The 55904-nt window shown below is 72.5% G+C and carries 51 protein-coding genes (1 of these 51 running past the window's edge); 23 read left to right on the top strand and 28 right to left on the bottom strand.

What is annotated here, in order from left to right; all coding sequences use genetic code 11:
- The 3 genes in view from ACZ4W9_RS30520 to ACZ4W9_RS30510 are tightly spaced (at most 48 nt apart) and all read left to right on the top strand, a layout consistent with a single transcriptional unit that may run on beyond the window.
- A protein-coding gene (locus ACZ4W9_RS30520; RefSeq protein ID WP_467941196.1) for a hemolysin family protein crosses the window boundary here: on the top strand, positions 1 to 811 show its 3' portion. Its footprint begins 491 nt before the window's first position; 811 of the gene's 1302 nt are visible here — the last part of the coding sequence; its start codon lies off the left edge, out of view; its stop codon occupies positions 809 to 811.
- On the top strand, positions 808 to 1167 hold the full coding sequence (locus tag ACZ4W9_RS30515; protein ID WP_467941194.1) for an MmcQ/YjbR family DNA-binding protein: 360 nt from the start codon (positions 808 to 810) through the stop codon (positions 1165 to 1167). The genes ACZ4W9_RS30520 and ACZ4W9_RS30515 overlap by 4 nt, the downstream gene beginning before the upstream one ends.
- A gap of 48 nt (positions 1168 to 1215) precedes the next feature.
- Positions 1216 to 1569, top strand: a complete 354-nt coding sequence (locus ACZ4W9_RS30510; RefSeq protein WP_467941192.1) for a cytidine deaminase — start codon at positions 1216 to 1218, stop codon at positions 1567 to 1569.
- 108 nt (positions 1570 to 1677) lie between these two features.
- On the opposite strand, the gene ACZ4W9_RS30505 is transcribed toward ACZ4W9_RS30510, so the two are convergent.
- Positions 1678 to 2016, bottom strand: coding sequence for a P-II family nitrogen regulator (locus tag ACZ4W9_RS30505; protein WP_467941190.1), 339 nt, complete (start codon positions 2014 to 2016; stop codon positions 1678 to 1680).
- Positions 2013 to 3320, bottom strand: a complete 1308-nt coding sequence (locus ACZ4W9_RS30500) for an ammonium transporter (RefSeq protein ID WP_467941188.1) — start codon at positions 3318 to 3320, stop codon at positions 2013 to 2015. Before ACZ4W9_RS30500 ends, ACZ4W9_RS30505 begins: the two co-directional genes overlap by 4 nt.
- Positions 3321 to 3494: 174 nt before the next feature.
- Here ACZ4W9_RS30500 and era point away from each other — a divergent pair, with 174 nt between their 5' ends.
- Positions 3495 to 4448, top strand: a complete 954-nt coding sequence (era, locus tag ACZ4W9_RS30495; RefSeq protein WP_467941187.1) for a GTPase Era — start codon at positions 3495 to 3497, stop codon at positions 4446 to 4448.
- Between the two features lie 3 nt (positions 4449 to 4451).
- On the opposite strand, the gene ACZ4W9_RS30490 is transcribed toward era, so the two are convergent.
- From ACZ4W9_RS30490 to ACZ4W9_RS30480, 3 genes are read right to left on the bottom strand one after another with little or no spacing between them, the layout of a single operon-like run.
- A complete protein-coding gene (locus tag ACZ4W9_RS30490) occupies positions 4452 to 5768 on the bottom strand; it encodes a GH1 family beta-glucosidase (protein WP_467941185.1) in 1317 nt (438 codons plus the stop codon).
- Between the two features lie 43 nt (positions 5769 to 5811).
- Complete coding sequence (locus tag ACZ4W9_RS30485) at positions 5812 to 6078, bottom strand: protealysin inhibitor emfourin (RefSeq protein ID WP_467941184.1); 267 nt, start codon at positions 6076 to 6078, stop codon at positions 5812 to 5814.
- A gap of 20 nt (positions 6079 to 6098) precedes the next feature.
- Positions 6099 to 7169 carry a M4 family metallopeptidase gene (locus tag ACZ4W9_RS30480; RefSeq protein ID WP_467941183.1) on the bottom strand — a complete coding sequence of 357 codons (1071 nt, stop codon included), beginning with the start codon at positions 7167 to 7169 and terminating at the stop codon, positions 6099 to 6101.
- Between the two features lie 342 nt (positions 7170 to 7511).
- On the opposite strand from ACZ4W9_RS30480, the gene leuA reads away from it, so the two are divergent.
- The 4 genes from leuA to ACZ4W9_RS30460 all read left to right on the top strand — a co-directional run bounded on the left by leuA (position 7512) and on the right by ACZ4W9_RS30460 (position 12377).
- Complete coding sequence (gene leuA / locus ACZ4W9_RS30475; protein ID WP_467941181.1) at positions 7512 to 9233, top strand: 2-isopropylmalate synthase; 1722 nt, start codon at positions 7512 to 7514, stop codon at positions 9231 to 9233.
- A 163-nt stretch (positions 9234 to 9396) separates the two neighbouring features.
- The gene (locus ACZ4W9_RS30470) at positions 9397 to 10092 is read left to right on the top strand and encodes a TerB family tellurite resistance protein (RefSeq protein WP_467941180.1); all 696 of its coding nucleotides are present in this window, start codon (positions 9397 to 9399) and stop codon (positions 10090 to 10092) included.
- A gap of 50 nt (positions 10093 to 10142) precedes the next feature.
- Positions 10143 to 11333, top strand: a complete 1191-nt coding sequence (locus ACZ4W9_RS30465; protein ID WP_467941178.1) for a sialidase family protein — start codon at positions 10143 to 10145, stop codon at positions 11331 to 11333.
- A 102-nt stretch (positions 11334 to 11435) separates the two neighbouring features.
- Entirely contained in the window at positions 11436 to 12377 is a 942-nt protein-coding gene (locus ACZ4W9_RS30460) for an RNA polymerase sigma-70 factor (RefSeq protein ID WP_467941177.1), read from the top strand.
- A 102-nt stretch (positions 12378 to 12479) separates the two neighbouring features.
- Here the strand turns inward: ACZ4W9_RS30460 and ACZ4W9_RS30455 are convergent, their stop codons facing one another.
- Genes ACZ4W9_RS30455 through ACZ4W9_RS30435 form a run of 5 tightly spaced genes read right to left on the bottom strand, consistent with a single transcriptional unit; the run spans position 12480 to position 18988 of the window.
- The gene (locus ACZ4W9_RS30455; RefSeq protein WP_467941175.1) at positions 12480 to 13427 is read right to left on the bottom strand and encodes a dihydrodipicolinate synthase family protein; all 948 of its coding nucleotides are present in this window, start codon (positions 13425 to 13427) and stop codon (positions 12480 to 12482) included.
- Positions 13428 to 14432: an oligopeptide/dipeptide ABC transporter ATP-binding protein gene (locus tag ACZ4W9_RS30450; protein ID WP_467941174.1), complete on the bottom strand. Its 1005-nt coding sequence runs from the start codon at positions 14430 to 14432 to the stop codon at positions 13428 to 13430.
- Positions 14429 to 16405 (bottom strand): dipeptide/oligopeptide/nickel ABC transporter permease/ATP-binding protein, encoded by a 1977-nt coding sequence (locus ACZ4W9_RS30445; RefSeq protein WP_467941173.1) that lies wholly within the window; start codon positions 16403 to 16405, stop codon positions 14429 to 14431. Before ACZ4W9_RS30445 ends, ACZ4W9_RS30450 begins: the two co-directional genes overlap by 4 nt.
- Complete coding sequence (locus tag ACZ4W9_RS30440) at positions 16405 to 17361, bottom strand: ABC transporter permease (protein WP_467941171.1); 957 nt, start codon at positions 17359 to 17361, stop codon at positions 16405 to 16407. Before ACZ4W9_RS30440 ends, ACZ4W9_RS30445 begins: the two co-directional genes overlap by 1 nt.
- Positions 17362 to 17365: 4 nt before the next feature.
- On the bottom strand, positions 17366 to 18988 hold the full coding sequence (locus ACZ4W9_RS30435) for an ABC transporter substrate-binding protein (RefSeq protein WP_467941170.1): 1623 nt from the start codon (positions 18986 to 18988) through the stop codon (positions 17366 to 17368).
- Between the two features lie 465 nt (positions 18989 to 19453).
- Here ACZ4W9_RS30435 and ACZ4W9_RS30430 point away from each other — a divergent pair, with 465 nt between their 5' ends.
- Genes ACZ4W9_RS30430 through ACZ4W9_RS30410 form a run of 5 tightly spaced genes read left to right on the top strand, consistent with a single transcriptional unit; the run spans position 19454 to position 22888 of the window.
- Positions 19454 to 19654 (top strand): hypothetical protein, encoded by a 201-nt coding sequence (locus tag ACZ4W9_RS30430; RefSeq protein ID WP_467941169.1) that lies wholly within the window; start codon positions 19454 to 19456, stop codon positions 19652 to 19654.
- Positions 19651 to 19866 carry a hypothetical protein gene (locus ACZ4W9_RS30425; protein WP_467941168.1) on the top strand — a complete coding sequence of 72 codons (216 nt, stop codon included), beginning with the start codon at positions 19651 to 19653 and terminating at the stop codon, positions 19864 to 19866. Before ACZ4W9_RS30430 ends, ACZ4W9_RS30425 begins: the two co-directional genes overlap by 4 nt.
- 30 nt (positions 19867 to 19896) lie before the next feature.
- Entirely contained in the window at positions 19897 to 20643 is a 747-nt protein-coding gene (gene recO, locus ACZ4W9_RS30420; RefSeq protein ID WP_316757511.1) for a DNA repair protein RecO, read from the top strand.
- Between the two features lie 32 nt (positions 20644 to 20675).
- Positions 20676 to 21524 carry an isoprenyl transferase gene (locus ACZ4W9_RS30415; RefSeq protein ID WP_467941166.1) on the top strand — a complete coding sequence of 283 codons (849 nt, stop codon included), beginning with the start codon at positions 20676 to 20678 and terminating at the stop codon, positions 21522 to 21524.
- Between the two features lie 38 nt (positions 21525 to 21562).
- Positions 21563 to 22888, top strand: a complete 1326-nt coding sequence (locus ACZ4W9_RS30410) for a histidine-type phosphatase (RefSeq protein ID WP_467941164.1) — start codon at positions 21563 to 21565, stop codon at positions 22886 to 22888.
- Positions 22889 to 22924: 36 nt separating this feature from the next.
- Here the strand turns inward: ACZ4W9_RS30410 and ACZ4W9_RS30405 are convergent, their stop codons facing one another.
- The 4 genes from ACZ4W9_RS30405 to ACZ4W9_RS30390 all read right to left on the bottom strand — a co-directional run bounded on the left by ACZ4W9_RS30405 (position 22925) and on the right by ACZ4W9_RS30390 (position 26053).
- Complete coding sequence (locus ACZ4W9_RS30405) at positions 22925 to 23338, bottom strand: Fur family transcriptional regulator (RefSeq protein ID WP_467941163.1); 414 nt, start codon at positions 23336 to 23338, stop codon at positions 22925 to 22927.
- Positions 23339 to 23400: 62 nt separating this feature from the next.
- Positions 23401 to 24303 carry a metal ABC transporter permease gene (locus ACZ4W9_RS30400; RefSeq protein ID WP_467941161.1) on the bottom strand — a complete coding sequence of 301 codons (903 nt, stop codon included), beginning with the start codon at positions 24301 to 24303 and terminating at the stop codon, positions 23401 to 23403.
- On the bottom strand, positions 24303 to 25076 hold the full coding sequence (locus ACZ4W9_RS30395; protein WP_467941160.1) for a metal ABC transporter ATP-binding protein: 774 nt from the start codon (positions 25074 to 25076) through the stop codon (positions 24303 to 24305). The genes ACZ4W9_RS30400 and ACZ4W9_RS30395 overlap by 1 nt, the downstream gene beginning before the upstream one ends.
- Positions 25077 to 25093: 17 nt before the next feature.
- Entirely contained in the window at positions 25094 to 26053 is a 960-nt protein-coding gene (locus tag ACZ4W9_RS30390) for a metal ABC transporter substrate-binding protein (protein ID WP_467941158.1), read from the bottom strand.
- A 160-nt stretch (positions 26054 to 26213) separates the two neighbouring features.
- Here ACZ4W9_RS30390 and ACZ4W9_RS30385 point away from each other — a divergent pair, with 160 nt between their 5' ends.
- Complete coding sequence (locus ACZ4W9_RS30385; protein ID WP_318203644.1) at positions 26214 to 27596, top strand: glycine--tRNA ligase; 1383 nt, start codon at positions 26214 to 26216, stop codon at positions 27594 to 27596.
- Between the two features lie 64 nt (positions 27597 to 27660).
- Here the strand turns inward: ACZ4W9_RS30385 and ACZ4W9_RS30380 are convergent, their stop codons facing one another.
- A complete protein-coding gene (locus ACZ4W9_RS30380; protein ID WP_467941156.1) occupies positions 27661 to 28722 on the bottom strand; it encodes a chitinase in 1062 nt (353 codons plus the stop codon).
- A gap of 156 nt (positions 28723 to 28878) precedes the next feature.
- Here ACZ4W9_RS30380 and ACZ4W9_RS30375 point away from each other — a divergent pair, with 156 nt between their 5' ends.
- Entirely contained in the window at positions 28879 to 29889 is a 1011-nt protein-coding gene (locus ACZ4W9_RS30375) for an aldo/keto reductase (protein WP_467941154.1), read from the top strand.
- A gap of 25 nt (positions 29890 to 29914) precedes the next feature.
- Entirely contained in the window at positions 29915 to 30511 is a 597-nt protein-coding gene (locus ACZ4W9_RS30370) for a TetR/AcrR family transcriptional regulator (protein WP_467941153.1), read from the top strand.
- A 382-nt stretch (positions 30512 to 30893) separates the two neighbouring features.
- Here the strand turns inward: ACZ4W9_RS30370 and ACZ4W9_RS30365 are convergent, their stop codons facing one another.
- The 3 genes from ACZ4W9_RS30365 to ACZ4W9_RS30355 form a co-directional block, all read right to left on the bottom strand.
- Positions 30894 to 32162, bottom strand: a complete 1269-nt coding sequence (locus ACZ4W9_RS30365) for a VanZ family protein (protein ID WP_467941151.1) — start codon at positions 32160 to 32162, stop codon at positions 30894 to 30896.
- A gap of 93 nt (positions 32163 to 32255) precedes the next feature.
- Positions 32256 to 32663: a hypothetical protein gene (locus ACZ4W9_RS30360; RefSeq protein WP_467941150.1), complete on the bottom strand. Its 408-nt coding sequence runs from the start codon at positions 32661 to 32663 to the stop codon at positions 32256 to 32258.
- 383 nt (positions 32664 to 33046) lie between these two features.
- Positions 33047 to 34501: an MFS transporter gene (locus tag ACZ4W9_RS30355; RefSeq protein ID WP_467941148.1), complete on the bottom strand. Its 1455-nt coding sequence runs from the start codon at positions 34499 to 34501 to the stop codon at positions 33047 to 33049.
- Between the two features lie 156 nt (positions 34502 to 34657).
- Between ACZ4W9_RS30355 and dusB the strand changes: the two genes are divergently transcribed.
- Positions 34658 to 35791, top strand: coding sequence for a tRNA dihydrouridine synthase DusB (gene dusB / locus ACZ4W9_RS30350; protein ID WP_467941146.1), 1134 nt, complete (start codon positions 34658 to 34660; stop codon positions 35789 to 35791).
- A gap of 107 nt (positions 35792 to 35898) precedes the next feature.
- Here the strand turns inward: dusB and ACZ4W9_RS30345 are convergent, their stop codons facing one another.
- Positions 35899 to 37836, bottom strand: coding sequence for an amylo-alpha-1,6-glucosidase (locus tag ACZ4W9_RS30345; protein WP_467941144.1), 1938 nt, complete (start codon positions 37834 to 37836; stop codon positions 35899 to 35901).
- Positions 37833 to 39302, bottom strand: a complete 1470-nt coding sequence (locus ACZ4W9_RS30340) for an amylo-alpha-1,6-glucosidase (protein ID WP_467941143.1) — start codon at positions 39300 to 39302, stop codon at positions 37833 to 37835. The genes ACZ4W9_RS30345 and ACZ4W9_RS30340 overlap by 4 nt, the downstream gene beginning before the upstream one ends.
- Positions 39303 to 39422: 120 nt before the next feature.
- Between ACZ4W9_RS30340 and ACZ4W9_RS30335 the strand changes: the two genes are divergently transcribed.
- Entirely contained in the window at positions 39423 to 40652 is a 1230-nt protein-coding gene (locus ACZ4W9_RS30335) for an ROK family protein (RefSeq protein WP_467941142.1), read from the top strand.
- Between the two features lie 477 nt (positions 40653 to 41129).
- Positions 41130 to 43850 carry a pyruvate, phosphate dikinase gene (gene ppdK, locus ACZ4W9_RS30330; RefSeq protein WP_467941140.1) on the top strand — a complete coding sequence of 907 codons (2721 nt, stop codon included), beginning with the start codon at positions 41130 to 41132 and terminating at the stop codon, positions 43848 to 43850.
- 157 nt (positions 43851 to 44007) lie between these two features.
- On the opposite strand, the gene ACZ4W9_RS30325 is transcribed toward ppdK, so the two are convergent.
- Both ACZ4W9_RS30325 and ACZ4W9_RS30320 read right to left on the bottom strand, forming a co-directional pair.
- Positions 44008 to 44448, bottom strand: coding sequence for an excalibur calcium-binding domain-containing protein (locus ACZ4W9_RS30325; RefSeq protein WP_467941139.1), 441 nt, complete (start codon positions 44446 to 44448; stop codon positions 44008 to 44010).
- 205 nt (positions 44449 to 44653) lie between these two features.
- On the bottom strand, positions 44654 to 45232 hold the full coding sequence (locus tag ACZ4W9_RS30320) for a DUF4232 domain-containing protein (protein WP_467941137.1): 579 nt from the start codon (positions 45230 to 45232) through the stop codon (positions 44654 to 44656).
- A 215-nt stretch (positions 45233 to 45447) separates the two neighbouring features.
- Here ACZ4W9_RS30320 and ACZ4W9_RS30315 point away from each other — a divergent pair, with 215 nt between their 5' ends.
- From ACZ4W9_RS30315 to ACZ4W9_RS30305, 3 genes are read left to right on the top strand one after another with little or no spacing between them, the layout of a single operon-like run.
- On the top strand, positions 45448 to 46689 hold the full coding sequence (locus ACZ4W9_RS30315) for an ABC transporter substrate-binding protein (RefSeq protein WP_467941234.1): 1242 nt from the start codon (positions 45448 to 45450) through the stop codon (positions 46687 to 46689).
- Complete coding sequence (locus ACZ4W9_RS30310) at positions 46686 to 47588, top strand: carbohydrate ABC transporter permease (RefSeq protein ID WP_467941136.1); 903 nt, start codon at positions 46686 to 46688, stop codon at positions 47586 to 47588. Before ACZ4W9_RS30315 ends, ACZ4W9_RS30310 begins: the two co-directional genes overlap by 4 nt.
- A complete protein-coding gene (locus tag ACZ4W9_RS30305; protein ID WP_467941135.1) occupies positions 47581 to 48414 on the top strand; it encodes a carbohydrate ABC transporter permease in 834 nt (277 codons plus the stop codon). The genes ACZ4W9_RS30310 and ACZ4W9_RS30305 overlap by 8 nt, the downstream gene beginning before the upstream one ends.
- A 109-nt stretch (positions 48415 to 48523) precedes the next feature.
- Here ACZ4W9_RS30305 and nirD read toward each other — a convergent pair whose 3' ends face one another.
- From nirD to ACZ4W9_RS30285, 4 genes are all read right to left on the bottom strand, one after another.
- The gene (nirD, locus tag ACZ4W9_RS30300) at positions 48524 to 48883 is read right to left on the bottom strand and encodes a nitrite reductase small subunit NirD (RefSeq protein ID WP_467941133.1); all 360 of its coding nucleotides are present in this window, start codon (positions 48881 to 48883) and stop codon (positions 48524 to 48526) included.
- Positions 48880 to 51489: a nitrite reductase large subunit NirB gene (nirB, locus tag ACZ4W9_RS30295; RefSeq protein ID WP_467941132.1), complete on the bottom strand. Its 2610-nt coding sequence runs from the start codon at positions 51487 to 51489 to the stop codon at positions 48880 to 48882. Before nirB ends, nirD begins: the two co-directional genes overlap by 4 nt.
- Positions 51489 to 52703 (bottom strand): NAD(P)/FAD-dependent oxidoreductase, encoded by a 1215-nt coding sequence (locus ACZ4W9_RS30290; RefSeq protein ID WP_467941131.1) that lies wholly within the window; start codon positions 52701 to 52703, stop codon positions 51489 to 51491. The genes nirB and ACZ4W9_RS30290 overlap by 1 nt, the downstream gene beginning before the upstream one ends.
- Before the next feature lie 116 nt (positions 52704 to 52819).
- Positions 52820 to 53707, bottom strand: a complete 888-nt coding sequence (locus ACZ4W9_RS30285) for an NAD(P)-dependent oxidoreductase (RefSeq protein WP_467941129.1) — start codon at positions 53705 to 53707, stop codon at positions 52820 to 52822.
- A gap of 98 nt (positions 53708 to 53805) precedes the next feature.
- Here ACZ4W9_RS30285 and ACZ4W9_RS30280 point away from each other — a divergent pair, with 98 nt between their 5' ends.
- Complete coding sequence (locus tag ACZ4W9_RS30280) at positions 53806 to 54150, top strand: winged helix-turn-helix transcriptional regulator (protein ID WP_467941127.1); 345 nt, start codon at positions 53806 to 53808, stop codon at positions 54148 to 54150.
- A 10-nt stretch (positions 54151 to 54160) separates the two neighbouring features.
- Here the strand turns inward: ACZ4W9_RS30280 and ACZ4W9_RS30275 are convergent, their stop codons facing one another.
- Together ACZ4W9_RS30275 and ACZ4W9_RS30270 are read right to left on the bottom strand one after the other, a co-directional pair.
- Positions 54161 to 54841 (bottom strand): class F sortase, encoded by a 681-nt coding sequence (locus ACZ4W9_RS30275; RefSeq protein WP_467941125.1) that lies wholly within the window; start codon positions 54839 to 54841, stop codon positions 54161 to 54163.
- A 154-nt stretch (positions 54842 to 54995) separates the two neighbouring features.
- Positions 54996 to 55532, bottom strand: coding sequence for a hypothetical protein (locus tag ACZ4W9_RS30270; RefSeq protein ID WP_467941124.1), 537 nt, complete (start codon positions 55530 to 55532; stop codon positions 54996 to 54998).
- Between the last annotated feature and the right edge of the window lie 372 nt (positions 55533 to 55904).

Raw genomic sequence — 55904 nt, 5'->3', positions numbered from 1 at the left:
CGAGGCGGAGCTGCGCGCGCTGGTCGACCTCGCCGAGAAGGAGTCGCTGATCGAGGACGAGGAGCGCCGGATGGTGCACTCGGTGTTCGAACTGGGCGACACCCTGGTGCGCGAGGTCATGGTCCCGCGCACCGACCTGGTCACCATCGAGCGCTTCAAGACCATCCGCCAGGCCCTCACCCTGGCCCTGAGGTCGGGCTTCTCGCGGATACCGGTCACCGGCGAGAGCGAGGACGACATCGTCGGGATCGTGTATCTGAAGGACCTGGTCCGCAAGACGCACATCAGCCGGGAGGCGGAGGGCGACCTGGTGTCCACGGCGATGCGCCCGGCCGTGTTCGTGCCCGACACCAAGAACGCCGGTGACCTGCTGCGCGAGATGCAGAAGGAACGCAACCACGTCGCCGTCGTCATCGACGAGTACGGCGGCACCGCCGGCATCGTCACCATCGAGGACATCCTGGAGGAGATCGTCGGCGAGATCACCGACGAGTACGACCGGGAGCTGCCGCCCGTGGAGGACCTCGGCGACGACCGGTTCCGGGTCACCGCCCGCCTGGACATCACCGACCTCGGCGAGCTGTACGGCCTGGAGGAGTACGACGACGAGGACGTGGAGACCGTCGGGGGACTGCTCGCCAAGGCACTCGGCCGGGTGCCCATCGCCGGTGCGTCCGCCGAGGTCGCCCTGCCCGACGAGCGCGTGCTGCGGCTGACCGCGGAGGCCGCGGCGGGGCGCCGGAACAAGATCGTCACGGTGCTGGTGGAGCCGGTCCCGGTGCCGGTCGCCGAGGAGGAGAAGGCCGAGTGACGCCCCGGGAGCTGCGCGCCTTCTGCCTCTCCTTCAACGCGGCGGTGGAGGACTTCCCGTTCGGCCCGGAGATCTCGGTGTTCAAGGTGCTGGGCAAGATGTTCGCCCTGACGGCCCTGGACGCGCGGCCCCTGACGGTCAACCTCAAGTGCGACCCCGAGGACGCGATCCGGCTGCGCGCCGGGCACCAGGGGCTGATCGTCCCCGGCTGGCACATGAACAAGCGGCACTGGAACACGGTGACGGCCGACGGCGCGCTCCCGGACCGGCTGGTCCGCGAACTGGTCGAGGACTCCTACGACCTGGTCGTGGCGGGGCTGCCGCGGGCGGAGCGGCTGCGGCTCGACCGGCCCTGACGGCACCCGTGCCGGGGCGGACCCGCCGCGCCTTCGTATGCTCGGGGCATGACCGAGAGCACCGGGCTTGACCCCGAGGACCGCAAGATCGTCACCCTGGCCCGTTCCGCACGGGCCCGCAACGTCGTGCCCGAGGGGGCGGCCGTACGGGACGAGACCGGGCGCACCTATGTCGCCGGGACGGTGGAGCTGCCCTCGCTGAAGCTGAGCGCGCTGCGGACCGCCGTCGCGATGGCCGCGGCCTCGGGGGCGCGGTCCCTGGAGGCGGCGGCCGTGGTGAGCGACGCGGAGTCGGTGCCGCCCGAGGACCTCTCCGCCGTGGCCGACCTCGGCGGCTCCGGAACCCCGGTCCTGCTCGCGTCCCCCGACGGCACGGTCCGCGTCACGATCCCCGCGACCTGACCCACCCCGGGCCGGTCCGAAGTCCGCGCGCCGTGGGCCCGCGAGGGTCCCGCGCGGTGCGGTCCCGGCCGCCGCCGGCGCGTTCGGTGCCGGCCGGGGCGCCGCCGGTCAGAGCGCGTCGGGCCCGCGCTCGCCGGTCCGCACCCGGACGACCGTCTCGACGGGAACGGCCCAGACCTTCCCGTCGCCGATCTTCCCGGTCCGCGCGGCCCTGACCACCGCGTCGATCACGTCCTCGGCGACCGCGTCCTCCACGACCACCTCGATCCGCGCCTTCGGCACCAGGTCGACCCGGTACTCGGCCCCCCGGTACACCTCGGTGTGGCCGCGCTGCCGGCCGAAGCCGCTGGCCTCGGTCACGGTCAGCCCGTGCACCCCCAGCTCCCGCAGGGCGGCCTTGACCTCGTCCAGACGGTACGGCTTGACGATCGCGGTGATGAGCTTCATGCCTGGGTCTTGACCTTCTGGGCGGAGGGCACGGAGTGGGAGACCGGGGCACCGTGGCCCAGGACGCCGTGATCGTATGCGGTCTCGGCGTGCACCGTAAGGTCCAGCCCGGTGTACTCCTGCTCCTCGCTCGCCCGGAAGCCCAGCACCTTGTCGAGCAGCCTGCCCAGCCCGTACGTCACCGAGAACGCGTACGCCCCCACGGCCGCCACCGCGAGCGACTGCCGTCCCAGCGGGGCGAGTCCGCCGCCGTGGAACAGGCCCTGCGCGCCGCCGGTCATCGCCTCCTCGGCGAACAGGCCGATCATCAGCGTCCCGATGATCCCGCCGACCAGGTGGACGCCGACGACGTCCAGGGAGTCGTCGTAGCCCAGCTTGAACTTCCAGCCCACCGCGTAGGAGCAGACGACGCCGGCGGCCAGGCCCACGGCCAGCGCGCCGAGCAGGGAGACCGTGCCGCAGGACGGGGTGATCGCGACCAGGCCGGCCACCGCGCCGGAGGCGGCGCCCAGGGTGGTCGGGTGACCGTCGCGCCGCTGCTCGACGAAGAGCCAGCCGAGCAGGCCGGTGCAGCCGGCGGCGAGCGTGTTGAGGAACGCGGCGGCGGCGAGGCCGTTCGCGCCGAGCGCGGAACCGGCGTTGAAGCCGAACCAGCCGAACCAGAGCAGACCGGCGCCGAGGACGACCATGGGCAGGTTGTGCGGGCGCATGGCCTCGCGCCTGAAGCCCAGCCGGGGCCCGAGGACCAGGCACAGGGCGAGACCGGAGGCACCGGAGGTGATCTCGACGGGCAGGCCCCCGGCGAAGTCGAGCGCGCCGAGCCGGTGCTGGATCCAGCCGCCGGGGCCCCACACCCAGTGGGTGACCGGAACGTATACCAGCAGCGTCCACACGGGTACGAAGACCAGCCACGCCGAGAATTTCGTCCGGTCCGCGACCGCGCCGCTGACCAGCGCGGCCGTGATGACGGCGAAGGTCAGCTGGAAGGTGGCGAACAGCACGGTGGGGACCGTGCCGTGGACGCTGTCCGGGCCGAGGCCGCGCATCCCGGCGTGCTCCAGGCCGCCGAGCAGCCCGCCGCCGAGGTCGTCGCCGAAGGCGAGGGAGTAGCCGGCCGCCAGCCAGACCACCGTGACCAGGGCGATCGACACGAAGCTCATCATCAGCATGTTGAGGACGCTCTTCGCGCGGACCATGCCGCCGTAGAACAGGGCCAGGCCCGGGGTCATCAGCAGGACGAGGGCGGTCGCGGCGAGCAGCCAGGCGGTGTCGCCGGTGTCGACGTGAGCTGCGGCGAGGGTCACGGGCGTCTCCAACGGGTGGGGGCTGCGTCAGAGGGTCACCGGTATGCGTTTCCGGTCGCGTACGGGTGTGTTTCCGTCACGTTTCGTTGCCGGTGGGTTTCCGGAAGCTCACCCGTGGGGGCGGCCGGCGGCGGTGGTGCGGCGCGGCTCCGTGGATCAGGGACAATGGGCGGCATGAGCGTTCGCACCGAGACTTCCGAGCAGCCGGCCGAGACCGTCCACCGCGCCGGCTTCGCCTGCTTCGTGGGCCGCCCCAACGCGGGCAAGTCCACCCTGACGAACGCTCTGGTCGGGCAGAAGGTGGCGATCACCTCCAACCGCCCGCAGACGACCCGGCACACGGTCCGGGGCATCGTGCACCGGCCGGACGCGCAGCTGATCCTCGTCGACACCCCCGGGCTGCACAAGCCGCGCACGCTGCTCGGCGAGCGGCTGAACGACGTGGTCCGTACGACCTGGGCCGAGGTCGACGTGATCGGCTTCTGCCTGCCGGCGGACCAGAAGCTCGGCCCCGGTGACCGGTTCATCGCGAAGGAACTGGCCGGGATCAAGAGGACGCCGAAGGTCGCGATCGTCACCAAGACCGACCTGGTCGACCCCAAGGCCCTCGCCGAGCAGCTGATCGCCGTCGACCAGCTCGGCAAGGAGCTGGGCTTCGAGTGGGCGCAGATCGTGCCGGTGTCGGCGGTCGGCGACAAGCAGGTGGATCTGCTGGCCGACCTGCTGATCCCGCTGCTCCCCGAGGGGCCGGCGCTCTACCCCGAGGGCGATCTGACGGACGAGCCCGAGCAGGTGATGGTCGCCGAGCTGATCCGGGAGGCCGCCCTGGAGGGCGTGCGGGACGAACTGCCGCACTCCATCGCGGTGGTCGTGGAGGAGATGCTCCCGCGGGAGGACCGCCCCGCGGACCGGCCGCTGCTGGACATCCACGCCAACGTCTACATCGAGCGGCCCAGCCAGAAGGGCATCGTCATCGGGCCCAAGGGCAAGCGGCTGAAGGAGGTCGGCATCAAGTCCCGCAAGCACATCGAGGCGCTGCTGGGCACGCCGGTCTTCCTGGACCTGCACGTCAAGGTGGCCAAGGACTGGCAGCGCGACCCCAGGCAGCTGCGCAAGCTGGGCTTCTGACCCTCACCCGTGCTGCGCCCGCAGCACCTCCCGGTACCAGTGGTACGACGCCTTCGGCGTGCGCGTGAGCGTCGTGTAGTCGACGTGCACCAGGCCGAAGCGGCGGGTGTAGCCCTCGGCCCACTCGAAGTTGTCCAGGAGGGACCAGACGAAGTAGCCGCGGACGTCGACGCCGGCCGCCAGCGCGGTGTGGACGGCGCGGATGTGGGCGTCCAGGAAGGCGATGCGGTCCTGGTCGTCGACGCCCTCGTAGGAGCAGCCGTTCTCGGTGATGACGACGGGCGGGAGCCGGTCGCCGTAGCGGTCGCGGAAGCCGGTGAGGAGTTCGGTCAGCCCCTCGGGGACCACCGGCCAGCCGAAGTCGGTCACCGGGCGGCCCTCGATCTCCCGTACCGAGAAGGGCAGTTCGGCGGGGAGTTCCAGCCCTCCGTACGCGCCGTTGCCGCTCCCCGGGGCGCCCACCAGGGACGGCGCGTAGTAGTTGACGCCGTACCAGTCGACGGGCTCGCCGATGACCGCCAGGTCCTCCGCCGCGCCGTCGGGCATCAGCCCGGCCATGCCCTCCGGGTACGCGCCGAGGAGCACCGGTTCGGCGAACAGCCGGTTCAGCAGCGTGTCGTAGAGGTCCGCCGCCGTCACGTCCGCCGGATCCTGCGAGGCGGCCCGGACCGGGCCGTGGGAGTTGGCGATGCCGATGTCCGTCGCCCCGGCCGCGCGCAGCGCCCGCACCGCGAGACCGTGGGCGAGGAGCTGGTGGTGGGCGGCGGGGAGGGCGTCGAAGAGCAGCCGCCGGCCGGGGGCGTGGGCGCCGATCGCGTGGCCCAGCAGGGTGTGTTCCGCCGGTTCGTTGAGGGTGATCCACTTGTCCACCCGGTCGCCGAGGCGGTCCGCCACCACCGCCGCGTAGTCGGCGAACCTGGGCGCCGTGTCCCGGTCCAGCCAGTCCAGCGCGGCGGGCAGGTCCCAGTGGAAGAGGGTGGGCACGGGCCGTACGCCCGCGGCGCACAGCTCGTCCACCAGACGGTCGTAGAAGTCCAGGCCGCCGGGGGAGTTCACCCGGGGCCAGGAGACGGAGAAGCGGTACGCGTCCACGCCCAGGCCGGCGAGCAGGGCCACGTCCTCGGGATAGCGGTGGTAGTGGTCGCAGGCCACCGCCGCCGTCGAACCGTCCCTCACCCGCCCCGGCCCGGCCGTGAACACGTCCCACACGGACGGCTCCCGCTGCTCGGCCGCGCCCTCGATCTGGTGGGCCGAGGTCGACACGCCCCAGAGGAAGCCGGCCGGGAACCGGGGGATCTCGGTGCCCGCGTCAGTCGCCATGGGCGGATCATCCGCAGCCCCGGCGACGGAAGTCAACGCCCCGTCACGCGCCTTCCTTCAGCACCCGTGTCACCAACGCTCGCTCGTCAGGGGTCAGTTCGGGATCGGCCGTGTACACCGTGCGGCCGTCGACCGTGATCTCGTAGCTGAAGCCGTCCGGGACGCCTGCCGGAGGCGCGGCCCGGCCGGACGCGAGGACGCGCCCGGCCAGGGACTGCCACTCCCCGGCATCGGGCCGGTCCGAGGTCTCCACCTCGGCCCCGCGCTCGATGCCCGTGAAACCGCCCGTACGCCGTACTCGAATACGCATGGTCCGTGTCTAGTACGGAACTAGAGCGTGCGCACCCCCACCTGTTCCCAGGCCTTCTGTACGGCCCGCAGTTCGTCCCCGGCGCCGTACCGCTCCCGGGTCGCCTTCACCGTGAGCGTGGCGAAGTCGGTGAACAGGGCGTCCTCCTTCAGGTCGCCGCCGGTCAGCACGTCGTACCAGATCTGCCCGGCCTTCTCCCAGGCGTAGCCGCCGAGGGCGGTGGCGGCCAGGTAGAAGGCGTGGTTGGGGATGCCGGAGTTGATGTGCACGCCGCCGTTGTCGCGGCCGGTGCGGACGTAGTCCTCCATCCGCGCCGGCTGCGGGTCCTTGCCGAGCACGTCGTCGTCGTACGCGGTGCCCGGGGCCTTCATGGAGCGCAGGGCGACCCCGGTGACGCGGGGGGCGAGCAACCCGGCGCCGATCAGCCAGTCGGCCTCGGCGGCGGTCTGGCCGAGGGTGTACTGCTTGATCAGCGAGCCGAAGACATCGGAGAGCGACTCGTTGAGCGCGCCGGACTGGCCGTGGTAGTCCAGGTTGGCGGTGTGCTGGGTGACGCCGTGGGTCAGCTCGTGGCCGATGACGTCGACCGGGATGGTGAAGTCGAGGAAGACCTCGTTGTCCCCGTCGCCGAAGACCATCTGCTCGCCGTTCCAGAAGGCGTTGTCGTAGCCCTCGCCGAAGTGCACGGTGGCGTCCAGCGGCAGGCCGTTGCCGTCGATGGAGTGCCGGCCGTACGCCTTCAGATACAGGTCGAAGGTGGCGCCGAGGCCCGCGTACGCCCGGTTGACGGAGGCGTCGGGGCCGGAGTCGGAGCCCTCCTCGCGGACCTTGGTGCCGGGCAGGTCCTGGGTGTGCTCGGCGTCGTAGACGGTGCGCTGCGGCTGGTCGGCGGCGGCGCCCTCCGGCGCGGCGACGGGGCTCGAGCCGATCACCGTGGTCAGGCGCCGCTTGGTGCGCTGGTAGGCGTCGTGCTCCAGGGACCGGCGGGCCGGGCCGGAGAGCGCGGGGTCGTCGTTGCGGGCGAGTTTGTCGAGGACGTGCGGCGGCACGATCGTGCAGAAGACGGGCTCGAAGCCCCCGTGGGTCGTCATATCCGGAACCATCGCATTGTGTGACTCCGCTGTCACTACCTGCCACCATGATTGGTGAAATACCAGGACAACGAGCGCCACGCTCCGTGACGTTGTGGTAAGGCGATGTGACGCCTTGCACTTTTTGTCCGGTTCCGCCGTCTGGTCCCGCATACTGGGACAGGCCCGCGCGCCCGGAACGGCTCGGCTAGGCTGCGGAGCATCATGCGTTCCTGGCTGCTTCTTCTTAGCTGCCGCGGCGAGGGTCTGTAGTCGAGGCCGACTCCCTCCCCGCGGAGCTCTGGCGTTGCGTCGTCGGCCGTCCACTCGGATATCCGGGACACCCTGAGGAGCCCACGCGTCATGGCCAACCGCCAGCAGCCCAGCCCCATGCCGATCCACAAGTACGGCCGCTACGAGCAGGTCGACATCCCGGACCGCACCTGGCCCGGCAAGCGCATCACCGCCGCCCCCCGCTGGCTCTCCACCGACCTGCGCGACGGCAACCAGGCCCTGATCGACCCGATGTCGCCCGAGCGCAAGCGCCGGATGTTCGACCAGCTGGTGAAGATGGGCTACAAGGAGATCGAGGTCGGCTTCCCCGCCTCCGGCCAGACCGACTTCGACTTCGTGCGCTCGATCATCGAGGAAGAGGGCGCGATCCCGGACGACGTCACCATCTCGGTGCTGACGCAGGCCCGCGAGGACCTGATCGAGCGGACGGTGGAGTCCCTGAAGGGCGCCCGCCGCGCCACCGTCCATCTGTACAACGCCACCGCGCCGGTCTTCCGCCGGGTCGTCTTCCGCGGCTCCAAGGACGACATCAGGCAGATCGCCGTGGACGGCACCCGCCTGGTGATGGAGTACGCCGGCAAACTGCTCGGCCCCGAGACCGAGTTCGGCTACCAGTACAGCCCGGAGATCTTCACCGACACCGAGCTGGACTTCGCCCTGGAGGTCTGCGAGGCGGTCATGGACGTCTGGCAGCCCGGCCCGGGCCGCGAGATCATCCTCAACCTGCCCGCCACCGTGGAGCGTTCCACCCCCTCCACGCACGCGGACCGCTTCGAGTGGATGCACCGCAACCTCTCCCGCCGCGAGTACGTCTGCCTGTCCGTCCACCCGCACAACGACCGCGGCACCGCCGTGGCCGCCGCCGAACTGGCCCTGATGGCCGGCGCCGACCGCGTCGAGGGCTGCCTGTTCGGGCAGGGCGAGCGCACCGGCAACGTCGACCTGGTCACCCTGGGCATGAACCTGTTCTCCCAGGGCGTCGACCCGCAGATCGACTTCTCCGACATCGACGAGATCCGCCGTACGTGGGAGTACTGCAACCAGATGGAGGTCCACCCGCGCCACCCGTACGTGGGCGACCTGGTCTACACGTCCTTCTCCGGCTCCCACCAGGACGCCATCAAGAAGGGTTTCGACGCCATGGAGGCCGACGCGCGGGCCAGGGGCGTCACGGTCGACGGCATCGAGTGGGCGGTGCCGTACCTGCCCATCGACCCCAAGGACGTCGGCCGCTCCTACGAGGCCGTCATCCGCGTCAACTCCCAGTCCGGCAAGGGCGGCATCGCCTACGTCCTGAAGAACGACCACAAGCTGGACCTGCCGCGCCGGATGCAGATCGAGTTCTCCAGGATCATCCAGGCGAAGACCGACGCCGAGGGCGGCGAGATCACGCCGAAGGACATCTGGGCCGTCTTCCAGGACGAGTACCTGCCCAACCCGGACAACCCCTGGGGCCGCATCCAGGTCAGGACCGGCCAGTCCACCACGGACACCGACGGCGTGGACACCCTCACCGTCGAGGCCACCGTCGACGGCCTGGACACCGTCCTGACCGGCTCCGGCAACGGTCCGATCTCGGCCTTCTTCGACGCCCTGCACGCCCTGGGCATCGACGTACGCCTGCTGGACTACCAGGAGCACACGATGAGCGAGGGCGCCTCCGCGCAGGCCGCCTCGTACATCGAGTGCGCGATCGACGGCAAGGTCCTGTGGGGGATCGGCATCGACGCGAACACCACGCGCGCCTCGCTGAAGGCGGTCGTCTCCGCCGTCAACCGCGCCACCCGCTGACGGGCCCCCGCCCGCCGCACGGCGGCGGGCGGAGTGCCGGTTTTCGGCCATCGCACCCCTCAGGTCACGGAAAGGTCTCGTACGGGGTACTGACTCCGCCTCCCGGATGTGGCTAACATCACGCCAGCGTGGCGATGTTGCCGCGCCGTTACGGAGGTGCGACGTGCTGCCAGTACGGGGACGAGACGGCCGTGCCACCGGGGCCCTGCGCATCATGGGCACCCGCACCGCGTGGACGCCCGTCGGCGACGGCGAGTTCTTCTGTCCCGGCTGCGGCGGCGACCGCAACTACCAGCGGCTCACCGGCCGCCGCCGGCTCACCCTGTTCGGCGTGCCCCTGCTGCCGCGCGGCGAGACCGGACCGGTGGTGGAGTGCGCCGCCTGCCGGCACCACTTCGGCACCGACGTCCTGGGCCACCCCACCACCCGCCGCTTCTCCGCGATGCTCCGCGACGCCGTGCACACCGTCGCCCTCGCGGTCCTCGCCGCGGGCGGCACCTCCTCCCGCACGGTCCTGGAGACGGCCGCCGCCACCGTGCGCGCGGCCGGCTTCGCCGACTGCACCGAGGAGCAGCTCGCCGCCCTGGTCGACGCCCTCGCCGCCGACACCGGCCGGTACTTCGAGCAGCCGTGCGGGGCCGGGCTGACCATAGAGCTGCACGAGGCCCTGGACCCGCTCGCCGCGCACCTCGCCCCGGCCGGCCGCGAGGCCCTGCTGCTCCAGGGCGCCCGCATCGCCCTCGCCGACGGCCCCTACACCCCCGCCGAACGCGACGCCCTTGCCACCGTCGGCGCGGCCCTCACCCTCCGCGCCGACGACGTGGACCGGCTGCTGGCCGCCGCCCGCACGCCCTCCTGATCACCCCGGTGGAGTATGAGCGCCGCCGCCGTGGCGGGCAGCATCAGGGCGTGACCCCGCGCAGCCGCACCCTCCCGACCGTCCTCGCCCTCCTCACCGCGCTCATCGCGCTCACCGCCCGGCAGCCCGCACACGCGGCGCCCGGCGCCTGCGACTCCTCCGTCCCGTACGCCTCCGGCCAGGGCGGCTACGCCGTCTACCGCATCCCCGCCGTGGTGCAGACCCGCACCGGCACCCTCCTCGCCTTCGCCGAGGGCCGCCGCGACGGGGCCGCCGACAGCGGGGACATCGACGTCGTGCTGCGCCGCTCCGCCGACGGCGGCTGCACCTGGGGCCCGCTGACCGTGGTCGCCGCCGGCCACGGCGACACCCGGGGCAACCCGGCGCCCGTCGTCGACCCGCGCACCGGCACCATCGTCCTGGTGACCTGCGGCAACAGCGGCGGCGCGACCGAGGACCGGATCATGCGCGGCGAGGTCGGCCCGCGGGAGGGCCGCCGGGTCTACGTCCAGCGCAGCGCGGACGACGGCCGGCACTTCACCGCCCCCCGGGACATCACCGACACGGTGAAGCGGCCCGACTGGCGCTGGTACGCCACCGGTCCCGGCCACGCCCTCGCCCTCACCCGCGGCCCGCGCGCCGGCCGCCTGCTGATCCCCGCCAACCACTCCGCCGCCCCGCCCGCCGGCTCCCCCGACACCGGCCGGGAGGCCCGCTACTACGGCGGCCACGCCCTCTACAGCGACGACACCGGCCACACCTGGCACCTGGGCTTCGTGGACGCGGTCTACGACGGCGTGACCAACGCCAACGAGACGAGCGCCGCCCAGCTCCCCGACGGCCGCGTCTACCTCGGCGCCCGCGACCAGAACGGCACCGCCCCCGGCAACCGGCTCGACACCTACTCCAGTGACGGCGGCCGCACCCTGGACCGCCCCTACGCCGTCCAGCACTCCCTGGACGCCGTCCCCGTGGTCCAGGGCAGCGTCCTGCAGCCCGACACCCCGGGCGCGCCCCTGCTGTTCTCCGCGCCCTCCGTGCCCACCGCCCGCCGCGCCCTCGCCCTGTGGGCCAGCGCGGACGCCGGACGCGCCTTCGTCCGGCTGCTGACCCTCGGCGACCGCAGGGCCGCCTACTCCGACCTCGTCCCGGTCGGCAGCCATCACATCGGCGTCCTCTACGAGACCGGCACCGACAGCCCCTACGAGTCACTGGAGTTCCGCCGGATCCCGCTGCCCTGACGGTCACGGGGCGGGCCGCCGCCCCGTCGCGGGGGCCGGGCGTTTTCCGGCGCGGGAGGGGATGATGTGGTGCGTCGATCGACTACGGCGGGGGCGTCCGGTATGAGCACGAGCACGAGCGCGAGCAGAACCGAGGAGTTCGAGGAGCTGCGGCCCCTGCTGTTCTCCATCGCCTACCGGATCCTCGGCAGCGTCGGCGAGGCCGAGGACGCCGTCCAGGAGACCTGGCTGCGCTTCACCGCCTCCCCGGTCCGGCCCCGGTCGGCCAAGGCGTACCTGTCGGCCACGGTGACCCGGCTGTCCATCGACGTCCTGCGCTCGGCCCGGGTCCGCCGGGAGGCCTACGTCGGCCCCTGGTTCCCCGAGCCGCTGCTCGCCGACCCCTACCAGGACCCGGAGCGCTCGGCGGAGCTGGCCGACTCGGTGTCGATGGCCGCCCTGCTGCTCCTGGAACGGCTCAGCCCGCTGGAGCGCGCGGTCTTCGTGCTGCGGGAGGTGTTCGACTTCGGCTTCCCCGAGATCGCCCGGGCGGTCGACCGCTCGGAGGCGGCCTGCCGCCAGCTCCTGGTGCGCGCCCGGCGCCACATGAGCGAGGGCCGGCCCCGCTTCGAGGCGGACCGCGGCGAGCGGGACGAACTGGCCGCGCGGTTCTTCGACGCCCTGCGCGAGGGCGATGTCATCGGGCTGAGGGACCTGCTCGCCGCCGACGTGTCGATGGCCGGCGACGGCGGCGGCAAGGCGCCCCAGCTGGCCCGGAGCGTCCTGGGCGCCGAGAACGTGGCCCGCCTGCTCACCACCGTCTTCCCGCAGCTCGCCCGGCTCGGCGTCCTCTGCGAGCCGCACCAGGTCAACGGGCAGCCCGGCGCGGTCTTCCGGGACCCGGAGGGCCGGGTGCTCAACGCCGTGGCGCTCGACGTCCTGGACGGGCGGATCCAGGCCATCCGCATCGTGGTCAACCCCGACAAGCTCGGCCACCTAGGCCCCGTGGCGGACGCCTGGTCGGTGCACCACGCGCTGCGGGAGGTACGCCGGGGAGCGCGGTGAGCGTCGTGCGCCGGCACGGGCCATGGCCTTCCCCGCACCGGCTGCGCGGCGTGGTCGTGCGGGTCGTGCGCCGGTGCCGGGCGTGGCCGCCGCGCGCCATTGTCAGCGCCCGTGCGCGTCCCGGCCGAGGAGGCCCGCCGCCGCCAGGAACTTGCCCACCCGCTCGATCTCCTCGCCGGACAGCGGGACCTGCGGCTCGGCGGTGACCGGGCAATCGATGACGCCGCGCAGGTGCAGCGCCGCCTTGAACGCGCCCAGCGCCGCCGAACCGCCGCCCATCCGCGCCGGGTCCCCCACGCCGACCATCCCGAACAGGGCGCACAGCCGCTCCTGCTCGGCCCGCGCCCCCTCCAGGTCCCCCGCCCGGCACTGCCGGTACAGCCGCACGTACCCGTGCGGATCGACGTTGGCCAGGCCCGGCACCGCCCCGTCCGCGCCCAGCGCCAGCGCCGCGTCGGTGATCTGCTCCGAGCCGGTGAGCACCCCGAACCCGGGGTGGGCGCGGGAGCCCGTGACCAGCTCCCGGAAGGCCGCCAGATCCCCGCTGGAGTCCTTGATCCCGGCCAGGACACCGTCCCCCGCGAGCCCCAGCACCACCTCCGCGGGCAGCTTGGTATGCACGGCGACCGGGATGTCGTAGGCGATCACCGGGACCGGGCTGGCGGCGGCGATCCGGCGGTAGTGGTGGACGATCTCCGCGGGGTGGGTGCGGGTGTAGAACGGGGCGGTGACGACGACGGCCTGCGCCCCGGCCCCGGTGACCGCCGCGACATGCTCCAGGACGCGCGGGGTGGTCATGTCGATCGCGCCGGCGATGACCGGCAGCTGACCGCCCAGGTGCGCGGTCACGGCCGCCACCACCCGCCGGCGCTGCGCGTCCGTCAGGAACGCCGCCTCCGAGGTCGAGCCCAGCAGGAACAGCCCGTGCACCCCCGCCTCCACCAGGAAGTCCACCAGGCGCAGCAGGGACGGCACATCCACCTCGCGGTCCGGTGTCAGGGGCGTGCAGACGGGCGGGACGACACCGGTGAGCGGGGCGGGAAGGGTCATTCAGGGCTCCTGGCGTGCTAGGTCTTCCGTCGACGTGTCCTCCTCCACAGGATGGTGGCACCGGTAGCGGTGAGCGGGGTGTGACGCGGCCGAGAAGTCCGGCATCTCCCGGGCGCACGCTTCGTCGGCCTTCCAGCACCGGGTGCGGAACGGGCAGCCGCTCGGCGGGCGGGTCGCCGAGGGCACCGGGCCGGTCAGCGGGATCGGGTCGAGGGGGTCCAGCAGACCGGGCGTGGCCGAGAACAGGGCCCGGGTGTACGGGTGCCGGGCCGCGTCGGTGACCCGGCCGGCCGGGGTCTCCTCCACGATCCGGCCCAGGTACATCGTGATCACCCGGTCGCTCATCCGCCGGACCGTCTGGATGTCGTGCGAGACGAACACCAGCGCCAGGCCGAGGCGTTCCTTCAGGTCCAGCAGCAGGTTCAGGATCTGCGCGCGGACCGAGACGTCCAGGGCGCTGGTCGGCTCGTCGGCGACCACCAGCGCCGGGTCCAGGGCGAGGGCGCGGGCGATGGCCACCCGCTGCCGCTGCCCGCCCGACAGCTGTCCGGGCAGCGCGTCGGCGAGCGCCCCGGGCAGCCCCACCAGCGCCATCAGCTCCCGCACCCGCTCCTCGCGCTCGGCCCGGGTGCCGCGCCGGTGCACGTCCAGCGGGTCGCGCAGGATGCGGCGGACGGTCAGCCGGCGGTTCAGCGCGGTCGACGGGTCCTGGAAGACCAGCCCGGTGCCCGCCCCCACGGCCGCCCGGCGCTCGGCGGCCGGCATCGCCCACAGGTCCCGGCCGCGGAACGCCACCGTCCCCGCGACCGGCCGCTGGATGCCCACCAGCACCTTCGCCAGCGTCGACTTCCCGCACCCCGACTCGCCGACCACGCCCACCGTCTCCCCGGCCGCCACGGACAGCCCGGCGCCGGTCAGGGCGTACACCCGGTCGCGCCGGAAGAGCCCGCCGCTGCGCGCCTTGTGCACCACGTGGGCGTCGCGTACCTCCACCACCGCCGTCATTGCAGGGCCTCCTCGCTCTCCGCGGTCGTCGGCTCCACCGCCGGGTGGTGGCAGGCGGCCGTGTGGGCGGCGGTGCCGGTGAGCACCGGGGCGGTGGTGTGGCACACCTCGGTGGCCAGCGGGCAGCGGTCGGCGAACCGGCAGCCCGCCGGGAAGTCGGCCGGGGCCGGGACGACGCCCTTGATCTGCGTCATCCGCTCCTCGGCCGACTCCAGCGACAGCACACTGCCCAGCAGGCCGCGCGTGTAGTGGTGGGCCGGCGCCGCCACCAGGTCGGCGGTCACCCCGGTCTCCACGATCCGCCCGCCGTACATCACCGCCACCCGGTCGGTGACGTCCGCGACCAGCGCCAGGTCGTGCGAGACCAGGACCAGCGCGAAGCCCAGCTCCGCGCGCAGCCGCAGCAGCAGCCGCATGACCTGGGCCTGCACGGTGACGTCCAGGGCGGTGGTCGGCTCGTCGGCGATGATCAGCTGCGGCTCGCGGGACAGGGCCATCGCGATCAGCACGCGCTGGCGCTGCCCGCCGGACAGCTCGTGCGGATAGCTGCGCAGGGTCCGCTCCGGGTCCAGCCCGACCAGCGACAGCAGCTCCGCGGGGCTGCGGCGGCCACCGCGCCGGACGAGCTGTCGCAGCTGGGCACGGATGGTCATGGCCGGGTTCAGCGAGGACAGGGCGTCCTGGTAGACCATGGCCATCTCGTGGCCGAGCAGCCGCCGCCGGGCCCGGGCCGGCTCGGTGAGCAGGTCCCGCTGCCGGAACCGCACCTGCCCGCCGATCCGGGCGCCCTTCGGCTGGAGCCCCATCACGGTGAGCGCGGTCAGCGACTTGCCGCAGCCCGACTCGCCCACCAGGCCCAGCACCTCCCCGGGGTACACCTCGAAGCCGACCCCGGCCACGATGTCCACGCCCCGGTGCCGGTCCGGGAAGCCGATGGCGAGGTTCTCCACGGCGAGCACCGGCTGCCCGCTCCGGTCGGGCAGCGGCCGGGCCCGGGCGCGCAGCCGCCGGGCGGCCTCGGCCAGCCCGGGCAGCGGCAGCACCCCGCCGGTGCCCGGCTCGGGCGTCTGGAGCCGGTCCCCGGGCGCACGCACCTCCCTCGGGGCGGGCGCGGCCCACGCGTCCGACACGCCCTCGGAAAGGACGTTCAGCGCCAGCACGGTGAGCAGGATCAGCAGCCCGGGGAAGACGGTCGCCCACCAGCCGCCGGTCAGCACCATGTTCTTGCCGTCGGCGATGACACTGCCCCAGGAGGGGTCCGGGGGGCGCACGCCCGCGCCGATGAAGGAGAGGGACGCCTCGAAGACGATGGCCTCGGCGACCTGCACCGTGCAGAAGACCAGCACCGGGGCGGCGCAGTTGACGGCCACGTGCCGCAGCACGATGTGCGGGGTGCGGGCGCCGATGACCCGCTCGGCGGTGACGTAGTCCTCCCCGTACTGGTCCAGCACGTTCGCCCGGACCACCCGCGCCACCGGCGGCGTGAACAGGAACGCGATGGCGCAGATCAGCACGCCGATCCCGCCGCCGAACACGGCCACCAGCACGGCGGCGAGCGCGATGCCGGGGAACGCCATCACCACGTCCAGGCAGCGCATCAGCGTCTCGTCCACGGCCTTGCGGGAGGTGGCGGCGACGGCCCCGAGCACGGCCCCGGCGACGAGCGCCAGCGCGGTCGCGCCCAGTCCGATGGCCAGTGACCAGCGGGCGCCGTACATCAGCCGGCTCAGGATGTCCCGGCCCAGGCTGTCCTGCCCCATCCAGTGCGCGGCGGACGGCGCCCCCGTCCCGCCGGCCGGGTCCCGCTGGTCCAGCGGATCGTCCGGCGCCAGGACCGGCGCGAGGACGGCGACCAGGACCACCACGGTCAGCAGGCAGAGGGCGGCCTTCGACGGCAGCGGCAGCCGGCGCCATCCGCGCAGCCGCAGGCCGGGCCGGGACAGCCGCTCGGTGAGCGTCGCGCGCGTGACCATCAGCCCGCCCTCAGTCGTGGGTTGACCAGCAGATACAGGATGTCGATGACGAGGTTGACGACGACGAACCCCGTCGCGGTGGTCAGCACGACCCCCTGCACCACCGCCGGGTCGCCGTTCTGCACGGCGTCGATCATCAGCTTGCCCATGCCGGGCAGCGCGAAGATCGTCTCGATGACGACGGCGCCGCCGAGCAGGTAGCCGACCCGCAGCCCGAGCACGGTGAGCGGGTTGACCAGCGCGTTGCGCAGCACGTTCCGGCCGACGACCACGCGCGGCGGCAGCCCGCTGCCGATCGCCGTCCGTACGTAGTCCTTGTCCAGCTCCTCCACCACCGAGGTCCGCACGATCCGGGTGAGCTGGGCCGCCACCGGCAGGGACAGGGCGACGGCGGGCAGCGCCATGGTCCGCAGCCAGCCGGTGACCGAGTCGCCCGGGTTGATGTAGCCCCCGGTGGGGAACCAGCCCCGGTCCACGGCGAGGTACTGGATCATCAGCAGCGCCAGCCAGAAGCCGGGCGCGGCGACCCCGACCAGCGAGACCACCCGGATGAGCTGGTCCGGCAGCCGGTCCCGGTACACCGCCGCCGTCACCCCGCCCGCCAGCGCCAGGACGACGGCCAGGGCGAGGCCGAGGAAGGTCAGCTGGAGGGTGAGCGGCAGGGCGGTGGCGACCTGGTCGAGCACGGGGGAGCGGGTGAGGGCGCTGGTGCCGAGGTCGCCGTGGAGCAGATCGCCGACGAAGTGGACGTAGCGCACGGGCAGCGGGTCCAGCAGCCCGTTGCGTTCCCGGAAGTCGTGCAGCTGCCGCGGGCTGGGGTTGGCGCCCTGGAAGAACGCGGACGCCGGGTCGGCGTCCGAGAACCGCATCACCAGGAACACGAACAGCACGATGCCCAGCAGCAGGGGCACCAGCAGGAGGACCCGGCGGAGCAGGATGCGTACGACCGTGGTCATACCGTCAGACCCACCGGGCCTGGAGGAGGTTGACGCCCGGGTAGGGCTGGGGCCGTATCCCGGACAGCTCGCGCGGGTCCCAGGCGGTCATCAGCTCGTTGTGGACGACCGGGTACAGCACGGCCTGTTCGGCGACGACGTCGATGTAGTCCCGCACCATCGCCTTCTTCCGCGCGGGGTCCGGCTCCCGGGTCGCCCGGTCCATGTCCTCGAAGAGCCGCCGGGCGACCGGGTCGTCGGCCCACCGCGTGTACCGCATCCACAGGTTCCCGGGGCCGTAGTTGTAGTGCATGATCAGGTCGGCGTCGAGCCCGAACTGGTTGGGGTTGGAGGCCGCCGCGACCACCTGGTAGTCCCGCCTCTGGTCCATCTTGGTGAACACGGCTGTGGTCTCCTGCGGCGCCAGCGTGGTGCGCACGCCCACGGCGTCCCAGCAGGACTTGATCGTCGGCAGGCAGTCCACGATCCAGCTGACGTTGACGGCCATGATCTCGACGCTCAGGCCGCTCACCCCGGCGGCCTCCAGCAGCGCCTTCGCCTTGCCGGGGTCGTAGTCGTAGACGGTCTTCGCCCGCCGGTGGCTCGGGTTGCCCTCGTTCAGGAACGAGGACGCGGGCCTGCCGTGCCCCTTCAGGGCGACCCGCACCATCTTCTCGCTGTCGATGGCGTAGTGCAGGGCCTGGCGCACCCGGACGTCGTCGAAGGGCTTGTGCCGGGTGTTGAACATCAGGAACAGGTTGTTCATCCCGGCCCCGCCGGCCACCTTCAGCCCGCCCTGTTCCAGGCGGGGGATGTTGGCGTAGGGGATGTTGTCGGCGATCTGCGCGCCGGCCCCGGTGCCGGAGATCTTCGCGACGCGGGAGGACGCGTCCACGATGGTCAGCCAGTTCATCTTCCGGAAGACCGGCCGGCGCGGGCCGTTGTACGCGGCGAACGCCTCGAAGGTGGTGTTCGACTTCGGGTGGTGCGCGGTCTGCCGGTACGGTCCCGAGCCCACGGCCAGCCCCTTGATCGCGTCGTCCCAGGCGCCGGGCCGGGAGTAGACGTGCTCCGGCATGATCTTGGCGAGGGTGAGCCGGGAGAGCCCGTCCGGGAACGGGAACTTGAGCCGCAGCTCGACGGTCCGGTCGCCGGTCTTGCGCACGGAGTCCAGCCAGGGGGCGAAGAACCCCTTGGCCAGCGTCTGGGTCTTCGGGTCCAGGATGCGGTCGAAGACGAACACCACGTCGTCGGCGGTGACGGGCCTGCCGTCGTGGAAGGTGGCACCGTCGCGGAGCGTGAACCGCCAGGTCGTGGCGTTCGGGTCGGCGGGGAGCGCGGTGGCGAGGGCGGGGTACGGCGCCCGGGTGATCGGGTCGGTGTCCAGCAGTCCCTCGTAGATGTGATGGTTGGCGGCCATCGCGAACGCGGAGGCGGTCTGGGTCGGGTCCCAGCTGCCGTCGTTGCCATAGCCGATGACGGCGGTCAGCGTCCGGTCCTTGCCGCCGCCCCCGCCGCCGGTGTCGTTGGTCGACTCCGGCCCGGCGGAGCACCCCGCCAGCACCGCCCCCGCGCCCACCGCTCCGGCCCCCAGGAGAAACGCCCGGCGGCGCGGTGCCGGTACGTCGGGAATCACGTCGTCGCGCACGGGTCCTCCAGCGGGTCGATGAACCGATGGGTCGATGAGGGGGAGGGGGAGTGGCGGGGGGTGGAGGGGGAGGTGGTGGGAGGAGTGGGATGCGACGTCCTACGTCCTACGTCCGCTCGGTAGCGCGACGATAAGAGGGGCCGTGGGGGCGGTCAAGACAGCGCACACGAATGGGGGTAGCGCCGGCACGGGCGCCGCCCTTCGCCAAGCCGCCGGGCCCCGCCGTGTGCCGGCGCGGGGGCGCGGACCCGGGCGACCCGGCTCCACCTGGGTGAATCACGGGTTTTCCGCGTGGCGCCCGCAGGCCCGGCCGCGGGGCCGCCGCACCGGCCGCGGTGGAGCGGTGGCCGTGGTCAAACCCCTTCGGCGGCCGTGGGCCCGCGGGCGCGGGCGCCTTCCGGGTGGAAAAGCGGAGCGTCACGCTTGATGTACAAAGCGTAAACTCGGAACAGGAAGGGGAGCTAAGTGAGCGGCATCGAAGAGGCGGAGGAGGCGTTGAGGGAATTGCGGTCGGCTCTCGAGAAGGCCGGGGTCGTTCTCCCGTCGCTGGGGCTCGATCCGGTGAGTCTCGTGCGGGAGGTGCCCTGTCCGCTGGTGGACCTCGGGCGGTGTTCGGTCGGGACCGCGCGCCGGCTGGCGGCGGCGCTGGCGGGGGAGGAGCGGTGAAACCCGTCATCGGCAGTCATGTGATGGACACGCGCACCGGCAAGGTCGGCGTCGTGATGGGGCACGAGGGCCCGTACGTGCAGGTGAGACCGTACGGCGGTGGGCGCGAGTGGGACGCCGAGCCGGGGGCGCTGCGCTGCGCCACCCCGGCCGAGCGGCTCAGCGCGGCGACCGCCTACGCCAATGCCCGCAGTCGCGGGGAGGTGCTCTAGCCGGTCCCGCGCATGGGCGAGAATGGGGGCATGAGTCTGTTCCGCGACGACGGCATCGTGCTGCGCACCCAGAAGCTGGGTGAGGCGGACCGGATCATCACGTTGCTCACGCGCGGGCACGGACGGGTGCGCGCCGTGGCCCGGGGGGTACGGCGCACGAAGTCGAAGTTCGGGGCCCGGCTGGAGCCGTTCTCCCATGTGGACGTGCAGTTCTTCGCCCGGGGGAGCGAGCTGGTCGGGCGCGGTCTGCCGCTGTGCACGCAGAGCGAGACGATCGCCCCGTACGGCGGCGGGATCGTCACGGACTACGCCCGGTACACGGCCGGGACGGCCATGCTGGAGACCGCCGAGCGGTTCACCGACCACGAGGGCGAGCCGGCCGTCCAGCAGTACCTGCTGCTCGTCGGGGCGCTGCGGACGCTCGCCCGGGGCGAGCACGCCCCGCATCTCGTCCTCGACGCCTTCCTGCTGCGGTCCCTGGCCGTGAACGGCTACGCGCCCAGCTTCGGCGACTGCGCGAAGTGCGGGATGCCGGGACCGAACCGGTTCTTCTCCGTGGCCTCCGGCGGCTCGGTGTGCGTCGACTGCCGGGTGCCCGGCAGCGTGGTGCCGTCCCCGCAGACCCTCGTCCTGCTGGGCGCGCTGCTTACGGGAGACTGGGAGACGGCGGACGCGTGCGAGCCGCGGTACGTCCGCGAGGGCAGCGGACTGGTGTCCGCCTACCTGCACTGGCACCTGGAGCGCGGGCTGCGCTCCCTGCGCTACGTAGAGAAGTAAGCACGGCTACGGGTCGAGGAGACGAGAAGCACATGGTCGTACGCGGGATCCTGGGGCGCCAGCGGCGCGAGTACGAGGCGCCGAGGCCGCACCCGTCCGGTGCGCGCGCGCCCAAGCTCCCCGGTGAGCTGGTGCCGAACCACGTCGCGATCGTCATGGACGGCAACGGCCGGTGGGCCAAGGAGCGGGGGCTGCCGCGCACGGAGGGGCACAAGGTCGGTGCCGAACGCGTGCTGGACGTCCTCCAGGGCTCGATCGAGGTCGGCGTGCGCAACATCTCCCTGTACGCCTTCTCCACCGAGAACTGGAAGCGCTCGCCCGACGAGGTCCGCTTCCTGATGAACTTCAACCGCGACTTCATCCGCAAGACCCGCGACCAGCTCGACGCCCTCGGCATCCGGGTGCGCTGGGTGGGCCGGATGCCCAAGCTGTGGAAGTCGGTCGCCAAGGAGCTCCAGATCGCCCAGGAGCAGACCAAGGGCAACGACCTGCTCACCCTGTACTTCTGCATGAACTACGGCGGCCGGGCCGAGATCGCGGACGCGGCGCAGGCGATCGCCGAGGACGTGAGGGCGGGGCGGCTCGACCCGTCGAAGGTGACCGAGAAGACCGTCCAGAGGTACCTGTACTACCCGGACATGCCGGACGTGGACCTGTTCCTGCGGCCGAGCGGCGAGCAGCGCACCTCCAACTACCTGCTCTGGCAGAGCGCGTACGCCGAGATGGTCTTCCAGGACGTGCTGTGGCCCGACTTCGACCGCCGTGACCTGTGGCGGGCCTGCATGGAGTTCGCCTCCCGCGACCGCCGCTTCGGCGGGGCCGTCCCGAACGAGGAACTGCTGGCGATGGAGGCCGCGATGAAGGGCGATTCCACCTCCTAGACACCGGTGGTTCACCGGGGCCGCCGAGGATGCGGATCATGAGACGTCTCGCTCCTGTACTCGCCCTCGGGGCCCTGCTGTGCACCGCCGTGCCCGCGCACGCGGCCGAGGCGCCCGCGCACCGTGAGAGCTACGGCACGAAGGCGCCGTACTTCCCCGGGCAGGGCTCGCGCGGCTACCAGCGGCCCCCCGCCGGTTTCGTTCCCGTCTTCACCGAGAACGTCTCCCGGCACGGCTCCCGGGCCGCGAGCGACGGCGCGGACGGCGACCTGGTCCTCGCGCTGTGGGAGCGGGCCGAGGCGGAAGGGCAACTCACCGGCAAGGGACGGGAGTTCGGGCCGGTCGTCCGCTCCCTCCAAGCCGCCATGGCCGAGACCGGCTACGGCAACCTCAGCGGGCGTGGCCGGCAGGAGATGGCGGACACGGCCGGCCGGCTGCAGCGACGGCTGCCGGCCCTGTTCCGGAAGATCGCCGACGACGGGGAGAGGATCGACGTCGTCAGCTCCGGACAGGGGCGGGCCGTGGCCAGCGGCACCGCGTTCACCGACGCCCTCGCCGCCGCCGAGCCCGCGCTGAAGCCGCTGATCGGACCGGTGCGCACCGACAAGGACCTGCTGTACTTCCACAAGGCGGCGGGCGGCGCCGCCTACCGCGACTACGTCGAGAACGACCAGCGCCTGAAGGACACCCTGCACGGCGTCACCGACCAGCCGAGGACCCGGAAGGCCGCGCACGGCATCCTGCGGAGGGTGTTCAAGGAGCCCTTCGTCGCGCGGATCGGCGACCAGGTCGGTGCCGCCCGGGCCGTCTACGACCTGTACGCCATCGCGCCCGCGATGAGCCGGGAGAGCCCGGACGGCAGGGGCTGGGGCATGGAGCGCTTCGTGTCCCGGTCGGACGCGGCCTGGTTCGGCTACCTCTCCGACGCCGAGGACTTCTACGAGAAGGGACCCGGCTTCGCCGGCAGCGGCATCACCTACGAGATGGCGGACGTCCTGCTGGACGACTTCTTCCGGCAGGCCGAGGCCAAGCGGGCCGGCACCAGCGATCTCGGGGCCGAGCTGCGGTTCAGCCATGCCGAGGAGATCATTCCGCTGGCCGCGCTCATGGGGCTGCCGGGCAGCACGCGGCAGGCGGAGCCGGGGGAGGCGTACACGTACGCGGACAATCCCTGGCGGGGCGCGGACGTGTCGCCGCTGGGGGCGAACATCCAGTGGGACGTCTTCGCCAAGGGCGACCGGTACCTGGTCCGGATGCTCTACAACGAGAAGGAGACGCCCTTCAGGGCGGGGTGCCGTCCGGTCGCCGAGGGCAGTGCGTTCTACGACCTGGACGAGCTGGAGCGCTGCTTCGGGCGGGACTGAGCGGGGCCGTCCGCGCCCCGCGGGGGCGCGGAGGGCTCAGACCGCCGCCGCGCACTCCGCGCACGTGCCGAAGATCTCCACCGTGTGGGCCACGTTGACGTAGCCGTGCTCCGCAGCGATCGCCTCCGCCCACTTCTCGACGGCCGGGCCCTCCACCTCCACCGCCTTGCCGCAGGCGCGGCAGACCAGGTGGTGGTGGTGTTCGCCGCTGGAGCAGCGGCGGTAGACGGACTCGCCGTCGGACGTGCGCAGGACGTCGACCTCGCCGGCCTCGGCGAGGGACTGGAGGGTGCGGTAGACCGTGGTCAGGCCGACGGAGTCGCCCTTGTGCTTGAGCATGTCGTGCAGTTCCTGCGCGCTGCGGAACTCGTCGACCTCGTCCAGGGCCGCCGCCACGGCTGCACGCTGGCGGGTCGCGCGACCCTTCACGGGCGGTCCAGCGGTCGTCACCGTTGCCTCCTTCGATGGCTCGCTTCTGCCCGGGCCATTGTGCCAGCCCGGGTGGACAGCGGTCAGACGCCGATCTCGTCCGCGGCCCCGCGCGCGGCCGGAATCGTGCACTCCGCGGGGTCCGGGGCGGGCCCCGCCGCGGCCGCCGCGCGGGCGCGCCGCCGGGCCAGCGGGCTGGCGAGCGCGGTCAGCGCGATGAAGGCGGCGATGGTCAGCAGGACGATCGTGGCGCCGGGCGGCACGTCCTGGTAATAGGACGTGACCGTGCCGCTGACGGTCACGGCGACGCCGATGGCCACCGCGACCACGAAGGTCACGGTGAAGCTGCGGGTGAGCTGCTGGGCCGCCGCCACGGGCACGACCATCAGCGCGGACACCAGCAGCAGTCCGACGACCCGCATGGCGACGGTCACGGTGACGGCCGCGGTGACGGCCGTCAGCAGGTTCAGCGCACGCACCGGCAGGCCCGTGACCCGCGCGAACTCCTCGTCCTGGCTGACCGCGAACAGCTGGCGGCGCAGGCCCAGGGTGACCAGCAGCACGAAGGCGGCGAGCACGCAGATCGCGGTCACGTCGGACGGCGAGACCGTGGAGAGGGAGCCGAACAGGTACGAGGTCAGGTTGGCGTTGGAGCCGCCCGGCGCGAGGTTGATCAGCATCACGCCGCCGGCCATGCCGCCGTAGAAGAGCATGGCCAGGGCGATGTCGCCGCGGGTCCGGCCGTACCAGCGGATCAGCTCCATCAGGACCGCGCCGAGGACGGAGACGGCCGTCGCCATCCACACCGGGGAGGTGGAGAGCAGGAAGCCGAGGCCGACGCCGGTCATGGCCACGTGTCCGATGCCGTCGCCCATCAGGGCCTGGCGGCGCTGGACCAGGTAGATGCCGACCGCGGGCGCGGTGATGCCGACCAGCACGGCGGCCAGCAGCGCCCGCTGCATGAAGGCGTAGTTCAGGAATTCCATCAGCTCAGCAGTCCCGTGCGGATCGGTTCGGTGCCCGCCGGAGCGTGCGGGTGGACGTGGTCGTGGCCGGGCAGGGCGTGCTGGCCGACCGCGCGCGGCGGCGGGCCGTCGTGCAGGACGCAGCCGTCGCGCAGGACGACCGCGCGGTCGATCAGCGGCTCCAGCGGGCCCAGCTCGTGCAGCACGAGGAGGACCGTCGTGCCGGCCTCGACCTGCCGGCGCAGGGTGCGGGCCAGGACCTCCTGGCTGGCCAGGTCGACGCCGGCCATCGGCTCGTCCATGATCAGCAGTTCCGGCTCGGCGACCAGCGCGCGGGCGATCAGCACCCGCTGGTGCTGGCCGCCGGACAGGGCGGTCACCGAGTCCTTGGCGCGGTCGGCCATGCCGACCAGTTCCAGGGCGCGCTGGACGGCCTCGCGGTCGGCCCTGCGGAAGAGCCCGAAGCGGGTGCGGGCGAGGCGGCCGGAGGAGACGATCTCGGTGACCGTCGCCGGGACGCCGCCCGCGGCCGTGGTGCGCTGGGGCACGTAGCCCACGCGCGCCCAGTCGCGGAAGGACCGGCGGGGGGTGCCGAACAGCTCGACCGTGCCGCCGCTGACCGGCACCTGGCCGATGGTCGCGCGGACGGCCGTGGACTTGCCCGAGCCGTTGGCGCCGAGCAGCGCGACGACCTCGCCGCGGCCGACGGTCAGATCGATGCCCCGCAGCACGGGGCGGCCGCCGAGTTCGGCGGTCACCCGGCGCAGGGCTATGACGGGTTCGCTGGTGGTCATGGTGTCTCCCGTGCCGCTCACTCGGCGCCCAGGGCCTGCTGGAGCGCCTTGAGGTTGGCCCGCTGCACCGCGAGGTAGTCCCGGCCGCGGGAGTGGTCGGTGATGCCCTCGATCGGGTCCAGGACGTCGGTCTTCAGGCCCGTGTCGCTCGCGAGGGTCTTGGCGGTCTTGTCGCTGACGAGCGTCTCGTAGAAGACCGTGGAGACGCCGTCGGCCTCGGCCGTCTTCTCCAGGTCCTTGACCCGGGCGGCGCTCGGCTCGGACTCGGGGTCGAGGCCGTTGATGGCCTCCTCGGTGAGGCCGTAGCGCTCGGCGAGGTAGCCGAAGGCGGCGTGGGTGGTGATGAAGACCTTGCTCTTCGTGTGCGCCAGGCCGGTCTCGAACTCGGTGTTCAGCCGGTCCAGCTCCTTCACCAGGGCGGCGGTGTTCTTCTTGTAGTCGGCCGCGTGCTTCGGGTCGGCCTTCTCGAAGGCCCTGCCGACGCCCTCGGCGACCTGGGCGTAGCGCACCGGGTCGAGCCAGATGTGCGGGTCCCTGCCCGCCTCCTCGCCGTGGTCGTGGCCGTCGTGCTCGGCCGCGTGGCCGCCGACCTCGTTGCCGTGGTGCTCCAGCGTGGTCAGGGAGGCCGCGTCGATCTTCGTGTCCACCGGGGACTGCTCCACGGCCTTGTCGACGGAGGGCTGGAGGTCCTTCAGGTACAGGACCGCGTCGGACTCCTCCAGGGAGGCGATCTGCCGGGTGCTGAGCTCCAGGTCGTGCGGTTCCTGGCCGGGGGAGGTGAGGGTGGTGACGTGGACGTGCTCCCCGCCGATCCGCTCGGCGAGGAAGGTCATCGGGTAGAACGAGGCGACGACGTCGAACTTGGCGGTGTTGCCGGCTCCCGCCGCGTCGCCGGAGCAGCCGACGAGGGCGGCGGCCCCGAGGGAGGTGACCGCGGCCAGCGCGGCGGTGGGTATGAGGCGTCGTCGTACGTTCATGACACTCATTTTCAACAAACATGGAAACCGTTGTCAACAACGCTCGTCATGCGGTCTGTACCGGGGCCGATTTGGTCGTGGGGGAGCCTGCGCCGGTAACCTGAATCATTCGCTGGAAGCATCTCGCTTCAACGCCCGTCGTCGTAATGAAGAGAGCACCGTGGCCGCCGACAAGATCGACACCATCGTCAGCCTGAGCAAGCGCCGTGGCTTCGTTTTCCCCTGCAGTGAGATCTACGGCGGCCAGCGTGCCGCCTGGGACTACGGACCGCTGGGTGTCGAGCTCAAGGAGAACATCAAGCGCCAGTGGTGGCGCTACATGGTGACGTCGCGCGAGGACGTGGTCGGCATCGACTCGTCCGTCATCCTGGCTTCCGAGGTCTGGGTGGCCTCCGGCCACGTCGCCACCTTCACGGACCCGCTGACCGAGTGCACCTCGTGTCACAAGCGGTTCCGCGCCGACCACCTGGAGGAGGCGTACGAGGAGAAGAAGGGCCACGCCCCGGCGAACGGCCTCGCGGACGTCAACTGCCCGAACTGCGGCAACAAGGGCCAGTTCACCGAGCCCAAGCAGTTCTCCGGCCTGCTGTCCACCCACCTCGGCCCGACCCAGGACTCCGGCTCCGTCGCCTACCTGCGCCCCGAGACCGCCCAGGGCATCTTCACCAACTTCGCCCAGGTGCAGACCACCTCGCGCCGCAAGCCGCCGTTCGGCATCGCCCAGATGGGCAAGTCGTTCCGCAACGAGATCACGCCGGGCAACTTCATCTTCCGCACCCGCGAGTTCGAGCAGATGGAGATGGAGTTCTTCGTCAAGCCGGGCGAGGACGAGCAGTGGCAGGAATACTGGATGGAGCAGCGCTGGAACTGGTACACCGGCCTGGGTCTCCGTGAGGAGAACATGCGCTGGTACGAGCACCCGAAGGAGAAGCTCTCCCACTACTCCAAGCGCACCGCCGACATCGAGTACCGCTTCCGGTTCGGCGGCAGCGAGTGGGGCGAGCTGGAGGGCGTCGCCAACCGCACCGACTACGACCTCTCCGCGCACGCCAAGGCCTCCGGCCAGGACCTCTCCTACTTCGACCAGGAGGCCGGCGAGCGCTGGACGCCGTACGTCATCGAGCCGGCGGCGGGTGTCGGCCGCACCATGCTGGCCTTCCTGCTCGACGCCTACGTCGAGGACGAGGCGCCGAACGCCAAGGGCAAGATGGAGAAGCGCACCGTGCTGCGCCTCGACCACCGTCTCGCCCCGGTGAAGGTCGCGGTGCTCCCGCTGTCCCGCAACCCGGAGCTGTCGCCGAAGGCCAAGGGTCTCGCCCAGGCGCTGCGGCAGAACTGGAACATCGAGTTCGACGACGCCGGCGCCATCGGCCGCCGCTACCGCCGTCAGGACGAGATCGGTACGCCGTACTGCGTGACCGTCGACTTCGACACCCTCGAGGACAACGCCGTCACCGTGCGCGAGCGTGACTCGATGAAGCAGGAGCGGGTGTCGCTCGACCAGATCGAGGGCTACCTGGCGCAGCGTCTGCTGGGCGCCTAGTCACACCGCCGAATGCCGGGCGGGCCGATGTCGGCCCGCCCGGCATTCGCGTGTCCGCGCCCGCTCAACGGCCCTGGAGGGCCTTGACGTTGTCGCCGAACGTCCAGTTCTTCGAGCCGTCCCAGTTCAGGGACCAGGTCATCAGGCCCTTGAGCGAGGTGCCGTAGTTCCGCCAGGCCTGGGAGACCAGGGACGGGGACATGTAGCCGCCGCCCGCGCCGGGCTGGGCGGGCAGGCCCGGGACCTGCTTGTCGTAGGGCACCTTGATCGTCGTGCCCTGCACCACCAGGCCCTTGTTGAGGCAGTCGGTCTGCGCGGTGAAGCCCTGCACGGTGCCCGCCGAGTAGGAGTCGCCGGAGCAGCCGTACATGCTGCCGTTGTAGTACTGCATGTTCAGCCACCACAGGCGGCCGTTGTCCGCGTACTTCTTGATGACGGGCAGGTACGCGCCCCAGATCGAGCCGTAGGTGACGCTGCCGCCGGTGACGTACGCCGTCTCCGGGGCCATCGTCAGGCCGAAGCCCGCCGGCATCTGGGCGAGGATCCCGTCGATGATGCGGATCAGGTTGGCCTGGGACGCGGACAGCTGGTTGATGTTTCCGCTGCCGACCAGGCCCGTCTCGATGTCGATGTCGATGCCGTCGAAGTTGTACTTCTTCAGGATCGGCACGATGGTCGCCACGAACCGGTCGGCGACCGTCTGGGAGGACAGGTCGATGCCGGCCGCCGCGCCGCCGATGGACAGCAGGATCGTCTGGCCAGACGCCTTGGCCTGGCACATCTCGGCGGGCGTGGCCACCTTCACACCGGCGTCCATGCCGTCCTCCCACAACGCGGTGCCGTCGGAGCGGATCACCGGGAAGGCCGCGTTGATCACGTTGTAGCCGTGGGCGGCGATGCGGGAGTCGGTGATCGGGGTCCAGCCGAAAGGCGGATGGACGCCGTTGGCGGAGCCGTCCCAGTTCTCCCAGTAGCCCTGGAGCACCTTGCCCGCCGGCCTGGACTTCACCGCGCAGGTGTCGGCGGCGGCGGAGGCGGACGCGGCGGGCGCGGCGGCGATCGCGAGCGGGGCGAGGACGGCGCCGGTCAGGGCGGCGGTGAGCAGACGCAGGGTGCGGCGGAGCATCGGGCCTCCCGGTGGTGTTCGGGTCGAGGGGATGTCGCAGACATGACACTGCGCTGGTCCAGACCATTCGTCAAGAGGTCTGGACCACGACATCGGCGAACATTATTGGAATGACAGATATTGAAATCTGTCAGCTGTCATGTCACAGTTGTGGGCATGACGATGCGAACCCGAAACCTCGGCACCACCGGCCCCCGGGTCTCCGCCCTCGGCCTCGGCTGCATGGGCATGTCCGGCATGTACGGCGAGGCGGACCGCGCCGAGTCGATCGCCACCCTCCACGCGGCCCTGGAGGCCGGCGTGACCCTGCTCGACACCGGCGACTTCTACGGCATGGGCCACAACGAACTGCTGATCAACGAGGCGCTGCGCACGGCCCCGGCCCCGCTCCGCGAGAACGCGCTGGTCAGCGTGAAGTTCGGTGCCCTGCGCGGGCCGGACGGCGACTGGTACGGCTTCGACGGCCGCCCGGCCGCCGTGAAGACCTTCGCCGCCTACTCCCTCCAGCGCCTCGGCGTCGACCACATCGACGTCTACCGCCCGTCCCGGCTCGACCCGGACGTGCCGATCGAGGAGACCGTCGGCGCCATCGCCGAACTGGTCGAGAAGGGCTGGGTCCGGCACATCGGGCTCAGCGAGGTCGGCGCGGACACCATCCGCCGGGCCGCCGCCACCGCCCCCATCGCCGACCTCCAGATCGAGTACGCGCTCATCTCCCGGGGCCCCGAGCGGCAGATCCTGCCCACCCTGCGGGAGTTGGGCATCGCCGTCACCGCGTACGGCGTGCTCTCGCGCGGGCTCCTCTCCGGCCATGTCTCGGCCGGCCAGGGCTTCGCCGCGGACGACTTCCGGGCCCACTCGCCCCGCTTCCAGGGCGACAACCTCCGGCACAACCTCTCCCTGGTCGAGTCCCTGCGCAAGATCGCGGAGGAGAAGGGCGTCTCCGTCGCGCAGATCGCCATCGCCTGGGTGCTCTCCCGGGGCGAGGACATCGTGCCGCTGGTCGGCGCCCGCACCCGGGAGCGGCTCGGCGAGGCCCTCGGCGCGCTGGACGTGACCCTGGAGGAGGCCGACCTCGCCGCCATCGAGGCCGCGGTGCCGGCGGACGCGGCGGCCGGCGACCGGTACGCGGCGGAGCAGATGGCCATGCTCGACAGCGAACGCTGACCGGCGTGCCGGGTACCGTCTAGGCATGCCATCGACCAGCGAGACCCTGACCGCCGAGCGCATCCTCGAAGCCACCGAGGAGGTGCTGCGCCGCCACGGCCCGGCCAAGGCCACCGTGGTCGACGTGGCCCGCGCGCTCGGCGTCAGCCATGGCAGCGTCTACCGGCACTTCCGCACCAAGGCGGCGCTGCGCGAGGCGGTCACCAAGCGCTGGCTGGACCGCACCTCCGAGCGGCTCGCCGGCATCGCCGCCGCCGGGGACCGCGCGCCCGAGCAGCGACTGCGGGACTGGCTCGCGGCCCTCTTCGAGGCCAAGCGGCACAAGGCGGGCGACGATCCCGAGCTGTTCGCCACGTACACGGTGCTGGTCGACGAACTGGGCGGCGTGGTCCACGACCACCTCGCCGACCTCACCGGCCAGCTGACCCGGATCATCACGGCGGGCACGGAGTCGGGCGACTTCACCGTCCCCGACCCGGCCACGGCCGCCCGCGCCGTCTTCCAGGCGACGGGCCGCTTCCACGACCCGGGCTACGCACGCGAGTGGACGGCGCCGGGGATCGAGGAGGAGTTCGACGCGGTGGTGGGGTTGCTGGTGCGGGGGCTGAGGGCGGCGGGATAGGAACGAGTTCTTGGGGCGGCTGCCCCGCCGCCGTACGGTCGTCGGACCGGAACGGGGCCGCCCGGGGAGTCGAGCGTCAGGTCTTGCCGAGGCGGATGGCAAGGTGCCCCGCCAACTGGAGGGCGTAAGCGGGCGATCCGGTCACCCGGGTGTTCACTCACCATGCCGACCAAGCTACCGCCGGGAAGCCCGCGCCATCCGGGCGTCGGCCGGGAAGCCTCCGGCCAGGCGTTCGCAATTCTCGGCCGTCCGCTTGCTCGCTTGCTTCCTGGAAGTCGGTGGTTGGCGGGAAGCTGAAGACCTGTTGTCGGAGATCATGCCCGCGGTAGGTGAAACCGCGTCGGCTCGCACGCTGCGATCGCGGCGCTCGCGATCCGAACCGCTAGCGGACCAGGGTGTCTTGGGAGATCCGCCGGCCGGTGGCGGCATCGATGAACACGTCACCGTTCTCGACACCCATCATCCACACGGGGCGCCAGCCCTGGCCCTTGACCTTCTGGGCCAGGAGTACCGCGCCTCGGGCGGTGTGACCCGTGTACGTGCGGGCGAGCCGCGCTGCCTCGTCCTTCGAAACGGTGCTTTCGGGCAGCTCGGGATCCTTCATCGCGCGGGCGGTGAAGTTCATGATGCGCCCACTTGAGGTGACCGTGACGTTCAGCCGCATAGGCATCATCAGTCCCTTGCGGTACCGACGGTATGTGAACATGTAGACCGCGCTCTTACCTGATCCGCTGACATGGACGGTTCGTTCGGCGCCGAGCGCCTCGGCAGGGAACCATCGGCGGACGAAACGGGTCGAGACCTCTTCGGTCTGGGTTTGATCGAGGGGGCCGGCCTCGGCTCTGTTGTCCGTGAAGGCGGCTTCCTCCAATTTCCTCTCGGGCCACCATCCGGTGATCTCACCCCGGCTGGTTTTTGCCGTCACCAGTCCACCGTGCTTCGCGACAATGGTCTGCTCGATCTTCGCCCCCTTTCCGAAGACATACGCGGCGGCCTCGGTGATCCATGCGTCCGCACCCTCGACGGCCCGCTGGGCAGCCGCGAATCCCGGTCGCTGTGTCAGGGGGATGTAAGGAGTGACGGAGGAGTGGAAGGCGGCGATCAAGGCGGCAGAGCCCGCGACGGCGAGAGTCGCTCCCCAGAGCGCATCCCGCCTCGCCCTGCTCGTGGCCCGCCCCGTACGCCGGCACCATACGGATCCCGCCGCCACTCCGATCAGCGCCCCGGTCGTGTTGGCGACGATGTCCGTCACACTGCACGAGCGGCCCATGCCCCCCTCCGCCTGGACGAGTTCGATGAGTCCGCTCCCCACTGACGTGACCGCGAGGGTGGTCAGGGGGCGCCGGAAGACGAGAGCGGCGAAGAAGGAGGCCGGGACGAACAGGGCGACGTTCAGCAGCGCGCTGGAAGAGGTCAGCTGCGGAAACGGTGAACTCAGATCGCATGCTGCTCCGTCGCCTACAGATCCTCCGTCTGCAGGCAGCAATGTCACGGCGAGGATGCCGGCGCAGCAGACGGCCAGGAGTACGCGCACCGTGATCGGTTTCCGGCGCGCCCGCGCGATCAGAACCGTCGGCACCGCCAAGCAGAGGGCGATCGGAATGAACCAGACGAGCAGCCCAGGAATGGCCTGAACGGACGCGTCGATCACGAGAGCGGCGGTCCTTTCGGAGGGAAATAGGCGCGAGAACGGGGAAGAGGCCCGTTGCGCAGGACTTCTTCCCCGTGTCGCCGAACGGGCGGATCAGCAGAAGGTGACCGGCGGGGTGTAGTACTTACCCGTGGTCGCGTCCATCAGGCCTGTGGCCGAGCAGTCCGGAGCGTACTTGGCTATGGACTGGGCGCCGAAGGAGTGCGAGACGCTCTGCCCTGCGGACACGGCCTTCCGGGTGTCCGTGAAGAGAGCCTCGCTCGTCACCATCATGAGAGTGACGTAAACCTTGCTGCCGGCACTCTTTTCGTACTTGGTGGCGCCGTAGAAGACACTGGAGTTACCGCTGACGACGGAGCCGTTGCGCGCCTCGAAGTACAGCTTGCCGTTGGACAGCTTGGTGCTGGTGGTGCCTCCGGTGCCGGCAACGGCCGCCGTGGTGGCCCCGAATATCAGCGCCGTGGACAGGGTGGCGATGGTCAGGAAGCGGCTGGTGGCCATGGTGAATCCCTTTGCTCGGGCCCCTTGTCTGATGGGCCAGGGTCTCGCCGGGAAAGCAGCGTAGTCCATTGCCGGTGCCAGTCCGTGAATCCCGGGTAATTCCAAGCCATTCACGAAGAGATGTAATAACTATGATGTGATGAGTTAGTGGAAAAGGTCGACCGGTTTTCCTTTTCGCCGGCCGGCGTGACGGTCCGGGTCACGGGCGGCACGACACGCGCCCCCCGGTCGAGAACGACGACCGGTTCACCCGCACGGTGATGGTCCCCGACGGCGAGTTCCGGGTCACCGCGAGCGCGGTGCCGAAGGCCGGTGGCGGAAGCACCTTCGAGCGGTACCGCGTCCACGCGACCGAGGTCACCGCCTGGCGGTGACCGCCCGGGTCAGGCCCCCTCCGGCGCCGTCCGCGCGACCGGGCGTATCTCCGCCGTGTCCAGGCTCGCCGCCGTCCGCTCGGCCGTGCGGCGGGCCCAGCGGCCGCTGGTCAGCAGGCCGAGGACCAGGACCGCCAGGCCGCAGCCGGTGAGGATCCACCAGCCGGGGCGGGCCGCCGTGACGAACGCCTCGCGGTACGGCGACGCGCCGATGCCGGAAGCGAGGGCCGCGCCGACCACCGCGACGCCGAGCGTCGAGCCCAGCTGCCGGCTGGTGGAGGCGACGGCGGCGGCGACCCCGGCCTGCGCGCGCGGCATGCCCGACACGGCCGTGTTGGTGATCGGCGCGTTCACGAAGCCGAAGCCGATGCCGAACAGGGCGTAGCCGAGCAGCAGGGTCGCGTTCGCCGTCTCCGCCTCGAACGCGGCGAACAGGACCCCGCTCGCGGTCATCGCCGCACCCGCCACCAGCAGGGAGATCCGGGGGCCGCGGCTGCCGACCAGACGGCCGGACAGCGGGGCGCACAGGAACGTCGGCACGGCCATCGGCAGCATCCACAGGCCCGCGTGCAGGGCGTCGAGGCCGCGCACGTTCTGCAGGTACAGGGTGGACAGGAACAGGAAGCCGCCCAGGGACGCGAACGCGCTGATCGCGATCACGGTGGCGCCGCTGAACGGGGCCGAGCGGAAGAAGCGCACGTCGATCAGGGGTTCGGCGCGCCGGGGCTCGTACCAGAGGAGGGCCAGCAGGGCGGCCACGGCGACCGCGGCGAAGGGGAGGACCCGGCCGGTGCCGGACTCCGGTGCCTCGATGATCGCGTACGTCAGCGCGCCGAACAGGGCGATCACCAGCAACTGGCCGACCGGGTCGGGGCGGCGGGCGCGGGGCGCGCGGGACTCGGGGACGAAGCGCAGGGTCAGCAGGAGGGCCGCCAGGCCGACCGGGAGGTTGACCCAGAAGATGGCACGCCAGCTCACCGACTGCACCAGCAGCCCGCCGACCAGCGGGCCGGCCGCCATGGAGATGCCGACGACCGCGCCCCACACACCGATCGCGCGGGCGCGCTCGCGGGGGTCGGTGAAGGTGTTGGTGATGATCGACATGGCGACCGGGTTGAGCATCGAGCCGCCCACCGCCTGGACCATGCGGAAGACGACCAGGAGTTCCAGGTTCGGGGCGAGGGAGCAGAGCACCGACCCCGCGGTGAACACCACCAGGCCCACCATGAAGACGCGCTTGCGGCCGATCCGGTCGGCCGTGGAGCCGGCGAGCATCAGCAGCGAGGCCAGGACGAGCGTGTAGGCGTCGATCGTCCACTGCAGACCGGAGGTGGTGGCGTCCAGGTCGCGCTGCATCGCGGGCAGCGCCACGTTCAGCGCGGTGGTGTCCAGGCTCACGATCAGCAGGCTCATGCAGCAGATCGCGAGCACGAGCATGCGACGGCGATGGCTCAACTCGGGCATGACCGTCATCGTACGCCGATTTCGATAGTGCGTCTAACTAATGACCCATGCACGGGGTGCCGGACGGTTCTCCCGGCCGCCGGACGAGCGTCCCGCCGGGTGAGGGACAATGGAGTCTTGCCCCTGTCGCCGTAGATCCGTCCCGGAGCCCTGACGATGACCCAGCCTCTGTCCATCGGACCGCACGCCGTGACGCCGCCCGTCGTGCTCGCACCCATGGCGGGGATCACCAACGCGCCCTTCCGCACGCTGTGCCGGGAGTTCTCGGGCGGCAAGGGACTCTTCGTCAGCGAGATGATCACCACCCGGGCGCTGGTCGAGCGCAACGAGAAGACCATGCAGCTGATCAGGTTCGACGCGAGCGAGCGGCCGCGCTCGATCCAGCTGTACGGCGTCGACCCCGCGACCGTCGGCAAGGCCGTCCGCATGATCGCGGAGGAGGACCTCGCCGACCACATCGACCTGAACTTCGGCTGCCCGGTGCCGAAGGTGACGCGCAAGGGCGGCGGCTCCGCGCTGCCGTACAAGCGGAACCTGCTGCGGGCCATCCTGCGCGAGGCGGTCTCCGGCGCCGGCGACCTGCCGGTGACCATGAAGATGCGCAAGGGCATCGACGACGACCACGTCACCTACCTCGACGCCGGCCGCATCGCCGTCGAGGAGGGGGTGACCGCCATCGCGCTGCACGGCCGTACCGCCGCCCAGCACTACGGCGGCACCGCCGACTGGGAGGCCATCGCCCGGCTGAAGGAGCACGTGCCGGAGATCCCGGTGCTCGGCAACGGCGACATCTGGTCGGCCGAGGACGCGCTGCGGATGGTGCGGGAGACCGGCTGCGACGGGGTCGTGGTCGGCCGGGGGTGCCTGGGCCGGCCGTGGCTGTTCGCCGACCTGGTGGCCGGGTTCGAGGGGCGTACGGAGGACTTCGTACGGCCCACCCTGCGGGAGGTCGCCGACGTCATGGTGCGCCACGCCACCCTGCTCGGGGAGTGGAGCGGCGACGAGTCCAAGGGCGTGGTGGACTTCCGCAAGCACGTCGCCTGGTACCTGAAGGGCTTCGCGGTCGGCTCCGAGATGCGCAAGCGGCTCGCGATCACCTCGTCGCTCGGGGAGCTGCGGGCCGGGCTGGACGAGCTGGACCTCGACCAGCCGTGGCCGGCCGGGGCGGAGGGGCCGCGCGGGCGTACGTCCGGCAACAACCGGGTGGTGCTGCCGGACGGGTGGCTGAAGGACCCGTACGACTGCTCGGGCGTCGGTGAGGACGCGGAGCTGGACACGTCCGGGGGCTGACCGGCGCCGGGCCGGCCGCCCCGGACTCGGCCACGACTACTGACGCGGGCCCCTCGGTTCGGCCCGCGGCGGACCGCCGTTCACCGGGGGCGCGGGACTTCGTGCGCTCAGGCGCCCCCCACCGCGGTCAACAGGGCGAGCGGTGCCGCGGCGGAACGGGACTCGCGGCCGCAGGCGTGCGGGTACGGGACCGGCTCGCCGTGGGTGTCGCGTCCGTATCCGGCCCAGGCCTCCGGCAGCCGGTACCCCGTCGCCGCCGCCGCGTCGACCAGCGCGTGGGCCACCGTGCGGGCCTCGTCGTGCAGGCCGTACCGCGCGAGGCCCAGCGTGATCAGCGCGTTGTCGTGGGGCCAGACCGAACCGCGGTGGTAGGACAGCGGATGGTAGGCCGCCTGCCCGGAGGCCACCGTGCGCACGCCCCAGCCGGAGAAGAAGTCCGGCTCCAGCAGCCGCCGGCCGACCACCTCGCCGTACTCCTTGTCCAGCAGCCCCGACCACAGCAGATGCCCGGCGTCGGAGGCGAGCGCGTCGATGCGGCGGCCCTGCCCGTCCAGCGCCAGCGCGGGGAACGACTGCTCCCGCATCCAGAAGTCCCGCTGGAACCGGTCCCGCAGATCGGCCGCCGCCTGCTCCAGCAGCGCCGCGTACGTCTCGTCGCCCCACACCCCGCGCGCCACCGACGCCGTGCGGCGCAGCGCGTCGTACGCGTAGCCCTGCGCGCCCGCCGCCATCACCGCGCCGGTGGGCCGGGTGCCGTCGGCGCAGCAGATCGCGCCGGGGGAGTCCTTCCAGTTCTGGTTGGCGAGGCCGCCCTCGTCGGCGCGGTAGACGAGATAGCCGCGCGAGGTGAGTCCGCCGTGGTCGAGCATCCAGCCGACGGCGGCCCGCGCGTGCGGCTCCAGCCGGCGGGCCAGGGCCGTGTCGCCGGTCTGCTCGACATACGCGCCGAGCAGGACCAGGAACAGCGGGGTGGCGTCCACCGAGCCGTAGTAGCGGCCGAACGGCACCTGCCCGAAGTGGGCCAGCTCCCCGTGCCGCACCTCGTGCACGATCTTGCCGGGCTGGGCCACCGGGGAGTCGCCGGCGCCGGTCGCCTGGGTGGCGGCCAGGGCGAGCAGGGTGGCGGCGGCCGGCCCGGGGCGGTAGGGCAGGGTGAACAGGGAGGTCAGCAGCGCGTCCCGGCCCAGCAGGGTGAGGAACCAGGGCGCGCCGGCCGCCGGGACGCGCAGTTCCTCGCCGTCCGGTCCGCCGGCCGGCACCTGGAGCGCGGCGAGGTCGGCGAGGCCCCGGACACAGGCCGCGGCCAGCTCCGGCCAGTCGGCCGGGAAGGCCACGCCCTGGGTGAACTCCTCCTCCCTCGCGCGTAAGTGACGGCGGACGGCGGCCGGGTCGCGGGGCACGCGCAGGGCCCGCCGCTCGCCGTGCGGACGGGCGATCACCCGCAGCAGCAGCTCGGTCGTGCCGTACGGCGCGAGGTCGAGGACCCACACCAGGCGGCGGGCGCCGGTGCCGGTCTCCTCCACGGCGTCCGGGGCGGGGTCGGCCGTGATCGTCGTGCAGGACCGCCAGTCGCCCCGGCGGTAGGCGAACTCGATGCCGTCGGACAGGACATGACGCGAGCGTACGGCGCCCGACTTGACGTAGGTGCGGTGGTCGGAGCGGAGTTCGAACTGGTCGGTGAAGTCGGCGTCGACGGTGAGCGCGAGCCGGACGGTGGTGGGCACCGGGCGGTTGCCGGTGACCCGCAGCGACTCCACGAACGAGCTGTCGCCGACGGCCTGTTCGCGGAAGACGGTGTGGGCCGGCGGTTCCTGCCGGCCGCCGCGCGGGACCAGCACGCAGCGGGTCTCGTCCCCGTCCGTCACCGGGCTGAGCACCTCGGGCACCGCCCCGTCGACGGTGAGCTGCCAGCGGCTGAGGTGCCGGGCGTCCCGGACGAACAACCCGTCCGGGGAGCCGGCGCCGCGTACCCCGCTGATGTCGCCGCGGTCGCCCACGGCGGCGAAGGTGGCGCCGTGCACGAGCAGATGATGCCGGTCCGTCATCCCCGGTCCCCTCCCTTGTCCTTGCTGGCGAACGTGCCGGTGCCGAGCCGGGACACGCCCCTTTGAGGGCTCTTGTCCGGCCCTTGACTCTCGTGCGGTACGGGCTCGCGGTGGTACAGGTCCAGCGCGAGCGCCGCCGTCCAGCTGAAGCCGGTCGCCCCGCAGGGCTCGCCGGTGTACGGGTCGACGTACTCGGCGAAGCCGGTGGCGCCGGCCAGCTCCAGGAACGCCGCGCGCAGGGCGTCGGCCACCGCCGTCTCGCCGTGCGTCCGCAGCCCGCGCTCCAGCAGCCAGCCGGTGTTGAACCAGGCCGGGCCGCGCCAGTACCGGTGCGGGTCGAAGGCCTCCCCGAGCAGGTCGTAGCTCGGCACCAGCCGGGTGCGGTCGCCGAGCGAGAAGTGCGGTCCGCGCAGGGTGCCCACCAGCGCGGCGGCCACGGCGCGGGGCAGGCCGGGCACGAGCAGCGGGACGAGCCCGGAGACCGAGCGCTCGGGCCGCGGTCCGCCGCCGCCCCGCAGGTCCCGGCACAGGAACATCCCGGCGGCCGGCTCCCACAGCCGCTCCACCAGGGCCGCCGTCAGCCGCTCGGCGCGCTCCCGGCGGGCGGCGCCGGTCGCGCCCAGCTCCTCGGCGATCCTCGCGAGGGCGTGCTCGGAGGCGATCAGCAGGGCGTTGAACGCCGGGTCCTCCACGGCGAACTCCCCGCCCCCGTCGGCGTATCCACCGTCCCGGTAGTCGGCGGCCAGCCGTACGTACCTGCCGTAGTCCAGGTCCGTCGGCCGGTCCTCCGCCGCGCCGTGGTCGAGGTCGGCGCGGCGGAAGGAGCGGGCCGGGGCCGGGGTGATCCGGGCCAGCGGGGCGTCCCAGCAGGGGCTGTTGTCCATGCCCTGCTCCCACGGGTGCACCACGGACACCAGCCCGGCGCCGCCGAGGTCCCGCCGGTGCAGCAGATACCGGTGCCAGGCGGCCAGCCTCGGATAGAGCCGGGCCAGGAAGGAGCGGGCGCGGGACAGGGCGGGGTCGGCGCGGTGCACCAGCCAGGCGGCGAGCGCGTGCACCGGTGGCTGCACGATGCCGGAGGTCTGTACGGTGCGCGGGGCGCCCGCGGCGCGCCCGGCGGTGGAGGAGCGCCAGAAGTCGGGGCTCGGGAAGTAGGCGTCGAGCGGGACGGAGGGGTTGAAGACGATGTGCGGGACGCGCCCGTCGGCCCACTGCGCGGCCAGCAGCGTCTCCAGCTCCGTCTGGGCCCGCGCCGGCGAGACGTGCCGTAATCCGATGGCGATGAACGCCGAGTCCCAGGACCACTGGTGCGGGTACAGCTTCCGCGACGGGACCGTCGAGGCGCCCGTCCAGTTGGCCTCCAGCACCCGGGCGGCCCTGACGTGCGGGAACGCCGGCGCGGTCGGTGGATCGTATGCGATCTCGTATGGGAAGGGACGGCTGCTGACCTGGGCGGTGCGATCCACTCGGGGCTCCCCGAAGACGTTCGGCCGGCCCGGTTCGGCTGCGGCCACCGTAGGGTTACGTCTATTTAACACGCAAAACTCAATATGTAATGCAAGCTGGAGAAACACAAGGGGGTGCGCATGACCGGACGTCCGGGAAGGGCCGGCAGGAGCGGCAGGAGCGGAGGCCAGGCGGGAGCCGGCGATCTGCTCGCCCTCGTGCGCAACGGCCGGGCCGTGACGCGTGGGGCGCTCCAGCAGGCGACCGGGCTGTCCCGGGCCACCGTGGGCCAGCGCCTGGACCGGCTGTTCCGGGCGGGCTGGCTGCGCGAGGGCGCGGGCGGCCCGGTCGACTCGCCGCTCGGCGGACGCCCCTCCATCACGCTGGAGTTCGACGACTCCCACGCCGTGGTCCTCGCCGCCGACCTGGACACCCGGCACGCCCGCGCGGCCGTGCTCTCGCTGACCGGCGAGATCCTGGCGGAGCACGCCGGCACGCTGGTGGTGGAGGAGGGCCCGGAGGCGGTTCTCGGTGAACTGGGCGGATGGTTCCGGGAGTTGCTCGTCAAGGCCGGGCACCCGGCCGAGGAGGTGTGCGGGATCGGGCTCGCGGTGCCGGGCCCGGTGGACAGCGAGACCGGCCGGGTGGTGCAGCCGCCGATCATGCCGGGCTGGGACGGGTACGACATCCGGAGCCGGATGTCCCGCGTCTTCACCGAGCGCACCGGGGCGCCCGCGGTGCCGGTGCTGGTCGACAACGACGCCAACCTGATGGCCTACGGCGAGCAGCGCACCGGCTACCCCGGCTGCACGGCCTTCGTGCTGGTCAAGGTGTCCACCGGCATCGGCGCCGGGGTGGTGGTGGACGGCTCGGTCTACCGGGGCGTGGACGGCGGCGCGGGCGACATCGGGCACATCCGGGTCGGCGCCGACGCCCTGTGCCGGTGCGGTTCGCGGGGCTGCCTCGCGGCGGTCGCCAGCGGCGGCGCGGTGGCCCGGCGGCTGGCGGCGACCGGGGTGCCGGCCGCCTCCGGCTCGGATGTGCGGGACCTGCTGGCGGCGGGGCACCCGGAGGCCGCGGCGCTGGCGCGGGAGGCCGGGCGCCGGGTCGGGGACGTGCTGGCGACGGTGGTGACCCTGCTGAACCCGGGCGTGCTGATGATCGCGGGCGACCTGGCCGGGACGCCCTTCCTGACCGGTGTGCGCGAGCTGCTCTACCAGCGGGCGCTGCCCCGCTCCACGGCCCACCTGGACGTGGTCACCTCCCGGCTCGGCGACCGGGCGGGGCTGGTCGGGGCCGGGGCCATGGTGGTGGAGCACCTGTACGCGCCGGAGCGGGTGGAGGAGCGGCTCGCGGCGATGGGGGTGTGAGGGGCAGCGATGGGGGTGAGGGGAGGCCGGGACGGGGGTGTGTGACGGGGGGCGTGTGACGGCGGCGTTTCCGCTTCCGACTGGTGTCCGAGGCATCGTCCGCATGGTGGAATCCGGCGGCCTGTGGCAGCGTGATTCTCGCCACCCTTGATACAGGTAGCGCTCAGATGAGCGGATCTTGCGCGACTGCACTTCTCCAAGGAGTGGCACTGGGTGCCACCCCTTGATCGTTCAGCGATCGAAATCAGTCGTGTCGGTGGATGCTCATGTGAGCGGAAAACCGCGCCTATGGGCGCTGTTGCGTTCAAGAAGTGAAAACATAAACCCGGCCAGGCTTGCCAAGCTTTGACTTTCGATCCGCTGGCGGACGGGTGGTTACAGGCGCATGACGCGCAAGTAGACGTACCCAACCACCTTCGATCTGGGTATGTTCCTCGCCGTCAGGGCAGCCACCGTGGCCTCAAGGAGTCGAGACCCGTGTCGGAAAACAAAGAACCCCACGCGCCGAAGTTCGTTTACGACTTCACCGAGGGCAACAAGGACCTCAAGGACCTTCTCGGTGGCAAGGGTGCCAATCTCGCCGAGATGACCAACCTCGGTCTGCCGGTCCCTCCCGGCTTCACCATCACCACGGAGGCCTGCAAGGTCTACCTGGACAGTGGCGAGGAACCGGCGGCACTGCGTGACGAGGTCAGCGCGCACCTGGACGCCCTGGAACAGAAGATGGGCAAGAAGCTGGGCCAGGCGGACGACCCGCTGCTGGTCTCGGTCCGCTCCGGCGCCAAGTTCTCCATGCCCGGCATGATGGACACCGTCCTGAACATCGGCCTGTCGGACGCGTCCGTGCAGGGCCTGGCCGCCCAGGCCGGCGACGAGCGGTTCGCCTGGGACTCCTACCGCCGCCTCATCCAGATGTTCGGCAAGACCGTCCTCGGCGTCGACGGCGACCTCTTCGAGGAGGCCCTCGACAAGGCCAAGGCCGCCAAGAAGGTCACGGTCGACACCGACCTGGAGGCCGCGGACCTGAAGAAGCTGGTCACCACCTTCAAGAAGATCGTCAAGAAGGAGGCCGGCCGGGAGTTCCCGCAGGACCCGCGCGAGCAGATGGACCTCGCGATCAAGGCGGTCTTCGACTCCTGGAACGGCGACCGCGCCAAGCTGTACCGCCGCCAGGAGCGCATCCCGCACGACCTGGGCACCGCCGTCAACGTCTGCTCGATGGTCTTCGGCAACCTCGGCCCCGACTCCGGCACGGGCGTCGCCTTCACCCGCGACCCCGCCTCCGGCCACCAGGGCGTCTACGGCGACTACCTGCAGAACGCACAGGGCGAGGACGTGGTCGCGGGCATCCGCAACACCGTCCCGCTCGCCGAGCTGGAGCGGATCGACAAGGCGTCGTACGACCGGCTCATGCGGATCATGGAGACCCTGGAGAACCACTACAAGGATCTCTGCGACATCGAGTTCACCATCGAGCGCGGCCAGCTCTGGATGCTCCAGACCCGCGTCGGCAAGCGCACGGCGGGCGCGGCCTTCCGGATCGCCACCCAGCTGGTGGACCAGGGGCTGATCGACGAGACGGAGGCGCTCCAGCGCGTCACCGGCGCCCAGCTCGCCCAGCTGATGTTCCCGCGCTTCGACGAGGACGCGAAGGTCGAGCAGGTCGCCCGGGGCATCGCGGCCTCGCCGGGCGCGGCGGTCGGCAAGGCGGTCTTCGACTCGTACACGGCCGTCAAGTGGTCCCGCTCGGGCGAGAAGGTCATCCTGGTCCGCCGCGAGACCAACCCGGACGACCTGGACGGCATGATCGCGGCCGAGGGCATCCTGACCAGCCGCGGCGGCAAGACCTCCCACGCGGCCGTGGTCGCCCGCGGCATGGGCAAGACCTGTGTGTGCGGCGCGGAGGAGCTGGAGGTCGACACCAAGCGGCGCCGGATGACGGTCCCCGGCGGGCACGTCGTCGAGGAGGGTGACGTCATCTCCATCGACGGCTCCACGGGCAAGGTCTACCTGGGCGAGGTCCCGGTCGTCCCGTCCCCGGTCGTGGAGTACTTCGAGGGCCGGATGCACCCGGGCGCCGACGACGCCGACGAGCTGGTGGAGGCCGTGCACCGCATGATGGCCTTCGCCGACCGCAAGCGCCGGCTGCGGGTACGGGCCAACGCCGACAACGCCGAGGACGCGCTGCGCGCCCGTCGCTTCGGCGCCCAGGGCATCGGCCTGTGCCGCACCGAGCACATGTTCCTCGGCGACCGCCGCGAGCTGGTCGAACGCCTCATCCTCGCCGACACCGAGGAGGAGCGCGAGGCGTCCCTGAAGGGCCTGCTGCCGCTCCAGAAGCAGGACTTCGTGGAACTCTTCGAGGCGATGGACGGCCTGCCGGTGACGATCCGGCTGCTGGACCCGCCGCTGCACGAGTTCCTCCCCGACATCACGGAGCTGTCGGTCCGGGTGGCCCTCGCGGAGTCCCGGCAGGAGCCGCACGAGAACGAACTGCGCCTGCTCCAGGCGGTGCACCGGCTGCACGAGCAGAACCCGATGCTGGGTCTGCGCGGCGTACGCCTCGGCCTGGTCATCCCCGGCCTGTTCACCATGCAGGTCCGCGCGATCGCGGAGGCGGCGGCCGAGCGCAAGGCGGCCAAGGGCGACCCGCGCGCGGAGATCATGATCCCGCTCGTCGGCACGGTCCAGGAGCTGGAGATCGTCCGCGAGGAGGCGGACCAGGTCATCGCCGAGGTCGAGGCGGCGACGGGGACGAGGCTCAAGCTGGCCATCGGCACGATGATCGAACTCCCGCGCGCCGCCCTGACGGCGGGCCAGATCGCCGAGGCGGCGGAGTTCTTCTCCTTCGGCACGAACGACCTGACGCAGACGGTGTGGGGCTTCAGCCGCGACGACGTGGAGGCCTCCTTCTTCACGGCGTATCTGGAGAAGGGCATCTTCGGCGTCAGCCCGTTCGAGACGATCGACAAGGACGGCGTGGGCTCCCTGGTGAAGGCGGCGGCGGAAGCCGGCCGGCGCACCCGCCCCGACCTCAAGCTGGGCGTCTGCGGCGAGCACGGCGGTGACCCGGAGTCGGTCCACTTCTTCCACGAGGCGGGCCTGGACTACGTCTCCTGCTCCCCGTTCCGCATCCCGGTCGCCCGCCTGGAGGCGGGCCGCGCGGCCACCCAGTCGGCGGGCAGCGACCACCGCTGACCCACCCCAGGCCCCGGAGCCGTCGCCGGTCCCCGACCCTCACCGATCGACGACGGCCCCGGCGCACGAAAGAGAGGGGGCGGCACCCCAGTGCGGGGGGTGCCGCCCCTTCGCGCGTTCCTCCCGCTCAGCCGCCCACGGCAGCCGGTCGGCTCGGTTACTCGCAGGCCACCCCGTCGCCGTCCCGGTCGAGGTGGGAGTCGTAGCCCGGGTCGCCCGTGCGCAGGGGGGTGACGCCGGCGGCGCGGGCCGCGGTGCAGTTGGCGTAGTAGACGCTGCCGGACGTGTCGGCGTCGTCGGCTTCGCCGGCCGAGGTGTCGCCGGCGGCGGCCGGCTGTGCCGTGACCGTCCTGGTGACCTTGACGGTACGGGTCTCGGTCACGGTGGGAGCGGGCTCCGGGGCCGCGGTGGGCGTGGCCGTCGCCGTCTCGGTGGCCGTGGTCGTCACGGTCACGGCCGGGAGGGGCTTTGCGGCGGCCGGCTTCGCGTCGGACGCGGGGTCCTCGCCCGCGGCGCCTATGCCCACGCCGAGGAAGAGGGCGAGGGCGAGGGCGGGGAGCACGTAGCGCTTCCGGGCCCACCGGGGGCCGCGTGGCATGGGTGGCGGGGTGTACGGGTTCGTCATGGGTGCCCCCCTCGGGCGACGCGCGTGCTCCGGGCGGTGGCACGTGTCGACCACCGTAGTCGCGCCGCGCCGGGGGTGAAGGGAGGTGATGGTTTCGTGATGAAGCAAGGGAGGGGCGGTGGGGCGGGGGCCGCCGCCCGGTGAGCGGCGCCGGCCCTCGACCCGGTTCCTCAGCCGGTCAGAACGTGCCGTCCACGTTCACCGGCCCCGTCTGGAAGACCCCCGAGCAGGTCTTCCACGGTGCCGGGATCAGGATGGCCGTGCGGGAGGCCGGCGGGTAGACCCGCAGATAGGTGCCGGTGCGTTCGCAGGGTCCGCCCACCGGGCCGTTGGCCGTGCGCAGCACCGCCGTGGCGGAGTGGCCGGGGGAGAGGGCGACCGTGCCGTGGCTCCGGCCGCTGTGCCCCGCCGCCGGGCCGATCCGGTGGTGGGCGCCGTCCAGGACGCTCACACCCGGGTAGCCGCGCAGGGCGCACTTGGTGGTGCTCGTGTTGGTGAACCGGACCGGCCAGTACAGGGATCCGGCCGCGCCCTCCTTCGCGCCCATGGACAGATACAGGTCGCTCACCGCACAGGTCCGTATGGCGGTCGTGGTCCGGGCCGCCGCCGGTGTCGCGCTCCAGGCGGCCCCGGCGGCCGTGACACCCAGCAGCGCGGCGGCCAGCGCGGTCACCGGGCCGCGCCCGCGCAGGGTCCGGGAGAGTCCCGCACGGTGCGGACCGGGGTCGGGGGTCGTCGGATTCGGCTTCTGATACATGGCACATCCTCCTTCTTCGGGGCGAAGGGGTGCATGAAGGTCACTGTGTTGGATGCGCCCCGGAGCGGAAAAGTTGTGCACCGGTACCGGGACACGGGATACGGGTGCCCACCGGACGGCGAACGCCGACACACGGCCGCAACGTGTCTTTCGTAATCGCCGCGCATGGTTGATCGTTGGGCCGTGCATCGATGACGGACGTCAGGGGGCACACGATGACGATCAGCCGCAGGACACTGCTGGCCGCGGGCGCGGGCGCCGGACTGCTCACGGCGTGCGGATCGAACACCGGGCGCGGGGGCGGCGGCTCCGGGCCCCGGCTTTCCCAGTGGTACCACCAGTACGGCGAGACGGGCACCGAACGGGCCGTCCAGCGCTACGCCGCCGCCTTCGAGAAGGCCGAGGTCTCGGTGCAGTGGCGGCCGGGCGACTACGACCAGCAGACCGCCGCCGCCCTGCTCACCGACTCCGGGCCCGACGTCTTCGAGGTCAACGGGCCCACCCTCGACCAGATCCGGGGCGGCCAGGTCCTCGACCTCACCGACCTGCTGGCGGGGGTGAAGGACGACTTCAACCCGGCCGTCCTCGCCCCGAAGACCCACGAGGGGAGGATCTACGGCATCCCCCAGGTCATCGACACCCAGCTGCTCTACTACCGCAAGAGCCTGCTGCGCGACGCCGGCGTGGAGCCGCCCACCACCCTGGACGCCCTGGTCGAGGCCGCCCGGAAACTCACCGACGGCAAGACCAAGGGCCTCTTCCTCGGCAACGACGGAGGCGCCGGGGTACTGGGCGGAACACCCTTGTACGCGGCCGGATTCCCCCTCGTCACCGACGACGGACGGGTCGGCTTCGACGACCCCGCCGCCGCCCGCACCCTCGGCAAGCTGCACCGGCTCTACGCCGACGAGTCCCTGCTCCTCGGCGCGCCCGCCGACTGGTCCGACCCCTCCGCCTTCCTCCAGGGGCTCACCGCGATGCAGTGGTCCGGACTGTGGGCGCTGCCCCGGGTGCGCGAGGAACTCGGGGACGACTTCGGGGTGCTGCCCTTCCCGGCGGACGGCACCCGCGGCCGGCCCGCCGTGCCCGTGGGGGCCTACGGCGCCGCCGTCAGCGCCCGCAGCCGGCACAAGGAACTGGCCAAGGAGTACGTGCGGTGGCTCTGGGTCCGGCGCACGGACTACCAGAAGGACTTCGCGCTCTCCTACGGCTTCCACATCCCCGCCCGGCGCTCCCTCGCCGCCGAGGCCGCCGCGCTGCGCGAGGGCCCGGCCGCCGACGCCGTACGGTTCACCACCGACCACGGCTACGCCGAGCCGCTGCTGTGGACCCCGGCCGGCCGGACCGCCTACCAGGACGCGCTCAGCCGGATCGTCAAGGGCGGGGCGGACCCGGAGCGTGAACTGCGGGCCGTCGTGCGGAAGGTGACGGAGGAGATCGACAGGGTGCGCACGTGAGGCGCGGCAGAACCCTGTGGTTCTGGGTGTTCGTCGGGCCGTTCGCGCTCGGGCTCGCGCTGTTCACCTACGTGCCGCTGCTGTGGAGCGTGGCCCTGAGCCTGTTCGACGCGCACAACACCGTCACGCCCACGCGCTTCACCGGGCTGGACAACTACACGGCCATGCTGCGGGACGCGGCGTTCCGCGACAGCCTGAGGACCTTCCTCCTCTTCACCGCCTTCATCGTGCCCGTCACCTACGGGTTCTCCCTGGCCCTCGCCCTGATGGTCAACCGGGTGCGCCGGGCGCGGGCGTTCTTCCGGTCGGTGTTCTTCCTGCCGGCCGCGTGCAGCTATGTGGTGGCCGCGCTGATCTGGAAGATGTCGATCTTCAGTGGGGTGCGGTTCGGGCTGGCGAACACCGTGCTGGGCTGGTTCGGCGGGGACTCCGTCGCCTGGCTGTCCACCACCGACCCGCCCTGGTACTGGCTGGTCATCGTGACCGTACGGCTGTGGCTGCAGGCCGGGTTCTACATGATCCTGTTCCTCGCCGGGCTCCAGCGGATCGACCCGGCGCTGTACGAGGCGGCGGCCGTGGACGGGGCCCGCCCCGGCTGGACGGTGCTGCGGCACATCACCCTGCCCCAGCTGCGGGGCACCTCGGTCGCGGTGGTGCTGCTGCTCGTCGTGGGCGCCTTCCAGGCCTTCGACGAGTTCTACAACCTGCTGTCCGACGCCCGGGGCTACCCGCCGTACGCCCGGCCGCCGCTGGTCTACCTCTACTACACCGCGCTCGGCCAGGGGCAGGACCTGGGCCTCGGCAGCGCGGGCGCGGTGATCCTCGCGCTGGTCATCGCGGTCGTCACGGTGGCACAGGGGCGCTGGCTGCGGCTGGGAAGGACGGACGGCGATGGATGACGCCCTGGTGCGGGCCGGGCGGGCGCTGCGGCTGGCGCTGCTGATCGCGCTCGCGCTGCTCTTCCTGGTCCCCTTCTACCTGCTGGTGCGCAACGGGCTGGCCGACGAGCGGGACATCACCTCCCCGGAGTGGACCTTCTTCCCCGCCGAGGTGAGATGGGGCAACGTCCGGGAACTGTTCGAGGACCCGTCGGTCCCGTTCGCCCGGTCGCTGCTCAACTCCGCGCTGATCGCGGTCGCCACCACCCTCGGCACCCTGCTGCTCGCCTCCCTGGCCGGCTACGGCCTGGCCCGCATCCCCTACCGGCACGCGCACAAGGTGTTCTACGGCATCCTGGGCACCCTGCTGGTCCCGGCGGCCGTCACCTTCGTGCCCAGCTTCGTGCTGGTGTCGTCGCTGGGCTGGATCTCGACACTGCGCGGACTGATCGTGCCGACCCTGTTCTCCGCGTTCGCCTGCTTCGTCTTCCGGCAGTACTTCCTCGGCTTCCCCCGGGAGCTGGAGGACGCGGCCCAGGTGGACGGGCTCGGGTACTGGCGGACGTACTGGCGGATCGTCGTCCCCAACAGCCGGCCGGTGTTCGCGGCCGTGGGGACGATCGTGTTCCTCGGCGCGTGGAACTCCTTCCTGTGGCCGCTGGTGATCGGGCAGGACCGGAGCGCCTGGACGGTGCAGGTGGCCCTGTCCTCGTTCACCACCGCGCAGGTCGTCCGGCTGCACGAGCTGTTCGTCGCGGCGGCCGTGTCGATCCTGCCGCTGCTGCTGGTGTTCCTGTGCTTCCAGCGGTGGATCGTGGCCGGGGTGGAGCGCTCCGGGATCGACTGACCGGCGGGGCGGACCCGCTCGGGCCGGGGAGCCGTCGCCGGCCACCGGGGCCGCGTCGACCGGGCCGGGGCCGACGGCGTCGACGCGCACGCCGTCGGCGGCCCGGGCGTCAGGACGGCCGGCGGGTGCGCACCTCGTACACCGGGATCCGCACCGTCTCGTCGTCCAGGCAGACGCCGCTGATCAGGTCGAAGCGCTGCTTGAGCAGCGGGGACGCCACGAAGGGGCGGCCCTGGTGGGTGCCGGTCAGGCCGCGGGAGAGGACGGCCGCCCCGGTGAACGGATCGCGGTTGTCCACGGCGTACAGCCGGCCGGCGCGGTCCCGGAAGAGGGCCGCCTGGCGGCCGTCGGGCAGCAGGGCGGCCACCCCGCGGCCGGGGACCAGTGTGCTCAGGTCGCAGACCGTGAACCAGTCGTCCGCCAGCTGGAGCTGCACCTTCAGATCGGTCGTCTCAACTGCCAGGGTCATCGCTGGGCGCTTCCTTCCAGGACGTCGTCGGCGGGCCGCAGCCCGATGTTCAGCAGCGGCAGGTCGGGCTTGATCTGGTCGCGCTCGGGGACGAAGGAGACCACCGGGTCGGGGGTGTCCGGCGCGTTCACGAAGGACACGAACCGGGCCAGCTTCTCGGGGTCGCCCACGGTCTCGGCCCACTCGTCCCGGTAGTGCGCCACGTGCTCGCGCATCAGCCGCTCCAGCTCGTCGCAGATGCCGAGCGAGTCGTGCACCACCACGTCCCGTACGTGGTCCAGGCCGCCGGGGATGCGCTCCAGCCAGGTGGAGGTGCGCTCCAGCCGGTCGGCGGTGCGGATGTAGAACATCAGGAACCGGTCGATCAGCCGCACCAGTTCGGCGTCCGACAGGTCCTGGGCGAGCAGGTCGGCGTGGCGCGGGGTGGCGCCGCCGTTGCCGCCGACGTACAGGTTCCAGCCGTTCGCGGTGGCGATCACCCCGAAGTCCTTCGACTGGGCCTCCGCGCACTCGCGCTGGCAGCCGGAGACCGCCGACTTCAGCTTGTGCGGGGACCTCAGGCCCCGGTAGCGCAGCTCCAGGTCGATCGCCATCCGGACCGAGTCCTGCACGCCGTAGCGGCACCAGGTGGAGCCCACGCAGGACTTCACCGTGCGCAGCGCCTTGCCGTAGGCGTGCCCCGACTCGAAGCCGGCGTCCACCAGCCGGGCCCAGATCAGCGGCAGCTGCTCCACCCGGGCGCCGAACATGTCGATCCGCTGACCACCGGTGATCTTCGTGTAGAGGCCGAAGTCCCGGGCGATCTCGCCGATCACGATCAGCTTCTCGGGCGCGATCTCCCCGCCGGGGATGCGCGGCACCACCGAGTACGAGCCGTTCTTCTGGAGGTTGGCGAGGAAGTGGTCGTTGGTGTCCTGGAGCGCGGCCTGCTCGCCGTCCAGGACGTAGCCGCTCGCGCCGATGGCGGGGGCGAGGGAGGCGATGATCGAGCCGACCGCCGGCTTGCACACCTCGCAGCCCTCCCCGCCCCGGGCGCCCTCGCGGCCGTGACGGTCCAGCAGCTCCTGGTACGACGTGATGCGCAGCGCGAGGACGATCTCGTACAGCTCCTCGCGGGTCTGGGAGAAGCAGCCGCACAGCCCCTTGTCGACCTCGACGCCGGACGCCTCCAGTTCGGCGGTGACCAGCTGGCCCAGCACCTTCACGCAACTGCCGCAGCCGGTGCCGGCCTTGGTGCACTTCTTCACCTCGGGCACGGTCACGCAGTCGTGCTCGGTGACCGCGCCGCGGATCGTGCCCTTGCTGACGTTGTGGCAGGAGCAGATGATCGCGTCGTCCGGCAGGGCGGAGGGCCCCAGTTGTGGGCCCGAGCCGGCTCCGGCGGGCAGGACGAGCGACTCGGGGGAGATCGGCGGCACCGAGCCGGTGAGCGCGCGCAGCGTGCCGTACGCCTCCGCGTCGCCGACCAGGATGCCGCCGAGCAGGGTGCCGTCCGCGCCGATGACCAGCTTCTTGTACAGGCCGGCGCGCGAGTCGGAGTAGACGACGTCGAGGCAGTCCTCGGTGGTGCCGTGCGCGTCGCCGAAGGAGGCGACGTCCACGCCGAGCAGCTTCAGCTTGGTGGACAGGTCGGCGCCGGTGAAGGACGCCTCGTCGGCGGCGATGGTCGCGGCGGCCGTCTCGGCCTGCTCGTAGCCCGGTGCCACCAGGCCGTACACCCGGCCGTCGGCGGCCAGCGCGCACTCGCCGATGGCGAAGACGTGCGGGTCGGACACGGTCCGGCACCGCTCGTCCACCGCGATGCCGCCGCGCTCGCCGACCGTCAGCCCCGCGTCCCGGGCCAGCTGGTCGCGGGGGCGGACACCGGCGCTGAACACCACCATGTCGGCGGCGAGTTCGGAGCCGTCGGACAGCTTCATGCCGGTGACGGCCCCCTCGGAGTCCGTCACGATCTCCTGGGTGCCCACGCCGGTGTGGACCGTCAGGCCCATCCGCTCGATGGTCCGCAGCAGGGCCGCGCCGCCGCCCTCGTCCACCTGCACCGGCATCAGGCGCGGCGCGAACTCCACGATGTGCGCGTTCAGTCCGAGCCCCTTGAGCGCGCCGGCGGCCTCCAGGCCGAGCAGCCCGCCGCCGACCACGGCACCGGTCCTCGCCCGGGACTTCGCGTACTCCTCGATGGCGAGCAGGTCCTCGATGGTCCGGTAGACGAAGCAGCCGGTGGCGTCCTTGTTCGGCACCGGCGGCACGAACGGGTAGGAACCGGTGGCCAGGACGAGGACGTCGTAGTCCACGACCAGGCCCGAGCGGGCGGTCACCTTCCGCGCCGCGCGGTCGACCGTCAGGGCCGGGTCGCCGACGTGCAGCTCGATGCCGTGGTCCTTGATGAACTCCATGTCGGTCAGGGAGAGGTCCTCGGGGGTCTTCCCCGAGAAGTACGAGGTGAGCTGCACGCGGTCGTACGCCGGGCGCGGCTCCTCGCACAGCACGACCACGCGGTGCGTGGCGGTCAGGCCGCGCTCGGCCAGTGCCTCCAGGAAGCGCTGGCCGACCATGCCGTGGCCGACGAGCACGATCGTGGGGGTGGCCCCCGGGGTGGCGGTCATCAGGAGCCTCCATCGTTGGTGAGCAGGTGCAGCAGGGGCCCGTCGTCGGGGAGCGGCTCCGCTCCCTCCCAGGCGCGCGCGAGCGCGCCGACGGTCCCGAGTTCGCCGACGAGAACTCCGCCGACCAGGCGGTCGTCGCGGACGACGACCTTGCGGTAGGTGCCCCGGGTGGCGTCGGCGAGCCGCACGACGTCGTCGCCGGGGCGCGCCTCGGTCTCGCCGAACGCGGCGAGGTCGAAGGGGGAGCCGGGGCCGGTCAGGGTCAGCCGGGTCAGGGAACGGGTCCCGCGGTAGCGGGCGGCGGTGTCGCCCGCGAGCAGTTCGGCGAGCGCGTCGGCCTGTTCGAGGGCCGGCTCGGCGAGGCCGTAGACCGTGCCGCCGTGCTGGGCGCAGTCGCCGATGGCGTGGATGAGCGGGTCGGAGGTGCGCAGCTCGTCGTCCACGAGGACGCCCTTGCCGACGGCGAGACCGGCCCGCTCGGCGAGCGTGGTACGGGGCCGGACCCCGCAGGCGAGGACCACGAGGTCGGCGTCGAGGGCGTAGCCGTCGGCCAGCTCCACCGAGCGGACCGCGCCGGCCACGCAGCGCACGTCCCGCGCCCGGCACTCGGTGTGCACCTCCACACCCAGGTCGGTGAGGTGGCGCAGCACCAGCCGGGAGGCGTCCGGGTCGAGCTGGCGCTCCATCAGCCGCTCGGCCTGTTGGGCGAGGACCACCTGGGCGCCGCGCACGGCCAGCGCGCGGGCCGCGGAGACGCCGAGCAGGCCGCCGCCGATGACGACCGCGCGCACCCCCGGCCGGACCGCCTCGGCCAGGCCCAGGCAGTCGTCGAGGGTGCGGAAGGCGTGGACGCCCTCGGGGAGCCGGCGGTCGGGCGGGAACAGGCCCCGCAGCGGGGGCAGCACCGGGTTGGAGCCGGTGGCCAGGACCAGCGTGTCGTAGGCGATCGACATGCCGTCGGCGCAGGAGACGGTGCGGGCGGCCCGGTCGATGCCGGTGACGCGGGTGCGCAGCAGGCCGGCGGGCGGCGGGAGGGTGATCACCTCCGGGCCGTACCGGCCGGCTAGCACCTCGGCGAGAAGCACCCGGTTGTACGGCGCGTGCTCCTCGTCGCCGACGAGCAGCGCGGGCGTGCCCAGCTCACCGAGCCGCCGGGCGAGCCGTACGCCCGCGAGGCCGGCGCCGATCACCACCACACGCGTATTCGAGGTCATGTCCCCGAGCGTGCGGCCCGGACGTTACCCGGTGGCATCACCTCTGTTTCCCGGGAGGAACGCTGCCCTCAGCGGGACGGGGCGGGGGGTGTGAGGGGGCGGGGGCGGACCGGGGGTCAGCGGGCGCCCAGCAGCTCCACCAGGCCCGTGGTGTCCTCCGCGCCGTGCCCGTCGGCCAGGCGGCGGTGCATGAGGCCGAAGAAGGGGGTGATCAGTTCCGGGCTCACCCCCTGTTCCTCCGCCGTGCGCAGCAGGGTGCCGGTGCCCGCGACCTGCATCGCGAGGTGGGAGACGACGTCGGACGTGTAGTCGCCGGACGCCAGCCGGCCGGCCATGCCGTGGGCCTGGCCGGCCATCGCGGTCAGCCAGGACACGAGCAGCGGGGCGAACTCCTCGGGGGCCACGTCCGTGTCCCGCAGCAGCGCGAAGGCGTGCGTGATCCCCGCGAACATGCCGTACATGCCGCTCAGCAGCGCCACGTCGTGCAGCGCGGCGAGCCCGGGGTCGGCGCCGACGTACTCGGTGCCGGCCGGGACGGCGAGGGTGCCCCGGTGCTCCTCGAACAGCTCCCGGTCACCGCTGTAGAACACGAAGGCGCCGGGCGCGCCGATCATCGGCGGTACGGCCATGATCCCGCCGTCCAGCAGCCGGGCACCGCGCTGTGCGGCCCAGGCGGCGCGGGCGCGGGCGTCGGCGGGGGTGCCGGTGGTGAGGTTCACCAGGTCCCGGCCGGTCAGGTCGGCACCCTCCAGGGCGGCGCCCACCGAGGCGTCGTCCAGCAGACAGGCCACGACGAGCCGGTTCGCGGCCACCGCCTCCGCCGCGCTGCCGGCGGCCACCGCGCCCTCGGCGGTCAGCGCGGCCGTCCGCCGCGGCGTGCGGTTCCAGACGGTCAGGGAGTGCCCGGCGGCGAGCCAGGCCCGGCCGAGCGCGGTGCCCATGGCGCCGGTGCCGAGCAGGGTGAGGGAGGGACGGGGGCCGGAGGCAGGGGAGTTGTCGTTCATGACGGCTAGGCTTCCCGAGGGAGCCACCGCGCGGAAGTACGTACTTCGGAGTGGGTGGTTACCGGCAGGGAAGCATGCGGGCCGGAAGGGGGAGGACCATGCCGGTGGGACGGCGGCCGGGGGCGTACGTGTGCGGCACGGACGCGGCGATGGACATCATCGACGGCAAGTGGAAGGTGTCGATCCTGTGGGCGCTGGGGGAGGGCACCCGCCGGTTCGGCGAGCTGCGGCGGCTGCTGCCGGGTGTCACGGAGAAGGTGCTCGCCGCGCAGCTGCGCGAGCTGGAGGCCGACGGCATCGTGTACCGCGAGGACTACGCCGAGGTGCCGCCGCGCGTCGAGTACTCGCTGACCGAGATCGGCGGCCGGCTGAACGAGGCGCTGGCGCCGCTGGGGGTGTGGGGGAAGAAGCACGTGCTGGGCGGGGAACCGGCGGTGGGCTGACGGCGCGCGGTCAGCGGCTTCCCGCCAGGTGCGCGAACACCACGACGTTGCCCTGGTAACCGGTGGTCCTCGAGTAGCCGCCGCCGCAGGTGATGACGCGGAGTTCGGGGCGCGGGGCGGCGCCGTACACCTTGTCGTCGGGGAAGTCGCGGGCCGCGTACACCTCCACGGCGTCCACGGTGAACAGCGCCACGGTGCCGTCCCGGCGGTCCACCTCGATCCGGGCGCCGCGCCTGAGCGCGCCGAGGCGGTAGAAGACGGCGGGGCCGTCGGCGTTGTCCACGTGGCCGGCGACGATCGCGGTGCCCGTCTCCCCGGGCGTGGTCCCGGCCTCGTACCAGCCGGCCAGGTTCCGTTCCTTCGCGGGCGGGGCGTCCAGGCTGCCGGAGGGGGTGAGGGCCAGGCCGGTCAGGGGCGCGTCGACACCGATCGCGGGGACGCGGATGCGCAGCGGCGGGGAGGGGGCAAGGGCGGGGGCCGCGCGCCGCTCGCCGCCGGTCTCGGCCCGGCCCTCGGCGGCCGTCGGCTGCGGCGGGGTCCCAGGGCCGGTGCCGCCCAGCAGCCACACGCCCGAACCGAGGGCCACGAGCGTGACGGCGGCTGTGACGGCGTCCCCGGCCCGGGCCCGCCGGCCGCGCCGGACCCGTGGGCCGCCGAGGTGCCCGGCGGTCTTCCCGCCGTTTCGGCGCATGGGAAACCCCTCTCCCGGGGGCGGGCCCCCGGCCAGGTGCCCCGAGGCGCCCTGAGATGCCCCGAGGTGCCCGCCCCCTCCGGGCCGCGAGGGGCGTCGGACCCGGAGGGGGCGGGTTGTGCGGTACCGGTGGACGGACAGCGGAGGGTGTCCGTCAGATCCCGTCGCCTCTCGCCCGGCGATGCAGGAGCCAGGTACCGCCCGCGGCGGCGACGGCCAGTGCCGCCACACCCGCCGTGGTCTGCACGGGGCCGGGGCCCAGTCCGCCGCCGACCCCCGTCTTCACGCTTCCCCGCGGCCGCGCCTGCGCGTGCGCCGCGCCGAGGGCCACCACCAGGTCGCCCGCCGCCTGCCGGTCCCCCTCGGCGCACCGGGCGACGATCTCGTACGTCCCCGGCTGCGCGCTCGGCGGCACCCGGAACCGGCCGGTCGCCTGGCTGTCCTCGGTGCCGGGCGCCAGCGGGAAGGTGCCGGCGCCGAGCGCCCCCGCGTCCCCGGTCCCGGTGCCCGGGGACCCGCACGCGGCCGTGTGCACGGTGACCTGGTCGCCGGGCGTCACGGTGGCCGGCCGGACGTCCAGCCGGCCGGCCGGTACCTCCGCCGCAGGTTCCGTGGCGGCCACGGCGTGGACGGGTGCCGTGGCGGCCACGGCGAGCGCGGTACCGGCCAGGAGACGGGCAGTGCGTCGCATGGTGCTCCCCAGAGCGTTGTCCGACTCGTCCAGGGGTGCGCCCCTGCCCTACCGAGATAAGTGGCTCGGCGGCCGGACCGCCTCCTGAGGGAGCGTCAGGAATGCGGCGAACGGGTGGCGGCCCCGCCACTCGCACGGGTCAGCCCGTGGGACGTTCGGGCAGGTCGCGGGCGGGTGCGGGGCAGCCGGGAGGGGGAGGTGTGAAAAGAACACGAATGGAGCGGTGGGACCGGTGAACGGGTGACGGGACGTCAGTGCGGCCCCCGGTGCGCACACCGGGGGGGGGGGGGGGGGGGGGGGGGGGGGGGGGGGGGGGGGGGGGGGGGGGGGGGGGGGGGGGGGGGGGGGGGGGGGGGGGGGAGGGGGGGGGGG

Source organism: Streptomyces sp. NPDC029296 (assembly GCF_055569255.1).
The sequence above is the reverse complement of the archived record's forward strand: the minus strand, read 5'-3'. Positions and strand labels throughout refer to the sequence as shown.

Excerpts from the sequence above, each read along its gene's own strand:
- ACZ4W9_RS30415 (WP_467941166.1), top strand. The coding sequence starts at position 20,676 with ATGGTCGTACGCGGGATCCTGGGGCGCCAGCGGCGCGAGTACGAGGCG.
- ACZ4W9_RS30315 (WP_467941234.1), top strand. The coding sequence starts at position 45,448 with ATGACGATCAGCCGCAGGACACTGCTGGCCGCGGGCGCGGGCGCCGGA.
- ACZ4W9_RS30510 (WP_467941192.1), top strand. The coding sequence starts at position 1,216 with ATGACCGAGAGCACCGGGCTTGACCCCGAGGACCGCAAGATCGTCACC.
- ACZ4W9_RS30450 (WP_467941174.1), bottom strand. The coding sequence starts at position 14,432 with ATGACGGCGGTGGTGGAGGTACGCGACGCCCACGTGGTGCACAAGGCG.
- ACZ4W9_RS30375 (WP_467941154.1), top strand. The coding sequence starts at position 28,879 with ATGACGATGCGAACCCGAAACCTCGGCACCACCGGCCCCCGGGTCTCC.
- ACZ4W9_RS30440 (WP_467941171.1), bottom strand. The coding sequence starts at position 17,361 with ATGACCACGGTCGTACGCATCCTGCTCCGCCGGGTCCTCCTGCTGGTG.
- dusB (WP_467941146.1), top strand. The coding sequence starts at position 34,658 with ATGACCCAGCCTCTGTCCATCGGACCGCACGCCGTGACGCCGCCCGTC.
- ACZ4W9_RS30400 (WP_467941161.1), bottom strand. The coding sequence starts at position 24,303 with ATGGAATTCCTGAACTACGCCTTCATGCAGCGGGCGCTGCTGGCCGCC.
- ACZ4W9_RS30445 (WP_467941173.1), bottom strand. The coding sequence starts at position 16,405 with ATGGTCACGCGCGCGACGCTCACCGAGCGGCTGTCCCGGCCCGGCCTG.
- era (WP_467941187.1), top strand. The coding sequence starts at position 3,495 with ATGAGCGTTCGCACCGAGACTTCCGAGCAGCCGGCCGAGACCGTCCAC.
- ACZ4W9_RS30270 (WP_467941124.1), bottom strand. The coding sequence starts at position 55,532 with ATGCGACGCACTGCCCGTCTCCTGGCCGGTACCGCGCTCGCCGTGGCC.
- ACZ4W9_RS30275 (WP_467941125.1), bottom strand. The coding sequence starts at position 54,841 with ATGCGCCGAAACGGCGGGAAGACCGCCGGGCACCTCGGCGGCCCACGG.
- ACZ4W9_RS30480 (WP_467941183.1), bottom strand. The coding sequence starts at position 7,169 with ATGACGACCCACGGGGGCTTCGAGCCCGTCTTCTGCACGATCGTGCCG.
- ACZ4W9_RS30395 (WP_467941160.1), bottom strand. The coding sequence starts at position 25,076 with ATGACCACCAGCGAACCCGTCATAGCCCTGCGCCGGGTGACCGCCGAA.
- ACZ4W9_RS30370 (WP_467941153.1), top strand. The coding sequence starts at position 29,915 with ATGCCATCGACCAGCGAGACCCTGACCGCCGAGCGCATCCTCGAAGCC.
- nirB (WP_467941132.1), bottom strand. The coding sequence starts at position 51,489 with ATGACCGCCACCCCGGGGGCCACCCCCACGATCGTGCTCGTCGGCCAC.
- ACZ4W9_RS30355 (WP_467941148.1), bottom strand. The coding sequence starts at position 34,501 with ATGCCCGAGTTGAGCCATCGCCGTCGCATGCTCGTGCTCGCGATCTGC.
- recO (WP_316757511.1), top strand. The coding sequence starts at position 19,897 with ATGAGTCTGTTCCGCGACGACGGCATCGTGCTGCGCACCCAGAAGCTG.
- ACZ4W9_RS30335 (WP_467941142.1), top strand. The coding sequence starts at position 39,423 with ATGACCGGACGTCCGGGAAGGGCCGGCAGGAGCGGCAGGAGCGGAGGC.
- ACZ4W9_RS30490 (WP_467941185.1), bottom strand. The coding sequence starts at position 5,768 with ATGGCGACTGACGCGGGCACCGAGATCCCCCGGTTCCCGGCCGGCTTC.
- ACZ4W9_RS30460 (WP_467941177.1), top strand. The coding sequence starts at position 11,436 with ATGAGCACGAGCACGAGCGCGAGCAGAACCGAGGAGTTCGAGGAGCTG.
- ACZ4W9_RS30325 (WP_467941139.1), bottom strand. The coding sequence starts at position 44,448 with ATGCCACGCGGCCCCCGGTGGGCCCGGAAGCGCTACGTGCTCCCCGCC.
- ACZ4W9_RS30345 (WP_467941144.1), bottom strand. The coding sequence starts at position 37,836 with ATGACGGACCGGCATCATCTGCTCGTGCACGGCGCCACCTTCGCCGCC.
- ACZ4W9_RS30280 (WP_467941127.1), top strand. The coding sequence starts at position 53,806 with ATGCCGGTGGGACGGCGGCCGGGGGCGTACGTGTGCGGCACGGACGCG.
- ACZ4W9_RS30305 (WP_467941135.1), top strand. The coding sequence starts at position 47,581 with ATGGATGACGCCCTGGTGCGGGCCGGGCGGGCGCTGCGGCTGGCGCTG.
- leuA (WP_467941181.1), top strand. The coding sequence starts at position 7,512 with ATGGCCAACCGCCAGCAGCCCAGCCCCATGCCGATCCACAAGTACGGC.
- ACZ4W9_RS30380 (WP_467941156.1), bottom strand. The coding sequence starts at position 28,722 with ATGCTCCGCCGCACCCTGCGTCTGCTCACCGCCGCCCTGACCGGCGCC.
- ACZ4W9_RS30320 (WP_467941137.1), bottom strand. The coding sequence starts at position 45,232 with ATGTATCAGAAGCCGAATCCGACGACCCCCGACCCCGGTCCGCACCGT.
- ACZ4W9_RS30290 (WP_467941131.1), bottom strand. The coding sequence starts at position 52,703 with ATGACCTCGAATACGCGTGTGGTGGTGATCGGCGCCGGCCTCGCGGGC.
- ACZ4W9_RS30455 (WP_467941175.1), bottom strand. The coding sequence starts at position 13,427 with ATGACCCTTCCCGCCCCGCTCACCGGTGTCGTCCCGCCCGTCTGCACG.
- ACZ4W9_RS30285 (WP_467941129.1), bottom strand. The coding sequence starts at position 53,707 with ATGAACGACAACTCCCCTGCCTCCGGCCCCCGTCCCTCCCTCACCCTG.
- ACZ4W9_RS30485 (WP_467941184.1), bottom strand. The coding sequence starts at position 6,078 with ATGCGTATTCGAGTACGGCGTACGGGCGGTTTCACGGGCATCGAGCGC.
- nirD (WP_467941133.1), bottom strand. The coding sequence starts at position 48,883 with ATGACCCTGGCAGTTGAGACGACCGATCTGAAGGTGCAGCTCCAGCTG.
- ACZ4W9_RS30390 (WP_467941158.1), bottom strand. The coding sequence starts at position 26,053 with ATGAACGTACGACGACGCCTCATACCCACCGCCGCGCTGGCCGCGGTC.
- ACZ4W9_RS30410 (WP_467941164.1), top strand. The coding sequence starts at position 21,563 with ATGAGACGTCTCGCTCCTGTACTCGCCCTCGGGGCCCTGCTGTGCACC.
- ACZ4W9_RS30505 (WP_467941190.1), bottom strand. The coding sequence starts at position 2,016 with ATGAAGCTCATCACCGCGATCGTCAAGCCGTACCGTCTGGACGAGGTC.
- ACZ4W9_RS30360 (WP_467941150.1), bottom strand. The coding sequence starts at position 32,663 with ATGGCCACCAGCCGCTTCCTGACCATCGCCACCCTGTCCACGGCGCTG.